Below are 54751 nucleotides of genomic sequence, written 5' to 3'. Positions count from 1 at the left end.
CGCGTGGCCGATGGCCTTGGCGTGACCATCATCTCGACGCCGAAGGGTGTGATGCCCGATCATCTTGCCCGCGAGCAGAACGTGGGCGGCGAAGTGCTTTGCAAGGTCTTCTGACCTTCCGCGCCGCTCGTTTTCAGGAGAAATCCAATGTCTCGTATCGGTAAGAAGCCTGTTCCGGTTCCCGCTGGCGTCACCGCCAACGTCGCCGGCCAGCTCGTCAAGATCAAGGGCTCGAAGGGGGAACTCTCCTTCGAGGTGCCGGAGGACGTTTCGGTCGCCATGGATAATGGCGCCATTGCGGTCCAGCCGCGCTCGCAGACGAAGCGTGCCCGCTCGCTCTGGGGCACCTCGCGTGCTCGCGTCGCCAATCTGGTGCTGGGCGTCACCACGGGTTTCGAGAAGAAGCTCGAGATCAACGGCGTCGGCTACAAGGCCGCCGTCAATGGCAAGGTGCTCAAGCTGTCGCTCGGCTACAGCCACGACATCGATTATCCGATCCCGGAAGGTGTCGCGATCGTCACGCCGAAGCCGACCGAAATCGTGATCACCGGCATCGATAAGCAGGTGGTCGGCCAGACCGCCGCCGAGATCCGCGATTATCGCGGCCCCGAGCCCTATAAGGGCAAGGGCGTCAAGTACGCCGGCGAATTCATCTTCCGCAAGGAAGGGAAGAAGAAGTAAGCGCCATGAGCAGCAAGCAGACAGAAAACACTGCGCGCCGTCGGGCTCGCGTCCGCCGCGCCATCAAGGCGGTCGCCAATGGCCGCGCTCGCCTGTCGGTGCACCGCACCGGCAAGCAGATCTACGCCCAGGTCATCGACGACACGAAGGGAGTCACCCTCGCTTCGGCTTCGTCGCTGGACAAGGACATCCGCGCCGACATCAAGTCGGGCGCGAATGTCGAGGCCGCGACCGCGATCGGCAAGCTGATCGCCGAGCGCGCCGTCAAGGCGGGCGTGAAGGACGTGGTCTTCGATCGCGGCTCCTACATGTATCACGGCCGCGTCAAGGCGCTGGCCGAGGCGGCCCGCGAGGGCGGCCTGAACTTCTGACGCGCATTCCGTTCGGCCAGAGACGGCCGGACGAAAGCTGAAGAACTGAGCGTGTTCCTGTCGAGATGTGGAATCCACTCTCGCGGAGCACGCTTCAACGTCGTTCCAACCGGAACGCTCGAGCGAGCGGCGAACGCCTTGGAGCGTCGTCCGCGCAAGTAAGAGGACTAAAATGGCGAGAGAACCTCGTGACCGCGATCGCGAAGAGCGCGATTCGGAATTCGTGGACAAGCTGGTCCACATCAACCGCGTCGCCAAGGTGGTGAAGGGTGGGCGTCGCTTCGGCTTCGCCGCGCTCGTCGTCGTCGGCGATCAGAAGGGCCGCGTCGGCTTCGGCCACGGCAAGGCCCGTGAAGTGCCGGAAGCGATCCGCAAGGCGACTGAAGCCGCCAAGCGTGGTCTCGTCCGCATTCCGCTGCGCGAAGGCCGCACGCTCCATCACGATGTCCAGGGCCGTCACGGTGCCGGCAAGGTCGTGCTGCGCGCTGCCCCGGCCGGTACCGGCATCATCGCCGGCGGCCCGATGCGCGCCGTCTTCGAGGCGGTCGGCATGCAGGACGTGGTGTCGAAGTCGCTCGGCTCCTCGAACCCCTACAACCTCGTCCGCGCGACGTTCGACGCGCTGAAGAACGAGGACAGCCCGCGCGGCGTCGCCGCGCGTCGGTCCCTGAAGGTTTCGGCCCTGCAGACGCGTCGTCGCGATGCTGGCACCGATGCCGCGGCCGAAGTGTGAGGGTGGGATCATGGCAAAAGCTGAAACCACCGTCGTCGTCGAGCAGATCGGTAGCCCGATCCGCCGCGAGGCTTCGCAGCGCCAGACCCTGATCGGTCTCGGCCTGAACAAGATTCGCCGGCGCTCGACCCTGGTCGACACGCCCTCCGTGCGTGGCATGATCGACAAGGTCAGGCACCTCGTCCGCGTCATCGACGTGAAGTGAGGGGAATCGTTCGATGAAACTCACAGACATTCGTGACAACGAAGGCGCGCACAAGTCGCGCATCCGTGTCGGCCGCGGTATCGGCTCCGGCAAGGGCAAGACCGGCGGACGCGGCGTCAAGGGCCAGAAGGCTCGTGCCGGTGTGGCGGTCAAGGGCTTCGAAGGCGGCCAGATGCCGCTCTATCGCCGCCTGCCCAAGCGTGGCTTCCACAACCTGTTCTCCAAGGATCTGAACGAGGTCAATCTCGGCCGGATCCAGCAGGCGGTCGAAGCCGGCAAGCTCGACGCCAAGGGTGCGGTCACGATCGAGGCGCTCGTCGCCGCCGGCGTGATCACCCGTCAGGCGACCGACGGCGTCAAGATCCTGGGCGTCGGCGAACTCAAGGCGAAGCTCGCCTTCGAGGTGGCCGGTGCGTCGAAGTCGGCTGTCGCCGCCATCGAGAAGGCCGGCGGTTCGGTGAAGATCCTGGCGCCTGCCGCTTCACAGGCGTGAGCCAAGCTCTTACATGAGCGTTTGCGAACGGCGGCCGGGCCCGAAGCCCAGGCCGCCGTTTGACTGTTTATGATACCATCCAAGGACCGGACGCATGGCATCGGCGGCTGAACAGCTTGCTTCAAACCTGAATTTCGGCGCGTTCGCCAAGGCGGATGAGCTGAAGAAACGCATCTGGTTCACGCTCGGCGCGCTGATCATCTACCGGCTCGGCACCTATATCCCGCTGCCCGGCATGAATCCCGATGCCGTCTCGGATCTGTTCAAGCAGTCCCAGTCCGGCGTGCTTGGCCTGTTCAACATGTTTTCCGGCGGCGCTGTCGGCCGGCTCGCGATCTTCGCGCTTGCGATCATGCCGTACATCTCGGCCTCGATCATCGTGCAGCTGCTCTCCAGCGTGATCCCGACCTTCGAGGCGCTGAAGAAGGAAGGCGAGCAGGGCCGCAAGGTCCTGAACCAGTACACGCGCTACCTGACGCTGGTTCTCGCGGTCTTCCAGGCCTATGGCATCGGCGTCGGCCTGCAGGGCTCGGGCAATCTCGTGCTGGAGCCGGGTCCGTTCTTCCTGCTCTCGACCACGATCACGCTGGTCGGCGGCACGATGTTCCTGCTCTGGCTTGGCGAACAGATCACCAGCCGCGGCATCGGCAACGGCACCTCGATGATCATCTTCTCGGGCATCATCGCCGAATTCCCGTCGCAGCTCGCCCAGACCCTCGAACTTGGCCGTCAGGGCGCGATCTCGACCGGCCTCCTGCTGCTGATCCTGGTGATGGCGATCTGCGTCATCGCCTTCTGCGTCTTCATGGAGCGCGCCCAGCGCCGGCTCCTGATCAACTATCCCAAGCGCCAGGTCGGCAACCGGATGTATGAGGGCCAGACCTCGTTCCTGCCGCTGAAGCTCAACACGGCCGGCGTGATTCCGCCGATCTTCGCATCCTCGCTGCTGCTGCTGCCGACCACGATTGCGAGCTTCTCGCAGGCTTCGGGCGGCACCGGCTTCCTGTCGGTGATCGCGACCTATCTGGCCCATGGCCGGCCGCTGTTCATGTTCCTCTATGTGGCGCTGATCATCTTCTTCTGCTTCTTCTACACCGCGATCGTGTTCAATCCGGTGGAGACAGCCGACAATCTCAAGAAGCATGGCGGCTTCATGCCCGGCATCCGCCCGGGTGAGCGCACGGCCGAGCATATCGACCGTGTGCTGACGCGCATTACCGTGCTCGGAGCCGGCTATTTGACTATCGTCTGCCTTATCCCCGAGTTCATGATCACCTATGCCCAGATACCGATCATTCTCTTGGGCGGCACGTCGCTGCTGATTGTGGTGACGACGACAATGGATACCGTGGCGCAGGTTCACGGACATTTGCTGGCCCATCAGTATGAGGGGCTGGTCAAGAAGGCCAAGCTGCGAGGGGCGAAGCGCTGATGCGATTGATTTTCTTGGGGCCGCCGGGGGCGGGTAAGGGCACTCAAGCGGCGCGTATCGTCGAAGCGCACGGCATTCCTCAGCTTTCCACGGGCGACATGCTGCGCGCGGCCGTCGCCGCCGGCACGCCGATCGGCATCAAGGCGAAGTCGGTGATGGATTCCGGCGCGCTGGTTTCAGACGATATCGTCATCGGCATCGTCGCCGAGCGAATCGAACATGCGGATGCCAAGAAGGGCTTCATCCTCGATGGCTTCCCGCGCACCCTGGCGCAAGCCGAGGCGCTCGACGCGATGCTGGCGTCCAAAGGGCTCAAGCTCGACAAGGTGCTGGAGCTCAAGGTCGACCAGACCAAGCTCGTCGACCGCATCGTCAAACGCGCCGAAGAGGCGAGGGCGGCCGGGCAACCTGTGCGCAAGGACGACGATCCGGAGGTCTTCAAGACCCGGCTCGAGGCCTATAACCGCGACACCGCGGTCGTCGCTCCCTATTACGCCAAGCGTGGGCAACTGACCGATATCGACGGCATGCAGCCGATCGACGCCGTGACGGCGGCGATCGAGAAGGCCTTGGCGGCCTGCTGATTTTTGCTTTGGCATGATTCTTGGTCGCGGCGGGTTGACTCGTTGCGCCCAAGCGACTAACGACCCGACTTCCGGTTTCATGTAAGCGATGCCGACGCCTTCGCGAGAAGGAGCGGCGTCGTATTCGCGCGTGATCGGTTCAACGCCTCGCAGAGGCCGGCCTCCACCGGCGCGAGGTTATTTTTCACCGCCGGCGCGCCATCGGGCGCCTCGGCCGACATGGAGAAGAGACCATGGCTCGTATCGCGGGCGTTAACATTCCCACTGGCAAGCGCGTCGTCATCGGCTTGCAGTACATCCACGGCATCGGTGCCCAGAAGGCCAAAGAGATCTGCTCCAAGGTCGGCATCGCCGACGAGCGCCGGGTCAACCAGCTGACCGACGCCGAAGTCCTGCAGATCCGCGAGACGATCGACCGCGACTATCTCGTCGAGGGCGATCTGCGCCGTGAAGTCTCGATGAACATCAAGCGCCTGATGGATCTCGGCTGCTATCGCGGCCTGCGCCATCGCCGCTCGCTGCCGGTTCGCGGCCAGCGTACCCATACCAACGCCCGCACCCGCAAGGGCAAGGCGAAGCCGATCGCCGGCAAGAAGAAGTGATTTCCGGGCAGTAGGTCGTGGGCAGTGGGCAGTCGTAACCGATTGCCGACTGCCGATTGCCGACTGCCTTTCTACTCCCCAGCGCCTGGCATGACGGGCGCGCTCGAAGGATGAAAGACCTATGGCCAAGGAAGCCCAACGCGTTCGTCGCCGCGAACGTAAGAACATCGTCTCCGGCGTCGCCCATGTGAACGCCTCGTTCAACAACACCATGATCACCATCACCGACGCGCAGGGCAACACGATCTCGTGGTCGTCCGCCGGCACGATGGGCTTCAAGGGCTCGCGCAAGTCGACCCCCTATGCCGCCCAGGTTGCCGCCGAGGACGCCGCCCGCAAGGCTGCCGAGCACGGCATGCGTACGCTGGAAGTTGAAGTCACCGGTCCGGGTTCGGGTCGTGAGTCGGCGCTGCGCGCTTTGCAGGCCGCCGGCTTCACCGTGACCTCGATCCGCGACGTGACGCCGATCCCGCATAACGGTTGCCGTCCGCGCAAGCGCCGTCGCGTCTGACATCTGACCCTCGAGGCGCCCGCACCGGCGGGCGCCTGTCCGGGGCGGCCCGCCGCCGCCATTGAATTCAAGCACCAGGAGTGCGGTCGTGATCAGCAAGAACTGGCAGGATCTGTCAAAGCCCAACAAGCTCGAAATCAAGGTCGGCGACGACCCGAAGCGTCACGCCACCGTGATCGCGCGCCCGCTGGAGCGCGGCTTCGGCATGACGCTCGGCAACGCGCTGCGTCGCGTGCTGCTGTCCTCGCTCCAGGGCGCGGCCGTCACCGCCGTCCAGATCGACGGCGTGCTGCATGAATTCTCCTCGATCCCCGGCGTGCGTGAGGATGTCACCGACATCGTCCTCAACATCAAGGCGATCGCGGTCAGGATGCAGGGCGAAGGCCCCAAGCGCATGACCCTGCGCAAGACGGGCCCCGGCACCGTCACCGCCGGCGACATCAACACCATCGGCGACGTCTCGATCCTGAACCCTGACCTCGTGCTTTGCACGCTGGACGAGGGCTCCGAGATCCGCATGGAGTTCACCGTCAACACCGGCAAGGGCTATGTCCCCTCCGAGCAGAACCGCCCGGAAGATGCGCCGATCGGCCTGATCCCGGTCGATAGCCTGTATTCGCCGGTCAAGAAGGTCTCCTACCGCGTCGAGAACACCCGCGAGGGCCAGAACCTCGACCGCGACATGCTGACCCTGCAGATCGAGACCAACGGCTCGGTCACCCCCGAGGACGCGCTGGCGCTCGCCGCTCGCATCCTGCAGGACCAGCTCGCCGTCTTCATCACCTTCGAGGAGCCGCGCAAGGAAGAGGCCGTCTCGACTGCGCCGCAGCTGCCCTTCAACCCGGCGCTGCTCAAGAAGGTCGACGAGCTCGAGCTGTCGGTGCGTTCGGCGAACTGCCTGAAGAACGACAACATCGTCTATATCGGCGACCTGATCCAGAAGTCGGAGGGCGAGATGCTGCGCACCCCGAACTTCGGCCGCAAGTCGCTGAACGAGATCAAGGAAGTGCTCGCCACCATGGGCCTCCATCTCGGCATGGACGTCACCGGCTGGCCGCCGGAGAACATCGAAGAGCTCGCGAAGCGCTTCGAGGAGCATTACTGAGATTTGGGCAGTCGGCAGTAGGCAATAGGCAGTCGGTTTCCGGCGCCTTTTCCGACTGCCCATTACCTACTGCCTAAAAACAACCAGACGCTCCGTACCGTGGCACGGCGGGGCGTAATCAACGAAGGAGCCAAACAATGCGTCACGGTTTCCGCGGTCGTCGTTTCAACCGCTCGGTCGAGCATCGCAAGGCGATGTTCGCCAACATGTCTCAGGCCCTGATCAAGCACGAGCAGATCACCACCACGCTGCCGAAGGCCAAGGATCTGCGTCCGGTCGTCGAAAAGCTGATCACGCTCGCCAAGCGCGGCGATCTGCATGCCCGCCGCCAGGCGATCGCGCAGATCAAGGACGTCGCTCTGGTCGGCAAGCTCTTCGCGGTGCTGGGCCCGCGCTACAAGGAGCGCAATGGTGGCTATCTGCGCATCATGAAGGCGGGCTTCCGCTTCGGCGACAATGCTCCGCTCGCCGTGATCGAGTTCGTCGATCGCGATGTCGAGGCCAAGGGCAAGGATTCCGGCCCGGTCTTCACGGCGGAAGACGAGGCGGCCTGAGCCGTCCCTCGATCGCAGGCAATTTCAAAAGGGCGGTCTTCGGGCCGCCCTTTTTCGTTTCCATAGGCTTCGTCCGAGTCCGCAGTGCGGCGCAATGAGAAGGACAGCGAGCCCATGGAGCGAAGTGAGAAAGACAAGATGCTGGCGGGCGAGCTTTACGACGCCGGTGACGCCGAGCTGCAGGCCGCGCTTGCAGCAACCCGGGACTGGCTAGTGCGCTACAACGGGGCGCTCGCGACGCCGACGCGAGAGCGCCGCATGCTGCTGGCGGAGCGCTTGGCGGCCGTGGGCGAGGGCAGCACCATCCGCCCGCCCTTTCATTGCGACTATGGCTTCAACATCAGCGTGGGCGCAGGCGTCTTCCTGAATTTCAACTGCGTGATTCTCGATGTCGTCGCCGTGACGATCGGCGACCGGACGCAAATCGGGCCTGGCGTCCAGATCCTGACCGCCGATCATCCGCGCGATCCCGCCCAGCGGGAGGCGGGGCTGGAGTTCGGGCGCCCCGTCGCGATCGGCCGCAATGTTTGGATCGGAGGCGGCGCGCTGATCCTACCCGGCGTCACGATCGGCGACGACGCAATCATCGGCGCGGGCAGCGTGGTCACGCGCGACGTTGCGACAGGTGCGACCGTCGTGGGCAATCCGGCGCGGCCGCTGCGTTGAGGGGCTAACCCGCCAAGGACTCTGCGAAGGGGGCGGGAAACGCGTTTCGTTGCATCGAGGGGCGCGCTAGCCTGCACGAAGGTCTGCCTTACAAGGCGGCACGCTGGGAGAAAACATGCTGAAGTCGATCGCCTCCATCTCTGTCGTGGCTGCCGTGCTGTCGGTATCGGCACCTGCCGCCGCGCAAGACAGTTACCCCTCCAAGCCGATCACCATGATCGTGCCCTTCGCAGCAGGCGGCTCGTCGGACGTCATTGCGCGCCTTGTCGGCGACGAGATGGGACGGGTGCTCGGGCAGCGCATCGTGATGGAGAATATGGGCGGGGCAGGTGGGCGACGGCCCTGACGCGTGCCTCTCGGGCCGAGCCGGACGGCTATACGATCGTGATCGGCAATAGCGGCACCAATGCCGCCTCCTACACGATCTATCCCGACCTCAAATATACCAATGCCGATTTCGCGCCGATCGGCCTCGTCGCCAAGACCTCGCCGATGATCGCGCTGAAGCTCGATTTCCCGGCCAAGGACCTGATGGGTTCGTCGCTTACGCCAAGGCCAATCCGGGCAAGGTCAGCCTCGGCCATGCCGGCGTCGGCTCGTCGAATTATCCGATCTGCCGCAATTTCGTGAAGGCGGCTGGCGTCGATGTGGCGCTGGTCAGCTATCGTGGCGCAGGTTCGGCGCTGAATGACCTGATGGGCGGGCAGATCGACGGTGTCTGCGATACGGCGACGTCCTTGTACGGCGCGGTCGAAAGCAAGAAGGTGAAGGCCCTGGCGGTGGCGACGCCGGGACGGCTTGCGAGCCTGCCCGATGTTCCGACCTCGAAGGAGGCCGGTCTGCCGGCCTTCGAGGCGCAGGGCTGGAACGCGCTGTTTGTCCCGAAGAACACACCGCAGCCGATCATCGCCAAGCTGAATGAGGCTTTGAAAACAGCGCTTTCGAGCCAGACGCTGCAAGGTCGATTCAAGGAGCTCTCCTCGGTTCCGCCCACGGCCGAGGAGGTGACGCCTGCCTTCGTAGCAGGCTTCGTGCCCGGCGAGATCGAGCGTTACCGCTTGCTGCTGCAGGACAAGTGAGGCAGGGCATCTGCGCCTCATTGCACTGCGAGACGCTGGAAAAGCTGAGCCGGCCGGCCTATTTCTCGGCCAGCGCTGTTGAGGCGCTGCAGAGGAGGCGTTGATGCCAGGCCGTTCGAGACCCATCCACCTTGCCGTACCGCTCGCCTTGCTGATGGCGGTCGCGATGGAGAGTGCCGTCCAGGCTCAGCCGAAACAGGCCCCCGAGACGCGCCAGCAGATCACGCTGTCTTTTGCGCCGATCGTGCGCCAGAGCGTGGCGAGCGTCGTCAATGTCTATGGCGCGCGCGTCGAGAAGCAGCCGCGCAACCCCTTCATGGACGATCCGTTCTTCCGCCGCTTCTTCGGCGATCGCGGCTTCGGCGTGCCGCAGGAGCGCGTGCAGCGCTCGCTCGGCTCCGGCGTCGTGGTCGATGCCTCGGGCCTCGTCGTCACCAACAACCACGTCATCGAGGGCATGAGCGAGGTCAAGGTCGCCTTCGCCGACAAGCGCGAGGTCGAGGCAACGATCCTGCTGCGCGATCCGCGCACCGATCTCGCCGTGCTGAAGCTCAAGGGCGTCAAGGATCTCGCCGCGATCGAGCTCGCCGATTCCGACAAGGTCGAGATCGGCGATATCGTGCTGGCGATCGGCAACCCGTTCGGCGTCGGTCAGACCGTGACGCAAGGCATCGTCTCGGCGCTGGCGCGCACGCAGATCGGCGTCGGCGACGCGCAGTCCTTCATCCAGACGGACGCGGCGATCAATCCCGGCAATTCCGGCGGCGCATTGGTCGACATGCAGGGCCGCGTCGTCGGCATCAACACCGCGATCTTCTCGCGCTCGGGCGGCAGCATCGGCATCGGTTTCGCCATTCCCTCCGCCATGGTGCGCGTCGTGGTCGAGAGCGCGCGAGCCGGCGCGACGACGGTGCGCAGGCCCTGGTTCGGCGCCCGCCTCCAGGCCTTGACGGCCGATGTCGCCGACGGGCTCGGCCTTGACCGGCCGGCCGGTTCCGTCGTCGCCAGTGTGGTCGAGAAGGGGCCGGCCGCTGAAGCCGGGCTGCGCCGCTCCGACGTGATCCTGGCGATCGACGGGGTCGGGGTCGATGATCCCGAGGCCTTCGGCTATCGCTTCGCCACCCGTCCGCTCAACGGCTCGACCGGGCTGACCGTGCTGCGCGGCGGCAAGCGGCTGACGCTTCCGGTCAAGCTGATCCCGGCGCCGGAAACCCGCCCGCGCGACGCCGTCGTGCTGGCGGGGCGCTCGCCTTTGGCGGGGCTGACGGTGATGAATCTGTCGCCGGCCGTCTCCGAGGAGCTTTCGATCGACGCCGCGACCGAGGGTGTCGCCGTCAGCGAGATCGAGGAGGGCAGCGTGGCGGCGCGCGTCGGCTTCCAGAAGGGCGACATCATCCAGGCGCTCAATGGCGAGCGCATGGCGACGTCACGGGATATCGAGAACGCCACCAAGGAGCGCAAGCGCGCCTGGGAAGTGACGATCTCGCGCGGCGGCCAGACCGTGACCTCGGTCTTCCCGGGGTGAGCGATCTTTTCGCCGCCTCCGGGCTGGACAAGTCCGGACCGCGCCCGCTCGCCGACCGCCTGCGCCCGACGACGCTGGCGGAGGTCGCAGGGCAGGAGCATCTGACCGGGCATGACGGGGCGCTGACGCGGCTCGTCGCCTCCGGCTCGCTTGGCAGCCTGATCTTCTGGGGCCCGCCCGGCACCGGCAAGACCACCGTGGCGCGCCTGCTCGCGGGGCAGGTCGATCTCGGCTTCGAGCAGATCAGCGCGATCTTCTCCGGCATCGCCGACCTGAAGAAGGTGTTCGAGCTGGCGCGCGGACGCAGGTTCGGCGGCAAGGGCACCTTGCTCTTCGTCGATGAGATCCATCGCTTCAACCGCGCCCAGCTCGACGCCTTCCTGCCCGTGATGGAGGACGGCACGATCACGCTGGTCGGAGCGACCACCGAGAACCCGTCCTTTGCGCTCAATGCCGCGCTTTTGTCGCGCGCCAGGGTACTGACCTTCAAGTCGCTGGACGAGGGCTCGCTGCTCTTCCTGCTCGGCCGGGCCGAGCTTCTGGAAAACCGGTCCTTGCCGCTGACGCCGGAGGCGCGCCTGGCGCTTGCCCGCTTCGCCGATGGCGACGGGCGCGCGGTGCTGACGCTGGCCGAGGAGCTCTGGCGTGCCGCCAAGCCCGATGAGATCTTCGACGAGGCGGGGCTGGCCGAGGTCATTCAGCGCCGCGCGCCGATCTACGACAAGGCTCAGGACGGTCACTACAATCTGATCTCGGCTCTGCACAAGACGATCCGCGGCTCCGACCCCGACGCGGCGCTGTACTATTTCGCCCGCATGCTCGATGCCGGCGAGGATCCGCGCTTTCTGGCGCGGCGGCTGGTCAGGATGGCGGTGGAGGATATCGGCATGGCCGATCCCCAGGCGCTGCTGCATGCGCGGGCCGCCGCCGAGACCTATGAGCAGCTTGGCTCGCCCGAGGGCGAGCTCGCTCTCGCCAATACGGTGATCTATCTCGCCACCGCGCCGAAATCGAACGCGGCCTACAAGGCCTATGGGGCGGCTGTGCGGGCGGCCAAGCAGGGCGGCTCGCTGATGCCGCCCAAGACGATCCTCAACGCGCCGACCAAGCTGATGAAGGAAGAAGGCTACGGCGCCGATTATTCCTACGACCATGACGCGCCCGACGCCTTCTCCGGCCAGAACTACTGGCCCGACGCGCTTGGCCGGCAGCGCTTCTACGATCCGCCCGAGCGCGGCTTCGAGCGCGAGATCCGCAAGCGGCTGGAATATTGGGAGAAGCTGCGGCGCGAGCGGGGGGCGTAACATTTCGAGATTGGCGCGCAGAATTTTCTGAGAATCTTGAAGGGCCAGTTTCGATGTTTGATCTGCCAAAATACTCCCAATTATACGTCGCGGTGACGGAAGTACTTTCTCGGAATCCGGAAGGGCTCTTGATTAGCAGGTTGGAAAAAGAGGTTTCTGAGCGATTACATCTCACGGACGAGCAACTAACTGTGCCGCATCGAAATGATCCGCGATCGGAATTTCAATATCGACTTGCATGGGCTAGAACCCATTTGAAGCGTGCTGGTATCGCTCACAATTCAAGTAGGGGAATCTGGCGACTGAACCGGCCGGAAAAGGGGGATGTCGACTTCGATCGACGTCTCGCTGCTCTCATCGAGGCGAAACGGCCTAATACAGCACCGTTGGCGATAACGCCCGATCCGCTTCCGTCCCGGCGCGATCCGCTTCCCCCACTGCCGGAACCATCGGCCGATATCTTTTCAAACAGTTGCGACTTCTTCGTCAGTTACAGCCGTGCCGATGAAGTCATGGCGCGCGAGGTCGTTGATGTCATCGAGGGGCTCGGCCTGACTGCCTTTGCGCAGTTTCGTGACATGGGTCCTGGCGCCAATTTCGTCCGCGAAATGCAACGAGGCTTGGTAGCATCCGCGCGCGTCATCGCTCTCTATTCGCCGGATTATGAGGCGTCCCATCAATGCCAGGCGGAATGGTCAGCTGCTTACAATGCCGATCCGGCTGGCGAGCAACGCAAATTGTTGCCCTTCCTGCTGAGGCCAACACGCCTGAACCCGCTGGCCCAGCAGATCGTCTACAAGTCGCTGGTGGGTCTTTCCACAGCCGAACGCCGCGCCGCCATCATTGAGGCGATCGAGCACCGGAAGCAAACGACGGTGATGGAAGCGGCGGCCGCCGAGCTTGCTGCTGCCGCAAGTCCCGATATCGTCGTCACCGCTGCTGGACGGATTGACACAGCACCCAATGCGATCTTCGACCGCGCTGTCGTAACGTCTGACTTAGCCACTCTACCGAAACGCCAGCAGATCCTGTGCCAAGCGATTATCCAATATGCGCCTGCCAACACGCCAGCGATGTTCAAGGGCTGCTTCAAGATTTACGGCAAGCATCTTGGTCAGCCCATCGCCGCAATTGTTCCGGGCATGCTCGATGATCAATGGAAGACGGCAAGTGCTTATCTTGTGGGTCGCGAAGCCATAGAGTTCGACGCCGGCCTGACGAAGACGCTCGAGCTCTTTGCGCAGAACCACAGCGAGATCATCACTCATTTCCCCTTGCGCGAGGAGCGTGAACGCCTGCTCGCGGAAACCCCGATTGATGAACAGGCCGCAGTCGGAGAGGCGCTGACTGATCCGATCGAGAGCGTCAGGCAAGCGGTGGAGGCGGCGGCCGAAGCCGACCAAGTCACGTCCGCCGTGGTCGATCACGTTGGGGACTTGGCTGACCGAGCCGAGGCTCTAGCTCCACCCGTAGCGCCAGTTTCGAACGAGCCCGCCTCCACGATCAGTCCTCGCCGCCGCCTCGTTCTGACGAGCCTCGGATTCTTCGAACGCCTTTATGCCGCCATCGGCTCGACTGCCTCAGTGCTGTCGACCGAAACTGGCCGGTCACTCTTCAACGCCGCCCGTGAAGCTGCCGACGCCCTCATGCGTTTTATCAGATGACCGTCAGCGCTTCGACAACCTGCCGGAGCGTGTGAGGGCGGAGTGCGGAAGATCCAACTTGATCGATCGCAAGGCGTGACGCGCCGGTCCGAGCCTATCGTTCCTGGCAACGCCTGCCTCAGGCATCCCGGCCGGAGCGCCCATGTTCTCTCTCATCGCGCGCCTTCTCCTGATCGTTCCCGCGCTGATCGCGGGCTGGTTCGTCTCGAAGGACGACGTCAGCTACTGGATCGTCGCCTTGGCGATCGCGCTGGTCTTCATCGTGCTGACGGTCGTCGTCGAACTCTATGTACGCCCCCTGTTGGCGCGGTTTCGATTCCGGCCGTGAAGCCGGCCGCCGAGGTCCAGGCCGGACGGGCGGCCTGTCGTCTTGTCCTGATTGCGATCCCGCATCTGCGCAGCAGCACTGCGTGCCGCAGCGCGTGCGGGATGACACAGCTGCGATTTCGTTTGTGCGCCGCGGCCTCGCGCTCTATGCGAAACGGATGATCTCCACGCTCCTCGTCTTTCTCGGCGCCGGCATCGGCGGCGTGCTGCGGCACGGCGTCAATTTCGCTTCGCTCAAATGGGTCGGCACCGGCTTTCCCTATGGCACGCTCGCGATCAACATCGTCGGCTCCGGCCTGATGGGCCTGGTCGCGGGCTGGTTCGCCTTCAAGGCCGGTGAGGGCACGCCGCAGGATCTGCGGCTGTTCCTGACGACCGGCATCCTGGGCGGCTTCACCACCTTTTCCGCCTTCTCGCTCGACGCGATCCTGCTCTGGGAGCGGGGCGAGGCGATGCTGGCTGCGGCCTATGTCCTCGGCTCTGTCGTGGTGTCGCTTGCGGCGCTGGTCGGCGGCCTTGCGATCATGCGGGGACTGACATGAGAACCGGGAACAAGGGGCCGGGCGGCTCCAAGAGTGGCGGTCCCAAGGGCAGCGGCCCGAAGCGCGGCGGCAGGCCGCCGGCCTCGGGCGCGCCCAGGGGGCCAGCAAAGGGCAAGCGCCCGAGCCATGATGCGCGCCGCTCGGCGCGGGCTTCGGCCAGGCCTCGGCCGGAGCCGGAAGAGGGCGTTGTGCGCACCGAGCCGACGCGCAACCCGGCTCCGCATCATCCCGTGCCGCGCGCGGCTGGCCCACGCAAGCCTGCGGCGCCACGCAAAGCGCCGGTGACGGATGCGCCGACGCGCGCCGAGGTCAAGGCCGAGACGGCGCAGGTACTCGCCACCGGCGTGCAGCAGCTCGTGGTGACGGCGGACGAGAACGAGATGCGGATCGACCGCTTTCTGGAAAACCGGTTTCCGCAGCTCTCCTTCAGCCATATCCAGCGTATCGTCCGGAAGGGCGAATTGCGCGTCAACGGCAAGCGCGCCGACAGCAAGGACCGGCTCGAAGAGGGCCAGACCGTGCGCATCCCGCCGCTCAAGCTCGAACCGCAGGAGCAGCGGCCGCGCTCGCTCAAGGCCGATGACGACACGCTCGGCTTCCTGCGCTCGATCACGCTCTATGAAGATGACGATGTCATCGTGTTGAACAAGCCGGCGGGGCTTGCCGTGCAAGGCGGCTCGGGCACCACGCGCCATGTCGACCAGATGCTCGACGCGATGATGGGCAAGGACGGCCAGAAGCCGCGCCTGGTGCACCGGCTCGACAAGGACACTGCCGGCTGCCTCGTCATCGCGAAATCGCGCTTTGCCGCAGCGACTTTGGCCAAGACCTTCCGTTCGCGTTCGGCGCGCAAAGTCTATTGGGCGCTGGTCGCGGGCGTGCCGCGCGTACGCCAGGGCCGGATCTCGACCTATCTCGCCCGCGAGGAGGCCTATGACGGCGATCAGCGCATGGCGGTCGCCAAGCATGGCGACGACGGCGCGATGCATGCCGTGACCTATTACGCCGTGGTCGAGACCGCGGCGCAGAAGCTCGGCTGGCTCTCGCTGAAGCCGGTGACGGGCCGCACCCACCAATTGCGCGCCCATGCCGCCCATATCGGCCACCCGATCGTCGGCGACCCGAAATACTTCAACATCAAGAACTGGGAATTGCCCGGCGGCATCCAGAACAAGCTGCATCTGCTGGCACGCCGTATCGTGCTGCCGCATCCGCGCGGCAAGGGCACGATCGATGTCAGTGCGCCGCTGCCGCCGCATATGCGCCAGTCCTGGAACCTGCTCGGCTTCGAGGATGAGCGCTACGATCCGATCGTCGACGCGCCCGACGAGTAGGGATCGGGGAGTCCCGTTTCGTTCGGATGCTGACGAAGCGTAAGAGAACAGTTGCAGAACAAACTGGACTGTGTTCTAGTTCTGTTCCCATTGCTCTTACACAGGTGCTCCGATGATGCGTTTCGCCGTTCTCTTCACTGGCCTGTCTCTGTCCCTTTGCGTCGCGGCTCCGGCTGTTGCGCAGGCGCCCGCGCCGCGCCAGGCGGCCGCAGTGGCTGCCGCCCCCGATGAACCCGTGCCGCGCGAAGTCCGCGCCAAGGCGCGCAAGGAGTGCCTTGCCGACAATGTCGCACTCTCCGGCGATGATCTGCGCGCGGCGATGCGCGACTGCCTCCAGGCCAAATTTCCCGGCGTGCAGCTTTACGCTCGCGACGGGGTGACGCGCGACGGTAAGCCGACCGCGGCTGCGGCCCGCTCCGCCTGCAAGGAGGAGGTCGACGGCCGCAAGCTCGAAGGCTCCACCCGTACGGCCGCGCTCGTCGCCTGCTTCAACGAAAAGCGTCCCGATCTCGCCCAGCGCGCGGTCTGCCGCAAGGAGGCGCGCGGAAAGGGGCTCGACGGCGACGATCTGCGCAAGGCGGTCGACAGCTGCGCCCGCGAGGCCAAGTCCGGCGCGGAGCAGACCCCGGCTGCGACGAGGTCCTGAAGCGGCGGCGCTGTCCGCACATGACAAGGCATGACGCCGAAACTGGTTGGCAGTTTTCGGCGTCATGCTCTAAAGCCGCGCCATGGATCTCGTTATCTTCGACCTTGACGGCACGCTGATCGATTCCGAAAAGATCATTCTGGAATCGCAGTTTGAAACCTTCGCCCGCTGCGGTTTCAGGCATCCGGGCCGGGAGGCCGGGTTGGGTGTGATCGGGCTGACGCTCGATATTGCGCTGATGCGCCTTGCCGGCCTGACTGAGCCCGATGAGGCGCTGACCGCGACCTATCGGGAGGTGTTCGGGCGGATGCGGCGCGAGGCCGAAAGCGGCGATCCGGCGCTGGATGAGCCGCTCTTTCCCGGTGTCGCCGCGATGCTGGTGGATCTGGCGGCGAGGCCCGGCCTCAAACTCGGCATCGCCACCGGCAAGTCGCGGCGCGGCGCCGACTACATCATCGCCCGGCATGGCTGGGAAGGGCTCTTCGCCACAATCCAGACGGCCGATGATGCGCCTTCCAAGCCGCATCCCGGCATGATCCTGCGGGCGCTGGCCGAAACCGGCGCGCGCGCCGGACGCAGCGCCATGGTCGGCGATTCGTCTTTCGACATGGAAATGGCCCTGGCGGCTGGCGTCGCACCGGTCGCGGTGTCCTGGGGGTTCCAGCCGGTGGCGGGCCTCATGGCGCTGGGGGCGCGTCACAGCCTCGCCCATGCCGGCGAACTGCCTGCCTTGCTCGACGCCTTGGTGAACGAGCCCGCCTGAGCCACGCGCCACTCTTGTCTGTCGTTGCGTTGACGCTACGGTAGCCTTCGGGGGGCGAGCATGGTCGGTTCTGTGTTTCGTGGGGCGGCTTATGCCGCGATGCTCGCGCTGACGTCGGGGTTCGGCGGCTGCGGCACGATCGAGCTCATCCAGGATCCCGCTGTCGCGCGCATTCGCGTCGGCATCGACGATGCCAAGGCGCTGCCCGCCAAGACGGTCGCGCCCTATGTCGTCGGCTATGCGCTGCTCTCGCTCGCAGCTTATGACGATGCGCTCTATGGCGTTGGGGAGAGGCGGGCGGGTAAGGCCACCCCGCGGACGGTGATGGCGCTCGAATCCGAGGATGGCGACTTCCAGCGCCGCGCCCAGCCCTGGGTCGAGCCCTGGGTTCTGGCGGGGGCGCTGATCAACCAATGCGACGACCATGCCGGAGCCCGGCGCGATTTCGGCTATGGCGGTCGCAAGGGCTCCTGCGGCGAAAGCGGTTCACCGCGAGGACGCATCCTTGACGGGCTCGGCCTGCAGATCTGGACGCATGGCCGCCCGGCTTCGTCCTTCTGTCGCGCCGTGGTGCTGGCTTTTCGCGGTACCGACCGCAAGCAGAGGGATGACTGGTATTCGAATTTCCGCTGGGTGACGCGAGGTCTGCAGCTCTACGACCAGTATGAGCAGGTGCAGGATCATATCGGCCCGATCATCGAGCGGTTGAAGCGTTTTCCCTGTTATCGCGCCGGCCGCACCGAAATCCTCGCCGTCGGACATTCGCTCGGCGGCGGGCTGGCGCAGCAGGCTGCCTATCGCGACGGCCGCGTCCGGCGCGTCTTTGCCTTCGATCCCAGTTTCGTCACCGGCTATTACGATCTCGATCCGAAGGAGCGGGACGACAACGCCAAGGGGCTGAAGATCGAGCGCGTCTACGAGCATGGCGAAATTCTTGCCTATCCACGCCTGCTGCTGCGCAACATCTATCCGCCTTCGGCTTGTGATCCTCAGATCAGGCATATCCGCTTCAATCTGATCGAAGGCGGCTCGATCGTCGCGCAGCATTCGCTCCAGACACTGACCGACCGTCTCCTGACCCTGACTGAGGGCAAGGCGGGACGCCCCGACGATGACAGCTTCCTGCCGGTCTCGCCGCTTGCGCGCGATCATAGCGGCAGCTGCCTGCCGGCCGACGCGATTGCTCGTGCCGGGTCGTGAGCCGGCGTTGATCGTAACGTCTGCGCAACCACGTCGGATCAGCTCTGTTTAACCTGAATAATCGTTCAGATTTGGGCGTTAACCACCTGCTGGGAGGTGGAGACCCATGGTGTTCCTGCAACAGGAACATACCGGCATAAAACAAAGCCGGACGAGGATTGAACAATGATTGGTCATGAGCTTCGTGAATTCGTCGATCGCGTGATGGATCATCACGTGATCGACGATGAAGACGTCAAGATGCTTCAGCGTGAGATCTTGGCTGATGTCGTGATGACACGCGATATCATCGATGTGCTGGTCGCGCTCGATCGGGCGGTGCCTGAGGCCTGCGCGGCCTTCGCCGATTACCTGGTCACGCTCACCGTCGACTACGCCGTCTGGGAAAGCCGCCCGACGGGGATCATCGACCGTGACAAGGCGCATTGGCTGGTGACGACGCTTAGCGCCGGAGACGGGCCGAGCGCCACGGCCCAGCGCATCGCCTTCGAGATCGTGCGCGAGGCAGAACGCTGCGACGAAGCCCTGATCGGCTTTGCGCTGCGCAAGGGCTCGGAGAAGCTTCGTGGCCTCGGCGCCGAGCGCATGCTGCTGGCGAGCTGAGCCCATCTGCGCACAACCGCTTGCCAGCGGCTGAACTTTTGCATCAATGGACGCCGGCTGCGGCGTTCACTAAACCCCGGCGGCCAATGATTTGGTGAGACGGCCGGGAGACGCCATCGATGTTCACGAAGATCCTGATCGCGAACCGTGGCGAGATCGCCTGCCGTGTCATCAAGACGGCCCGCCGCATGGGCATCAAGACGGTCGCGGTTTATTCCGATGCCGATCGCGACGCGCTCCATGTCGAGATGGCCGATGAGGCCGTGCATATCGGCCCGCCCGCTGCCGCCCAGTCCTATCTGCTGATCGACAAGATCGTCGCCGCCTGCAAGGCGACCGGCGCCCAGGCCGTCCATCCCGGCTACGGTTTCCTCTCCGAGCGCGAGGCCTTTGCCCAGGCGCTGAAGGATAACGGCATCGTCTTCATCGGCCCCAATCCCGGCGCCATCGCCGCGATGGGCGACAAGATCGAATCGAAGAAGGCAGCCGCCGCCGCCAAGGTTTCGACCGTTCCGGGCCATCTCGGCATCATCGAGGATCCGGCCCATGCGGTGACCATCGCCGACGAGATCGGCTATCCCGTCATGATCAAGGCTTCGGCCGGCGGTGGCGGCAAGGGCATGCGCATCGCCTATTCCGCCGGTGAAGTGGCGGAAGGATTTGCCCGCGCCAAGTCGGAGGCTGCGTCCTCCTTCGGCGACGACCGCGTCTTCGTCGAGAAATTCATCGTCGATCCCCGCCATATCGAAATCCAGGTGCTCGGCGACAAGCACGGCAACGTCATCTATCTCGGCGAGCGCGAATGCTCGATCCAGCGCCGCAACCAGAAGGTCGTCGAGGAGGCGCCGTCGCCGCTGCTCGACGAGGCGACGCGCCGCAAGATGGGCGAGCAGGCGGTCGCGCTCGCCAAGGCGGTGAACTACGACAGCGCCGGCACGGTCGAGTTCGTCGCCGGCCAGGACAAATCCTTCTACTTCCTCGAGATGAACACGCGCCTCCAGGTCGAGCATCCCGTCACCGAGATGATCACCGGCGTCGATCTCGTCGAGGAGATGATCCGCGTAGCCTTCGGCGAAAAGCTGCGCCTGACTCAAGACCAGGTAAAGTTGAACGGCTGGGCTGTCGAAAGCCGCGTCTATGCCGAGGATCCTACCCGCAACTTCCTGCCCTCGACCGGTCGCCTCGTGACCTATCGCCCGCCAGCCGAAGGTCCGGACGGCGACGCGACGGTGCGCAACGATACCGGCGTCTTCGAAGGCGGCGAGATCTCGATCTATTACGATCCAATGATCGCCAAGCTCGTCACCCATGCGCCGACGCGGCTGGCCGCGATCGAGGCGCAGGGGCGCGCGCTCGATGCCTTCGCCATCGACGGCATCCGCCACAATATCCCCTTCGTCTCGGCCTTGATGCATCACCCGCGCTGGATCGCAGGTAATCTTTCGACTGGTTTCATCGCCGAGGAGTTCCCGGAGGGCTTCGCGCTGCCGGTGCCCGAGGGCGAGGTTGCGTTCCGGATGGCGGCGATCGCGATCGCCTGCGACCACCGCCTGAACCAGCGCAAGCGCAATGTCTCGGCGCAGATGGAAGGCTGGCGCAAAGTCTCCTTCGACCGCACACGCATCGTCCAGCTCGGAGCCGAGCGCTTCGAGGGTGAAGTCTCGGAGCAGGCCGGCGCGGTCGCCATCGCCTTCGGTGAGCGCAGCATCACGGTCGTCAGCGACTGGCGGCCCGGCGAGCCGGTCTGGCGCGGTACGCTCGACGGGGTGAGCGTGGCGGCGCAGGTGAGGGCGATCCTCAACGGTGTCGCGCTCGGCCATGCCGGCGCCTATGCGAACGCCCATGTCTATACGGTGCGCGAGGCCGAGCTCGCGGCGCTGATGCCGGAGAAGGTCGCGGCCGACACCGGCAAGTTCCTGCTCTGCCCGATGCCTGGCCTGGTCAAGGCGGTCTCCGTCACGGTCGGTCAGGAGGTCAAGGCGGGCGAGGCGCTCTGCATGGTCGAAGCCATGAAGATGGAGAACGTGCTGCGCGCCGAGAAAGACGTCACCATCGCCAAGATCCTGGCGAAGGAGGGCGATTCACTCGCGGTCGACGCCGTCATCATGGAATTCGCCTGAGGGCAGGGGCGGGCTTTCGCCTCTTCCTTGCCAATTGCGGTCGCTGGCCCGAGAGTTGCCGGCAAGACGAGAACAGGACTTGTAGTCATGCTGACGATCTGGGGGCGCATCAGCTCCATCAATGTGCAGAAGGTGGTCTGGGCTGCAGGCGAGGTTGGTCAAACCTTCGAGCGCATCGACCTCGGCGGCGCATTCGGCGGTACGCGCGAGCCGACTTTTCTCGCCAAGAACCCCAACGCCCAGATTCCCGTGCTGGAAGACGGCGAAGTCTGCATCTGGGAATCCAACAGCATCGTGCGCTACCTGGCGGCGCGCTATGGCGCCGGCTGGATCTGGGAGGAGGATCCGGCGCTGCGCACGGAGGCCGATCGCTGGATGGATTGGATGATCTCCGAATTGCAGCCCTCGATGACGCCGGCCTTCTGGGGGCTGGTGCGGAAAATGCCTGGGCATACCGGCCCGGAGGTGATCGCGGCTTCCATCGCCAAGGCCGAGGCCAAGATGGATATCCTGGAGGCGCATCTGGCGACGCGGAGCTTTCTCGCGGGCGAGCGTTTCGGCATGGCCGACATCACGGTCGGTTGCGGTGCGCATCGCTGGCTGAACATGCCGGTCGAGCGTCGCGTGCGGCCGCATCTGCAGCGCTGGTACGAGACCCTCTTCGCGCGCCCGGCCGCCAAGCCGGCCTTGCCGTTGCCGATTTCGTGAGATGACGCCTAGAGCCGGATGATTTCAGATGGGATCACGACGTGATCCCATCTGAAATCATCCGGCTCTCATCAAGGAGTTAGGGCAGGATCAATGCAAAAACCGGTTCCCACTTTTTCGCATCCTGCTCCAGCTTCTTGTTTTATCGCGTTTTCTTCACGCGAACCGGTGTCCACTTCGCTCGAAAACGCTCCCGTGGCCTTGATCTGGCTGCCTCGGCGCGGATGATGGACCGATGATCTCGCTGAACGCGCTCCCGCTCTTTCTGTTGATGGTCAGCGCCACGCCGCTCTGGGCGCAGGCGCCATCGTCGCCGCCGGGCAGTACGGTGCTCGCGAGCGATCGGGCGCAATTGGCTGCCTGCCTGCGCGAGGGCCGTATCGCCGCGCCGTCCTGCGTCGGCATGATCGCGGTCGCTTGCGTGCGTGCGGTCGGCGTCGATCAGCGCGCGGCCGAACTCGGCTGCGCACGCCGGGAGGAGGCGGTCTGGCGCGAGCGGCTGCTGCTGGCGCTGCGATTGAAAGGGCGCACGCTCGATGCAGGCCAGCGCAACCGGGTCGTTGCCCTGCAGGTCGCCTGGGAGAGTTTCGTCGCGCAGAAATGCGCCTTTTACGGAACGACGCAGCGGGAAGGCTGGCAGCTCGGCCGGCAGGCGGGCTGCGAATTGCGCGAGGTCGCCAACCGCGCGATCGAGCTCGAATGGTCACTGCCGCAGGCCCCACCGCGACAGCCGCAAGAGCCGCCGCGCATCATCCGCTGACACAGCGGGACGCTCCGCGTTAGCAAGCCGTCAGCATCGAGGCTCTATACTTGGCTGAGTTGTGCCGGGGGCCGTCGATGTTCTTCACTCTCTCCAAGCTCGTCTGGTTCGTCTTTTCTCCGGTGAATCTGGCGATCCTGCTGGCGGGGCTTGGCGCGCTGCTGGCCTTCTCGCGCCTCGCCCGGTTCGGGCGCTGGCTCGGCGTTCTCGCCGTGCTCGCCCTGTCCTTGATGGCGTTCAGCCCGCTGCCGCGCATCGTCATCCGCCCGCTCGAGAACCGCTTCCCGCAGCAGGACGCCGCGAAGGGGCCAGTCGCCGGCATCGTCGTGCTGGGCGGCGCCATCGGGGTTGCTCGCGGCGATGTGGTGCTGACCTCGGCGGCTGCGCGGATGACCAAGGCGGTCGAGCTCGCGCGGCTTCATCCCGAGGCCAGGATCGTCTTCACCGGCGGTGCCGCCAATCTGGTCACCCCGGTCACCGAGACCGAAGCCGATGGCGCGCGATTGTTGTTCGAGGGGCTCGGCCTGCCACCGGAGCGGCTCGTGCTGGAGGACAGGTCGCGCAACACGCGCGAAAACGCCGTCTTCACCCGTCGATTGGTCGAGCCCAAGCCCGGCGAGCGCTGGCTGCTGGTGACCTCGGCCTGGCACATGCCGCGCGCGATGGGCGTGTTCCGCAAGGCGGGCTTTGCGGTCGAGGCCTTTCCCGTCGACTACTGGTCGGAGAACGAACCGGCCGATTTCATCAGGCCCTATGGCCGGGCGCCGCGCGGCCTGAGCATCGCCGATGACGGCTTCAAGGAATGGGTCGGTCTGCTGGCCTACTGGTTGGCGGGATATACCGACGCGCTGTTTCCGGGGCCTTGATGGGCGGCAGTCGGTAATAGGCAGTAGGCAGTCGTGGTTTAGTGAATTTTTCGACTGCCTACTGCCTACTGCCTACTGCCTACTGCCTACTGCCCATTGCCATCCTCAGGCAATCGCAAGCGATACACCCCGCGAAAATCATCCGGATCCACCGGCTTGCCCTTGCGGGTGATGACGAGGCGGCCTTCCTTCATCAGCCTGACCGCGATCTTGCGCGCAGGCTGCATCAGCGGGCCCCAGCCATCGGGATGATCGCCGCCCACTGCGCGGGCAGCATCGGTCGGGCTGATCGTGCCGCCGTGACCGCGTTCGGCAACGAGGCGCAGCATTGCCGCTTCGAGGGCGTCCTGCGGGTCACTCATCACTGGCCTTGCGCGCTGCGGCCTGGTCGATCAGGGCGTTGGCATAGCTGAAGACGCGGGCGGCGTCCGAGGCGAACTGGCGGCGGTACATCGCGATCAGGACCGCGGCGGTGAAGAGCATGAAGGTCGCTGGCCCGAGGAACCAGCCCATATAGGCGAGCGCGAAGAAGAAGGCGCGCTGGCCGCGGTTGAAGTGCCGGCCGGCGGCGATGTTCATCTCGGTCATCTCATGAACGGCGCGGGCAGCGTCGCGCTCGTCATGACTCTTGGCCGGGGGCAGGGCGCCGATCAGGATGACGCAGTAGTTGAACAGCCGGTAGGCCCAGGCGAATTTGAAGAAGGCGTAGCCGAAGATCACCGCGAGCCCGATCACCTTCATCTCCCAGGCCGCACGGGTGGTCGGCGTGCCGAAGGGCAGGTCGGCAAAGAGGGCAACGACGCGGTCGGTCGATTGCAGCAGGGAGAGCGAGCCGCCGATCGCGATCAGCGAGGTCGAGGCGAAGAAGGCGGTGCCGTTCTGCAGCCCATTCATCACCTGCGTGTCGACGATGCGGTTGTCTCGGCCCAAGGCTTCGCGCACCCAGCGCGCGCGGCGCAGGTTCATCCGCATGTTCAGGCTCTTCGCCGCATGCGGGCCGAGCTCCACCGCGAAATGATAGCCGATCCACGATGCCACGAAGAAGGCGAAGCCGACGATGTCGAAGGTGCCGAATCCGATCATTCCATCTCCTAGAGCATTTCCGCGTTTCTCCGAATCGCGAAAACGCTCTAGCTCCTTGTTTTATTGCATTTTCTTCACGCGAACCGGTGTCCACTTCGCTCGAAAATACTCTAGAATCCCACACTGCTCGGTGTGGGCCGGCTTGCCAAGATAGCGCTCGCAGGGCAGGGCGATTGACCGCGACGCCCCGAGCCGACACGGTGCCGCGACAACGGAGACCTGCCATGCCGCAGATCATCACCAAGGGCTACAAGGCGTTGCTGGCTGAGGCCGAGGCAGCTGTGGAAACCCTCTCGGTCGAGCAGGCCAGGGCGCTGCATGGCCGCGACGACGTCGTCTTCGTCGATCTGCGCGATCCGCGCGAGCTGGAGCGGGAAGGGCGCATGCCCGAGGCCTTCCATTGCCCGCGCGGCATGTTGGAGTTCTGGATCGATCCCCAGAGCCCCTATGCCAAGCCGGTCTTCAGCCAGGACAAGCGCTTCGTCTTCTTCTGCGCCGGCGGCTGGCGTTCGGCGCTGGCGGCCTTAACCGCCCAGGAGATGGGGCTGAAGCCGGTTGCCCATATCGCCGGCGGTTTCAGCGCTTGGAAGAAGGCCGGCGCGCCCTTCGACGCAGCGGAGTCGAAAGACGCCGGCGGCAAGAACTGAGCGGCCGACTTGTCTCATATCCTGATCGTTCTGGCCGTTGTCGCCTTCCTGTTCCGCAAGCCGCTGGGGCGGATTCTCGGCCGTCAGTTCCCCGACCGCGAGAAGCGGCATCGCGTGGTGGGAACAATCATTCTGGCCTTCGTGCTGGTGATCGCGGTGAGATTGCTGGCATTGTTCTGGAAGTAAGGTGCGCTCTAACCGCGCCTGCGTCGTATGAACCGAGATTGAGATGAAGCGTCCGACCAAGCTGATCGCAGCCCTGCTGGTCACCTCTCTCGCGAGCGGTGCCACGCTTGCTTTCGCACAGGACAGTCAGCCCCAGAGCTGGTCCGAGGTGAAATGCGCCCGCTACAAGAAGGCCTGGTCCGAGGCCCTGACGCGCCGGGGCACGCAGGGCTTAGGGCCGGAGTTCCTCGGCAATCACGAAGCCTTCCTCGGATCGGGCTGCATGGCGCAGGCCAATGTCTGCCCGAAATCCGCGGAGGAGCTCGAGCTCGCGAACATCATGGTCATCCTGGCGATGAATGCGGGGACGGCGAGCACCTTCCTGCCCTTCTCCTGTCGGAAATGAGACTTGGGGCGAGCGAGGCCTGAAGCCGGCTCGCCCGGCGCTTTCCGCAATCGCCCCATGCGCAAAATGCGACTTGCGGGATTCGCGTCTGCCCGTTTATCGTGCATGTCTTGGCTCCAACATCGGAAAGGGAGGGCTGAATGAAATTCATCGTCATCACCGCTCCCCGAATGCCGTCGTCCCGTTAAGTCGGACGACCGCGCGGCCCGCCTGACTTAAGGCGGCCTGAGCCCAGCAATCCCATCGCGTTTTCAGAAGACCGGGGCATCGCCCTGGCTTCGCTTGAATTGGAGTCGGCTGCCGTCGCGGCGCCGAATGAATCGATGTCTTACGATACTCAAACCGGGCGGCGCGAGCCGTTCCGGGCCGTTCTCGGCTTCATTTTCAGCCATTGGGCCCGCCAGCCCGGGCAGGTCGCCTGGGTTGCCGGCGTCACCATCGCCGCCACGCTCGCCGAGCTGTTCACGCCGGTCTATGCCGGTCGTCTCGTCGATGCGGCGTCGAGCGGCGGCGGCGGTACCGAAGCGGCGCTGCGGGCGCTGGGCGCGATGATGGTGCTGGCCGCCATCATGGTGCTCGGGCGGCATTTCGCCTTCGTCGGCCTGACCACGATGACGCTGCGTACGATGAGCGATGTCTCGCAGGAGGCTTTCGCGCGGCTGCAGCGCTTCTCGACCGACTGGCACGCGAACAATTTCGCGGGCTCGACGGTGCGCAAGATCACGCGCGGCATGTGGGCGCTCGACTTGCTGACCGACACGATCCTGATCGCGCTCTTGCCGTCGCTGGTCATCCTGCTCGGCATGACGGTGGTGCTAGCCTGGCACTGGCCGGCGATGGGGCTCGTCGTGGCCCTGGGGGCGCTGGCTTATATCGGGCTGACGCTCGCGCTGTCGCTACGCTTCGTCGCGCCGGCGGCGCGGCTCGGCAACGCCTGGGACACGCGTCTGGGCGGTGCGCTGGCCGATTCCATCACCTGCAACCCGGTCGTGAAGGCCTATGGCGCTGAGGCGCGCGAGGATCTGCGCCTCGCGACGGTCGTGTCGAAATGGAGCCTCAGGACGCGGCGCGCCTGGCTTCGCGGCACCTGGTCGGGCACTGGCCAGAACGTGGTTCTGCTGGTGCTGCGCGCGGCAGTGATCGGCCTCGTGATCTGGCTGTGGTCGAACGGGCAGGCCTCGCCCGGCGATGTCGCATTCGTGCTGACAGCCTATGCGGTGGTGCATGGCTATCTGCGCGATGTCGGCCAGCACGTCCACAACCTGCAGCGCTCGGTCAACGACATGGAGGAGCTCGTCGCGATGCACGATCTTCCCTATGGCGTGCCCGACGCCAAGGCCGCGACCGAGATGGCGGTGACGGCGGGCGAGATCGCCTTCAAGGACGTGACCTTCCATTATGGGGGCCATGTCGAGCCGCTCTATCGCGATTTCTCGCTGACCATCCATGGCGGCGAGAAGGTCGGGCTCGTCGGGCGCTCCGGCTCCGGCAAGACGACCTTCGTCAAGCTGGTACAGAGGCTCTACGACGTCACCTCCGGCCGCATCGCGATCGATGAGGTCGATATCGCGAGCGCCACGCAGGCATCCCTGCGCCAGCAGATTGCGATCGTGCAGCAGGAGCCAGTGCTGTTCCACCGCTCGCTGGCGGAGAACATCGCCTATGGCCGGCCGGGCGCAAGCCAGGCGCAGGTCGAGCAGGCGGCGCAGCTCGCCAACGCGCATGAGTTCATCATGCGCCTGCCCAAGGGCTATGCCACGCTGGTCGGCGAGCGCGGTATCAAGCTCTCGGGTGGCGAGCGCCAGCGTGTCGCGCTGGCGCGCGCTTTCCTGGCGGATGCGCCGATCCTGATCCTGGACGAGGCGACCTCGAGCCTCGACTCCGAATCGGAAGCGCTGATCCAGCAGGCGATGGAGCGGCTGATGGAAGGCCGCACCACCATCGTCATCGCGCACCGGCTCTCGACCGTGCGCGCGATGGACCGCATCCTGGTCTTCGATCGCGGTCGCGTGGTCGAGGAAGGCCCGCATGAGGCGCTGCTGGCCGCCGAGAACGGCGCCTATCGCGCGCTGTTCGAGAAGCAGGTCAGCGAGATGGCAAAGGGGCTGGCGGTGTGACGCCGCCGGCTCCATCCCCGGACGGGGGACAAGCTCCAGAGCGATGTCCGATCCGGCTGGATCGTTCAATTGCTTTGGAGCGTTGTTCTAACGCGTTTTTCTTCAGTCCACTTCGCTCGAAAACGCTCTAGTTGTCCGGCTGGCAACAGCCGGACAGCAGGCCGCCTTTGTACCAGATCGAGATCGTCAGCGGCTTGTCCTCGTCGCTGGCGGTCGCCGAGCAGGTCTCGTGGCCGATGACGGCGCGGATGTCGGCTTTCGGTCCGAAGGTCACGCCCGCGATCAGTGTCGTGTTGCGGCTCGGCTGCATGGTGAAGGGGGAGATCAAGGTCTCACCATCCCCATCGGAGAAGCGGGCTTTGCCATCGATCCCGAGTTTCAGGTGCCAATAGGGTTCGTCGCCGCCACAGGTGAGGGGCGGAGCCGGCGTTTCCGGCGAGCGTGCGAGGGTGGCTGCGCCTGACGCGGCGGCAAGGAACAGCGAGATGGCTCCGGCATGGATGGGCTTCATCGGTGCTCCCCAAAAGATGTTCAGCCTGCCATGAACGATGCTTCGTGCCGCCGCCTCGCAGGCAGCGCGAAAGCAGGCGAGAGATCGACTCAGGCCGCCTGCTCGTCCTTGCGGCGACGACCCGACAGGAAGAACAGGGCAGAGCCGATGATGCCGACGACGCCGGCTCCGGCGCCGACATAGATCAGCTCCTGATCGGTATTGGCTTGTGCCTCGGCGTCGTCGCGCAGGATGACGGCGTCCTTGCCGGGCTCGTCCGGCAGATATTTGATCCAGACGGTATCGGCCACGATCTTCTCGGCCCGGATGATCTGGTTGGCGAAGCTGAGCGAGACCGCGACCTTCTCGGCCTTGCGCTCCTCGCCCTTGGCGCCCTTCCAGGCGAGATCGAGGGCATAGCTGGTACCGCCACGGCGACGCTTGGTGCGGGTCGCCGATTCGATCGAGGCCTGGGCCTCGATGCCCTGGGCCGCGACGTGCTTGACGCGCTCTCCATCCGCCCAGCTCATATAGGAGACTACGGGGCCGCCGACGGCCGCGATCAGCAGCAGCCATTTGATCTTGCCAATGGTCCAGCCAATGATTCCACTCATTGTCGCTTCCTTGAAATTGTTCTAAATAATGCCGCGATGAGGAAGGGTGATCGATGGAGAATTCTGTGTTCATCCATCGATTCGCGATCAGGCGATCCGCCTGGCGATCAAATTTTCTGACAATTTCATCTGCGTCAAGGGCTGGTGTCGTCCCGGAAAGCTTGGCTTGTAGCCTCAAACTCGGTGACGCAGCGGCATATATATCGATCGTATGACGACTAATACCATGCCGGCTCGGCTGGCAGTCTTCGGTTCGAGATTCTGCTCGACGGGGCTGCCCTATTTTGGTGCTAGCGCTCGCGGCCGAACACCTGCAACCGGCCCTGGCGGCAGAGTTTCCTTCAGATCCTGATTCAACGTCTTCACATCCAGATTCGGCTTGCTCAGAAAACGATTCATTCCTGCGATGTAAGCCTCTGGCAACGCCCAGTGTTTCGCGCTGGCGATGACGTCTTCGAGATAACCTGGCTTGGGCCGCCCGACCTCACCGGAGCGCCCGATATAGACCAGCGCGCGCTTGGCGCCGCCCGGCACGATCACTGGCTGGTTGATCTTCACATAAAGCCCGCTGGCGATATCCTCGAACTTGTCGAGGGTGCGGATATCGCTGAGCGCGCAATCCCAGAGCACGCCATGGACCTCCTCGCGCGGGTCACGAACGGCGGAGGCGTAGCCGTCGCGCGTCACGATGAAGCGATGGCGCGGCAGGCGCGCGAGCCCGAGCGGTTTCGAGCGCGGGCAGCGCGTCGCCATCGCGGCAACGTCCATATTGGCGCCATAGGCGAAGTAGAGGGGCATGGAGGGTTCCGGAACCGCGACGTAGAACCCTCTCCTGTAAGGAGAGGGCAGGGTGAGGTGTAGGCCGCTTGACGCTTGGACTCAGGGTCGGTTCCAGCCTCCCGGCTTACCGCGAAGGGGCCGACCCCTCACCCTACCCTCTCCCTACGGGAGAGGGTTCCCCGCGCCGTGCTTCGCCGCGTTGCGGCGGTTTCGTCACTTCGTCTTCTGGAACAATTCTCGCCCGATCAGCATGCGCCGGATCTCGCTGGTGCCGGCGCCGATCTCGTAGAGCTTGGCGTCGCGCAGCAGTCGCCCGGTCGGGTAGTCGTTGATGTAGCCGTTGCCGCCGAGCAATTGGATCGCGTCGAGCGCTATCTGCGTCGCCTTCTCGGCCGAGATCAGGATCGCGCCGGCGGCGTCCTCGCGGGTGGTCTCGCCGCGGTCGCAGGCTTTCGCGACGGCGTACACATAGGCCTTGCAGGCGTTCATCATCACATACATGTCGGCGAGCTTGCCCTGGACGAGCTGGAACTCGCCGATCGCCTGGCCGAACTGCTTGCGCTCATGGACATAGGGCATGACCACGTCGAGCGCCGCCTGCATGATGCCGAGCGGGCCGGCCGAAAGCACGACGCGCTCATAATCGAGACCCGACATCAGCACGTTGACGCCGCGCCCGACTGAGCCGAGCACGTTCTCTTCGGGAACCTCGCACTCCTCGAAGACGAGCTCGCAGGTATCCGAGCCGCGCATGCCGAGCTTGTCGAGCTTCTGGGCGGTCGAGAAACCCTTCATGCCCTTCTCGATCAGGAAGGCCGAGATACCGCGCGAGCCGGCCTCCGGATCGGTCTTGGCGTAGACCACCAGCGTCTCGGCGATCGGGCCGTTGGTGATCCACATCTTGTTGCCGGTGAGCACATAGCGGTCACCCTTCTTCACCGCCTTCGTCTTCATCGAGACGACGTCCGAGCCGGCTCCCGGCTCGGACATGGCGAGCGCGCCGACATGCTCGCCGGAGATCAGCTTGGGCAGGTATTTCGCCTTCTGCGCCGCGTTGCCGTTGCGGGCGATCTGGTTGATGCAGAGATTGCTGTGGGCGCCGTAGCTCAGGCCGACGGAAGCCGAAGCGCGGCTGACCTCCTCGATCGCCACGACATGCTCGAGATAGCCGAGCCCCGCACCGCCATCCTCCTCCTTCACCGTGATGCCGTGCAGGCCGAGCGCGCCCATTTGCGGCCAGAGATCGCGCGGGAAGGTATTGGTCTTGTCGATCTCCTCGGCGCGCGGCGCGATCTTCTCCTGCGCAAAGGCATGGACCGTGTCGCGGATCGCGTCGGCGGTCTCGCCGAGGTCGAAATTGAAGGGGCGCGGTGCGTTGGCGAGCATGGTCTGATCTCCCGGATTGGCTAGCGCGCTGCGATCGTTCTTAGCCTGCGTTCGCTCAGCCTGCGTTCTCTTGGCCTGCGTTATAGCCCGGAAACCGGGCCTGTCAGTGCAGGGAGCCGTGCGGAACCGCCAAGAAGCGTAGCGCTAGCTCTCCCACACCGGGGCACGCTTCTCCATGAAGGCGCCGATGCCTTCCTCCGCATCGCGCGCCAGCATATTCTCGACCATCACCGCCGAGGCGTGGTCATAGGCGGCGCTCAAGCCCATCTCGCGCTGCTCGTAGAAGGCGCGCTTGCCGATCTTGACGGTCATCGGGGATTTCGACGCGATCACGCCGGCAAGGCGCTGCGCCTCCACCAGGGCCTCGCCCGCCGGGACGACGCGGTTCACCAACCCCATCCGCGCCGCCTCAAGCGCCGGCACCATCTCGCCGAGCAGCAGCATCTCCAGCGCGTGCTTGGCCGCGAGATTGCGCGAGAGCGCCACCATCGGCGTCGAGCAGAACAGGCCGATATGGACGCCCGGCGTGCAGAATTTTGCCTGCGCGCCCGCGACCGCGAGATCGCAACTCGCCACGAGCTGGCAGCCGGCAGCGGTCGCGGTGCCTTCGACGGCCGCGATCACTGGCTGGGGCAGGCTGGTGATCTGCTGCATCATCGTCGAGCAGCGCCCGAGGATGTCGGTGAAATAGGCGCGGCCGCGATCCGGATCGGCGCGATGCGCGCTCATCTCCTTCAAATCATGCCCGGCGCAGAACACTGGTCCCGCGGCGCTGAGTACGACGGCGCGCACGCCGCGGTCGCCCGCGATCATGGTGAAGGCCTCGCCCAGCGCCGCCAGCATCGCCTCGCTCAGTGGATTGCGCGACTGCGGGCGGTTCAGCGTCAGCGTCGCGACGCCGTCCGCATCGCTGCGCAGCAGCGCGGGCGCGGCTTCGGGTCCGGTATGGGCATTCATGGCTTAGCCTTTCGCGATCCCGCCTATTGTCGGAGCGAGATCGTCATGCTGCAAGGGGAGGGATGTCCGATCCGCTTCCGGTTTCCCGCACCATGACGACGCGCATGACCGTCTCCGAACTGGAGGCTTTTCTCGACCAGGTGTTCCCGCAGCTGCATTATGGCGGGCGCACCTATTTCATCGAGGATGTCGGGCCGATGAGCGCGCGGATGCGCTGTGACTATCATGAGCGCCATTTGCGCCCCGGCGGCACGATCTCGGGGCCGACCATGATGGCATTGGCGGATCTGGCGCTCTATGCCGCGATCCTGGCCCAGATCGGGCCGGTCGCGCTCGCGGTGACGACGAGCCTCAACTACAATTTCCTGCGCAAGCCCGGGCAAGCGGCGCTGATCGCGGAGGCGAGGCTGCTCAAGCTCGGCAGGCGGCTGGCGGTCGGCGAAGTCTCCCTGTTCTCGCAAGGCGAGAGCGAGATGGTCTGCCATGCGACGGGGACTTATTCGATCCCGGCCGAGCGGTAACGGGGCGAACGGCACCACCGGTCATTCCGGGGCTTCGCGCGAGCGAAGAACCCGGAACCCACGACCGGGTGAGCGTTGTCGACCAGGGTTGGCGAAGATATCGCCCAGTCATGGGTTCCGGGTTCGGCGCTGCGCGCCGCCCCGGAATGACAGATGAGCTACTTCTGCGGCAGCGGCTCCAGCCCGGTCTTCTTGATCACCGGCGCGGCCTCCGGCGAACCCAGGCAGGCGATCAGCTGCTTTGCCGCTTCCGGCTCCTTCGATCCGGCCGCGAGCCCCGCCGAGAAGATCGTCACGCGCTGGACCTCCTCGGGCAGTGTGCCGACGAAATCCAGCCCGTCGATCGTGACCAGCTCGCTGACCTGCTGGAAGCCGAGTTCGGCCTCGCCGCGCACCACCACCGTGCCGACGCGTTCGCTGAAGATCTTCTTCGACTTGGCCATGACCTGGCCTGTGGGGTCGAGCTTGGGGAACAGCTCCTCGGAGAGATAAGTTCCGCTGGCGCTGGCGGAATAGGCGATCGACTTCGCCTCCAGCAGCGTCTTCTTCAGCGCCTCCACCGTCGAGATGTCGGGTTTGGGCGCGCCGGCCTTGACCGAGAGGCCGATCGCCGAGCGCACCAGATCGACCCGGCTGCCGGGAATGCCCTTGCCGTCCTTGACCAGCTTGTCGAAGGCGTCGCTGGCCAGAATGACGATATCGGCAGGTTCGCCGCGCGCCAGCCGGTTGGGAATGGCATCGGGCGCAGCCCCCATCGAGGCGCCGTAGGCGCTGACGACCTTCTGGCCGATCTTCACCTCGCAGCCGGAGACGAGTTCCTTATAGGCCGCGGTGAAGCCGCCGGAGCTGATGACGTGGACCTCCGCCGCGGCCGGCGAGGGGAGAGCGAAGGGCGAGGCAGCGAGGCTTAAGGTCAGCAGGGCGCGGGCAAGCGGTTTCTTGTTCATGGATGTTCCTCCTGCCGCATGATTGCGAAAGCTCGGCGCGATGCAACAGGGATCCATTGCCATCCTATGCGGTATCAGGATACCTTTTCTCGCATGTCGTTTGAAAATATGGGTTTTCTTGCCCGTTCGCGTCGACGGATTGGCTTGACATAGCCACCGCGGCCCCTTAACCACCGCCTCACATCGCCGCCGGGTTCCCGGCGGCTTGTCCTTTTTTCAAGCTAACCGAAGGGGTGCTGCGATGAAGACCATGTCGCTGAAGCCCGCCGACGTCGAAAAAAAGTGGGTTGTGATCGATGCCTCCGGGCTGGTCGTCGGCCGTCTCGCCACCATCGTGGCGATGCGCCTGCGCGGCAAGCACAAGGCCAATTACACCCCGCATGTCGACTGCGGCGACAATATCGTGATCGTCAACGCCGATAAGGTGGTTCTGACCGGGCGCAAGCTCGACCAGAAGGTCTATTACCACCACACCGGCTTTGCCGGCGGCATCAAGGAGCGTTCGGCCAAGTTCATTCTTGAGGGCCGCTTCCCTGAGCGCATCGTCGAGAAGGCCGTGGAGCGCATGCTCCCGCGCGGCCCGCTCTTCCGCCAGATCCTCGGCAACCTGCGCGTCTACAAGGGCGCTGAGCATCCGCACGCCGCCCAGTCGCCGGAGACGCTCGACGTCGCTGCGCTCAACCGCAAGAATGCGAGGGTCTGATCATGGCCGAGGTTCTTCAGTCTCTCGAGCAGCTCGGCCAGGTCGCGAAGTCGACCCAGCCCGACGCTCCCGTCCACGTCAAGAAGATCGACGCCCAGGGCCGCGCCTATGCCACCGGCAAGCGCAAGAACGCCATTGCCCGCGTCTGGATCAAGCCCGGCTCGGGCAAGATCACGGTCAACACGCGTGACCAGGAGGTCTACTTCGCCCGCCCGGTGCTGCGCATGGTCCTGCAGCAGCCGCTGCAGCATGTCGATCGCCTGACCCAGTACGACGTCGTCGTCACGGTCAAGGGCGGCGGCCTCTCCGGCCAGGCCGGCGCGGTGCGCCACGGCATCTCCAAGGCCCTGACCTTCTATGAGCCCGAGCTTCGCGGCCCGCTCAAGAAGGAAGGCTTCCTGACCCGCGATTCGCGTGTCGTCGAGCGTAAGAAGTTCGGTAAGGCCAAGGCCCGCCGCAGCTTCCAGTTCTCGAAGCGCTGATCGTTCTACGACGGTCCGGTATGTGGAAGGGCGGCTCGCAAGAGCCGCCCTTTTCGTTTCTATTGCCCTCCCGCAGCCCTCATCCTGAGGAGCGCCGTAGGCTTAGTCTCGAAGGGTGTTCCAGTGCGCTCTGAAGCATCCTTCGAGACGCGAGCCTCTGGCTCGCTCCTCAGGATGAGGGCTGAGGCTGTTTCATTGAAAGGGAGCCTCCCATGACCCGCCCCGTCCTTCTCGTCACCGGCGGCAGCCGTGGCATCGGCGCCGCGACCGCGATCATGGCGGCCGAGCGCGGCTATGATGTCGCGGTGAACTATCAGAGCAACGCCGATGCTGCCGCCGAGGTCGTCGCGGCCTGCGAGGCGGCCGGGGCCAGGGCCGTGGCGCTCCAGGGCGACATGGCGAGCGCGACCGACATCATCCGCGTCTTCGCCGAGGCGAAGGCGGCGCTGGGGCCGCTCAGCCATGTCGTCAACAATGCCGGCATCACCGGCAAGGCGAGCTCGCTTGCCGAGGCCGACACCGCCGTGATCCGCTCCTGCATCGACATCAACGTCACCGGTGCGATCCTGGTCGCGCGCGAGGCGGCGCGCGCGCTCGGTGCCAATGCCGAGGCGAAGGGAAGGGCGATCGTCAACATCTCCTCGGCGGCGGTCACGCTCGGCTCGCCCGGCGAATTCGTCTGGTACGCCGCCTCCAAGGGCGCGATCGACTCCCTCACCATCGGGCTCGCCAAGGAGCTGGCTCCGGCCGGCATCCGGGTCAACGCGGTCGCGCCGGGCATGACGGAGACGGATATCCACGCGATGTCCTCCGGCGAGCCCGGCCGCGTCGCGCGCATCGCGCCGACGATCCCGCTCAAGCGCGTCGCGACGCCCCAGGAGATCGCCGAATCGATCCTGTTCCTGCTCTCGGAGGCCTCGGCCTATACGACAGGCGTCATCCTGCGCGTGGCGGGCGGGCGCTAGGGCGGCTTTCGATCTGAGTGAAACGCGGACCCGTCATTGCGAGAAGCGAAGCGACGAAGCAATCCAGGAGGACGTAGAGCTCTGCCGTTCCTGGATTGCTTCGCTGCGCTCGCAATGACGGTTCAGTCAGATCGAAAACAGCTCTGAACGACCTCAGCCGATCATGCCCCGGCGCTTCAGGAACAGCATGACGGCCCAGGCCGCTGCCAGGCACATCAGCGTGACATAGGTGAAGCCCCAGCTGTCCTCGGCCCAGGGCAGGCCCTTGGCGTTCACGCCGAAGAGCCCGGTGATGAAGGTCGCGGGCAGGAAGACGGCGGTCAGGATCGAGAGCACATAGAGCTGCTCATTCGTGCGGTTCGCCGAGCGGGCGGCGATCTCGTCCTGCAGCAGGCGGGCGCGCTCCTGCACGGAATGGACGTCATGGTGCAAGGTGTCGACGCGCTGCAGCAGGCGCCCGGCGCAGGCCTTCACGGCGTCCGGCGCGGCCCGGCCCGAGCCGGTCTCGGCGAAGCGCCGGAACAGCAGATGCAGGCCGTTGAGCTGCCGGTGCAATCGAACGGAGGTGCGCCGCACCGCGCCGACGCGCTGCGGGCCGTCGCGGAGGCGGTCGCTCAGGACATGGTCCTCGACGCTGTCGATCTCGTCGGTGAGGCGGATGACGGCGTCGGTCACGTCGTCGATGATGTATTCGATGATGTGCTCGAACAGCGAGACGGGCGAGACGATGGTCTCACCCTGGTCCAGGGCCTCGATCGTCATGCGGATCGACTGCAGGGCGCCGCGCCTCCCGGTCAGCAGGAAGCGCTCACCGATGATCCAGTGCAGCGCCCCGACGCTCTCGGATTTGTCGGCGATGTCGCGGATCAGATCATGCGAGATACCCCAGGCGAGCTCGGGCGAATGGTCGAGGCGCTGATGGTCGTCATGCGATAGGAACATCATCTGCGCCGGCAGTGGCAAGGCGGATTGCTCGGCGAGCCAGGCCGCTATGCGGGTGTGGACGAGATCGAGATGGATCCAGATGAAGCCGGTGGCCGGCGGGGCGAGGCCGGGAAGTTCGTCTCGCGGGATCAGGTCAGGCTTTCCCGCCTCGTCGAAGCGATAGGCCCAGACGATGCCGGAGCTGGATTGGAGATCGGCATGGGCGGGCAATGCGATGTTCATGCAGGGCTTGCCCCATTCTGGAGAGCGATAGCGTTTCGAGCGAAAGTGGACGCCGGTTCGCGTGAAGAAAGCGCTTTAAAACAACGCTTTAGAGCAGTTGAATGATCCGCTCAGATCGTTCAACTGCTCTAGGAATGCCAACCGGCGCCGAGGCGGCAAAGCCTCGGCGCCGGCCTTACGCTTGGTCTCAGAACACCTGACGCAACACCACAAACAGCGTGCCGGAGATCAGGATGGCGCAGGGCAGGGTCAGCACCCAGGCCATCAGCATGTTGCGCACGGTCGACATCTGCAGGCCCGACTTATTGGCCGCCATCGTGCCGGCGACGCCCGAGGACAGGATGTGCGTGGTCGAGACCGGCAGGCCGTAGACGTCGGCGGCCGCAATCGTGGCGGCGGCGACGAGTTCGGCTGACGCTCCCTGGGCATAGGTCAGGTGCGACTTGCCGATCTTCTCGCCGACGGTGACGACGATGCGCTTCCAGCCGACCATGGTGCCGAGCCCGAGAGCCAGCGCCACCACGACCTTGACCCAGAACGGGATGAACCGGGTCGCGTCGTCGAGCGACGCCTTGTAGGCGGTCATGACCTTGAGGTCCTCGGCCGTGAAGATCTTCTCTTCCTTCTTGTCGGCCTTGAAGATGTGCTTCATCGCTTCGGAAGCGAGATACATGTCGTTGCGGGCGTTGCCGACAACCGCGGCCGGATATTTGGAGGGGTGGCCGTAGGTCTCGATCTGCTTGACGATCTCCTTGTTCAGCGCCGACAGCGCCGGGAAGGTCGAGTCGTCGATCGTTCGATCGGAGACATAGCGCGTCACGTTCTGGCGCGGATCGCCAATGATGGCGTAGCCCAGCGCCTTCTGGTCGATCACGGCGCTGGCAGCGATGGCGGTCTTGCGGAAGGTGTCGACATCGCCGGCGGGAATGGCGCGGTTCAGCGCATAGGCTGTCGGCGCGCAGCCGATCAGGATCAGCATGATCAGGCCCATGCCCTTCTGGCCGTCATTCGAGCCATGGGCAAAGGACACACCGGTGCAAGTCGCGATCAGAATAGCGCGGATCCAGAGCGGCGGCGGCTTGTTGCCCTTCGGCTCGGCATAAAGCTCGGGGCTTTTCACCAGGATCCTCAGCGTCAGGAAGACGAGCGCCGCGGCGATGAAGCCGAACAGCGGCGAGATCAGCAGCGACTGGCCAATCTCGATCGCCTTGGACCAGTCGATGCCCGAGGTGCCGCTGCTCGAATTGTAGAGCTGGTTGGCGAGGCCGACGCCGATGATCGAGCCAATCAGCGTATGCGAGGACGAAGCCGGCAGGCCGAGCGCCCAGGTGCCGAGATTCCAGATGATCGCCGCGATCAGCAGCGCGAAGACCATGGCGAAGCCTGCCCCGGAGCCGACATTGAGGATGAGCTCGACCGGCAGCAGCGAGATGATGCCGAAGGCGACCGCGCCGCTCGCCATCATCACGCCGAGGAAGTTGAAGAAGCCGGACCAGACGACGGCGACGTTGGCCGGCATCGCATGAGTGTAGATCACGGTCGCGACCGCATTGGCGGTATCGTGGAAGCCGTTGACGAACTCGAAGCCGAGCGCGATCAGCATGGCCACGCCGAGCAGGATGAAGGGCAGCCAGGTCGTGGCCGGCGTGCCGGCGGACGAAATGTCCTGGTAGAGCGAAAACGCCATATAGGCGAGGCCGGCGGTCATGACCCCGGCGAAGAAGGCGAGGGCACTGAGGCTCTTGGGAGCGTCCAGCTTCGGTTTGCCGGCATCGGGAGCGTGGCCCGTGCCGGTGTCCAACGTCATACTCGTCATCGTACTGCTCCCCGGAGCCCTGTTAAGGTTCGGGTAACCTGTTCAATTTCGCTGACGGTCTGATGACGGCCTCTCGCGGCTGCGAGACACTCAATCGCGCATGATCGCGCCCGCGTCGCGCGTCGCGGCCGTCCGTTGCGGCACCCGCGCGGGCGGGACGAGCCTGAGCGGGGCTGCGCCTGCCGCCTTCGGCGCATTCGCGCCGGCAGGGCGCGCGGGCGGCTTGGAGCCGGCGACCTTCGGTTCGCCGCCATGCCATTTGCGCGCGCCGATGTCGAAGCGGCCAGTGCGCCAGGCGGCGAATTCCTGTTCGCTGCCGAAGAAGGCGTTGCGATCGACGTCGCCAGAGATGCCAGGGACCTGGCCCGTCGTGGTGAACTGCCAGAACTCCCATTTCTCGCGGTTATAGCGATGTTTCAGCGGCGCGGCAGTCGAGCGCAGCCAATAGGGGTAGTCATTGAACTCGCCTTCGAGCACGTCCTCATGGAAGTTGATGTCGGTGTAGATGATCGGCTTCTTGCCGGTATGGGCCTGCAGCGCCACCAGCATCTCGCGGATCTTGGCGAGGGCCTGGTCGCGCGAGATCTTGCGGGTGCATTGCGAGCCGTTCTGCCATTCGACATCGAGCACGGGCGGCAGCGCGTCGGCATCGCGTGGAATGTGTTTCTTCAACCAGCGCACCTGGTCCTTGGCCGAGCGGCACCACCAGACGAAATGATAGGCGCCGCGCGGGATGCCGTGCTTCTTGGCCTCCGCCCAGTTGCGCTTGAAGCTGGGGTCGAGATGGTCGCCGCCCTCGGTCGCCTTGATGAAAACGAAGCGGGTGTCGGCGTCCTTGACCTTGGCCCAGTCGATCTCGCCCTGCCAGCGCGAGATGTCGATGCCCTGGATCGCCTTGCGCCTTGCGTCGCGCACGCCAAGATGCGGATCGCTGTCGCCCTTCTTCGGATAGAGCGCCGCGGCGGGCACGGTTTCGCCGGCGAGCAGGCCGAGCGTGGCGAGCACACCGAAGAGGGTTCGTCCGAAAATCGTCGCTCGCGCAGGCATCCACTTCTCCATTAGCCTTTCCAGATGAGAGCGACGTGGTTAAGGCCCGGTTAGAACTTGCTCGCATCCGAATGGCTTGTTTCAGCTTTGGTTAACCGGGGAGGAGCGGCGGTGGAGCCGGAGCCAGGCAGGCAGCAGGCGGTGACGGGGTGGCGCAGGACGCTCGCCTATGGCGTCCATGTCTTCACGGCGCTGGGCGCGGCGCTTGGGCTGCTATCGCTGCAGGCGGTGATCTCTGGCGATCTGGCCCAGGCCTTCGGCTGGCTGGCAGCGGCGCTGCTGGTCGATGCGCTCGACGGGCCGCTGGCGCGCAAGCTCAAGGTCAAGGAATTGGCCCGGCGCTATGACGGGGCGCAGCTCGACCTCGTCGTCGATTTCATTACCTATGTCTTTGTGCCCGCCGCGATGCTGCTGCGTGCCGATGTGATGGCGCAGCCCTGGGGGCTGCTCTGCGGCGTCGTCGTCGCGCTGACGAGCGCGCTTTATTTCGCCGATACCGGCATGAAGACCGATGATTGGTGGTTCCGCGGCTTTCCGGCGGTGTGGAACATCGTCCTGTTCTACATCGTCGCCTTCGCGCCGCCGGCCTGGCTCGCGGTTGCGGTGGTTCTGGTCGCGACGGCGCTGATGTTTGCGCCGGTCGTCTTCGTCCATCCGGTCAGGGTGCGGCGCTGGCGTTGGCTGACGCTCTCGATCCTGGCCCTCTGGGCGGGGGCGGCCTTGTGGACGGTCTGGCAGGAGATGCGTCCGGACGGATTGGCGAAAGGCGTCCTGCTGGTCGCGGTCGCCTATTTCGTCCTGCTCGGCCTGGGGCGCGCCTGGGAAAGACGCCGTCGCAGCCGAGCCTGACGGCGCGGCGAAAACGCCCCGTCAGTTGCGCTTGCCGGTGCTCCGGCCGATGTGAAGCGATGAGGGCACCGGCTCGATCGCGCCAGGCACGGTCGCGACAGGCGCGTCCTCGGGCTCGACCGGTTCTGGTGCTGACGGCTGGAGCGAGCGAGCAGGCGCCGGCGGCTCGTTGACGATGCTCGGGCTCGGCTGTGCCGGCGACTGGCGGCGCTTGGCCCAGGCGCGCGTGCCGATATCGAATTCGCCGTTGATCCAGCCGATGAACTGCTCTTCGCTGCCGAAGAAGGCGTTGCGGTCGACATCGCCCCTGATGCCCGGAACGCGCCCCGTGGTGGTGAACTGCCAGAACGCCCAGGGCCGGTTGGCATAGCGCGTCTCGGGCAGGGCGGCCGTCGAGCGGATCCAGTAGGGATAGTCGTTGAACTGGCCTTCCAGCACGTCCTTGTGGAAGGTGATGTCGGTGTAGATCACCGGCTTCTTGCCGGTGAGCTGCTCCAGCTCGGTCAGCATGAGCTGGATCTTCTCGAGCGCCAGCGCCCGGTCGATCTTCTGCGGGCAGGTCTTGGAATGGCCGTTCCATTCGACATCGAGCACCGGCGGCAGCGCATCGGGATCGTTGGGGATCTGCTGTTTGAACCAGATCGCCTGCTCATGGGCCGGGCGGCACCAATAGACGAAATGATAGGCGCCGCGCCGCACGCCGGCCCGGCGCGCCGCGTCCCAGTTGCGCTGGAAGGCCGGGTCGACATGGTCGCCGCCCTCGGTCGCCTTCATATAGACGAAGCGCGTCCCGGCGCCCTTGACCGCAGCCCAGTCGATGTCGCCCTGCCAGCGCGAGATGTCGATACCCTGCACGGCATAGCGATGCGCGGCGGCGACGCCCGGATGAGGCCGGCTGTCGCCCTTGAGCGGATAGTTGCCTTCCATCGCGACGCAGCCGCCCAGCACCGCGAGCGCGGTGGCGACAAGGAAGGAGATGGGTTTGCGGCTGAGCATATGGTGCAGGGTCATCTCCCTGAAAATTGAGGAGAAAGCTTGACGCCCGGTTTACGTTACCGGTTTTTCTCAGGCCTTAGCCTAAATCACGTCGCCTTCGGACGGAAATGTCCGAAGGCGACGTGATCGATTCCTGGAGTTGAGAGCATTGCTCTCGCGAAAAACCGGTACCCACTTTTTCGCGCAATGCTCTAGCCCAGACCGAGCCATAATGTCGCGATCCCGAGGAAAGCGAAGAAGCCGACGACATCGGTCACCGTCGTGACGAAGGTTCCCGATGCGATCGCCGGGTCGATATCGAAGCGGTCGAGCAGGACGGGAATTGCGACGCCGGCTCCGGCTGCGGCGATCAGGTTGACGATCATCGCGACGCCGATGACGAGGCCGAGCCCCGTGCTCGAAAACCAGATCGCGGCGGTGACGCCGGTGATCAGCGCGAAGCCGAGGCCGTTCAGTAGGCCCACAATCATCTCGCGGGTGAAGAAGCGGCGCAGGTTCCAGGCGCCGAGTTCCTGCGTCGCCAGCGCGCGCACCGCCACCGTCATCGTCTGGGTCGCAGCGTTGCCGCCCTGGCTCGCGACGATCGGGGCCAGGATCGCCAGCGCCACGAGCTTGGTCATCTGCGCCTCGAACAGGCTCATCACGGCGGCTGCAAGGAAGGAGGTCAGCAGGTTGATGAAGAGCCAGCGGAAGCGGCTCTTGGCGATCTGCCGGACGGGGTCCGACAACTCCTCGTCGGCGTCGACGCCGCCGAGCTGCTTGACGTCGTCATCGGCCGCCTCCTCGATGACGTCGACGATGTCGTCGATCGTCATCACGCCGACGAGGCGGCCGGCATCGTCGATCACGGGCGCGGCGACGAGGTTGTAGCGCTGGAACATCCGGGCGACATCCTCGACGTCGTCGGTCGCCTTGACGACGCGGTTCTCTTCTCCGACCAGCGCGGCGATCGTCACCGGCCGCTTGGTCCGCAGCAGGCGGTCGAGCTGGACGGTTCCGACGAAATGATGCGCCGGGTCGGCGATGAAGATCTCGAAGAAGCGCTCCGGCACATCCTTCGTCTCGCGCAGATAGTCGATGGTCTGGCCGACGGTCCAGAAGGGTGGCACCGCCACGACCTCGCTCTGCATGCGCCGGCCGGCACTGCCCTCGGGATAGTCGAGGCCCTGCTGCAGCGCGACACGCTCGGAGGGCGTCAGCTTGTCGAGAACCTCCTGCTTGTCGGCCTCGTCCAGATCTTCGAGGATGTAGACCGCGTCGTCGGTGTCGAGATCGCGCACGCCCTCGGCGACGGTCTGCGCCGAGAGCTCCTCGAGAATCTCCTCGCGGACGGCATCGTCGACCTCGGTCAGGGCGGTGAAGTCGAAATCGGTGCCGAGCAGCGAGATCAGGCGCGGGCGTTCCTCGGGATCGAGCGCTTCCAGCACCGCGCCGAGATCGGCCTCGTGCATGTCGGCGACGATGGCGCGCAGCGTCGTCAGGTCCGAGAGCAGGACAGCTTGCGAGATCTGCTCGATCAGCCCTGCGTCGATCGCGCCGTCCTCGTCGCGAATCGGGCGCTCCTGCACCGCGTCCTGAGCCGTTTGCGTGTCCGCCATCGGTCCGGCTCCATGGTCTGAGGGACGGTTTGGATTCGAGGGAAGGGCGGCTGCTCTTGTGTCAGTGCGCTTGCGCTCTTGCAATGCAGCATGGCCGTTCCACGGCACATTCCCAGCGCTGTGGTATCGCCTTGTCCCGACAACCGATTCCGATGCTCTAGGCCGGAAACGCGAACGGCGACCTTCGCAGGTCGCCGTTCGCGGGACTTTCGTCCAAATCTGGTGCGGTCAAGAGGACTCGAACCTCCACGGGTCTCCCCGCTACCACCTCAAGGTAGTCGCGATCTGACGATCGCCCGCGACTGGCGTCGCTATGCGTCTACCGATGAGAGGAAACCGCCAACCTTTCCATGTCCAAAACAGCCAATAGCTTCAACCACATACGGACAATAGCACCTCTACGGGGTGGTGCCAAGGAAAGGTAATGCGGCGGGGTGGTTATCTTCGATTCGGCTGCGTAGGTGGGACCGATTGGGACCAGCGTGGGACCAAGTGGCGCCAGATTGGGACCGCTGCCAGCGCCAAGGCTGCAACCATCGGGTGAAATGATTCCTCACCTGCGCCTTTTGGGCGAAAGGGGGTACCCGGGGGGGCAGGGGGGGCCTGCTAAGGGGTAGAACGCACCCCGAATCTCGCTCACAGAAATTCTGGGAAAGTTTTTCTGAGAGAAAGGCCCAATGCGAAACTTTGTCGAGATGGACTCGCGCGGCGTGTTCGGACTTGATGCCGGTCAAAGTGAGCGTTGGCTCAGGCGGAAGGGCACTGGGAATGTGGACCGCTGTTCAGCAACGCCTCGATGCCAATTGGCGGCGCATCCTTTTCTTACCGTGGACGCTGCTGATGGTAGGTGGAACCGTGTTCACCGGGCTGGCAGCTTTTCACCTTTATGAAGCCTGGATGGCCGTTCGAGAGGTTCCTGAAAACTGCCCCCTCATTCTTGCTCAATGGAAGGCGTTTAACGCTGATCCAGTAAAAACCGGTCCGAACCCCACCGATGTCTTTCGCTGTTTCTATGACGCCGCAAAGCAGACGTCGCTATTGAACGTGAAGCTGCTTGGTATGGAGGCGGGCCGGCTCTTCCTTTGGGCGGCCCTTCTAGGCTTCTTCATATTCACTCATGGCTGGTCACGGGCGCTGCGGTCCTTCTGGATGTGGATCAACCTGCGGACGCCTCAGGCATAAGATGCTCGACTAAGCTGTGGGGAGGGCTCTTATCAGAATGACGCCACAATCGGCGCTTAGGGTAGCACTAAGGCCACTTACAAGGGTCTAGTCGTCTCGTCATATGAGACGCGAATGTGGGGTTATGCCCCGACTTAAGGTGCTCGTGGCTATACGCTTCGAGAGTCCTTATGGCATGCGGTATCAAGGCCGTGTGCAGATGCTCTGTGCATAGTAGTCACTCGCCATGGTGGACGAACAACCGTAAGGTTGTGACCCGAACGTAGTGAGGAGGCTCACTCTGGGCTGTCTTAGTAGTTCGCCGTAACTGGCTTACGAACTGGCTCGCTCGCGATGTTGCGCTCAAGCGGAACCAATCCTTGAACCAAAGCCCAAATGCTCCGCTGTCGCATCGCCCTTGCTACGAGTGCCACGTTGTAGGCTTCGAGCGATACGTTTTTGCTCGATTCGCGGTTACCGGGACTCGATGAAGCTATTTTGAAGCTGCTCCTGCATGCGCCGATTCAGCCATTCCCATATCCATGGCGCCGCTCGACCGTTAGCGAGTTGCGGTGAGACAGCGTTGATCACAAACTGCGTCTGTGCCTCGATAACAAAATTCTTCACAAGTAAATCTCTAAGTTGCGGCGCAGATTGAGGCGTCCAGCAATACCAAAAATTATGGCATACTCGGATCCAATCCCCGACTTCACTAAGACCTAGATCGACGGCCTCCGTAAAAGGATCACCAAACGGCGATATAAGTACAACAGAGTATAATTTATTCATAATTCTGGCCTCTGAGCTTCAGATTTTCAGGGGCAGATGTATTGTCTACAGGTATTGAATTTAAATCAATGATATTAGGGTCCTTGGCAGACTGTTCTAAGGCTGCGTTTTTTACAAATTCCGCGCCTTCCATGATAGCGTGATTGGGATATTTATTTGCGTACTGTAATATAGAACTAAGATACCAAATTGCTCCGCTAAGACTCGCGCCAAATGCTAAGAAGGCCATCCATGGCTCGGATCGTAAGGCCGCAACGGCAGCTATGCCGAGAATAACGATGCCTACAGCTACCGGAGCAGTTCGGCCGACAACTCCGGGTCCAAATTTAACAGTGCCTAGCGCCTCTTGGCCAGGAAACTGAACCGTCGGTTTTTTCACAGGAGCAGGCACATTTCACCGTAGCGCAGTTTTATTGCTGCGGGGAAGAGCAATATCTCCCGGCGACTACGAGGCCGCGACGAAAGCCGCACGATACTGGGCAGGCTCCACTGAGCCGCTGGGTCCATCCCCACCAGAGGAATATACCGGTATGATTCGAGAGCTTGAAACTGACATCGCCAGCGGACCCGGCTTAGGGTGCAATGTGGCAGAGACGGCCTTCGGCCTTAGCGCCTGCGGCGGGCTTAGCGGCCTTCGGCCGGAGACACAGAAAAGAACTAAGTCTAGGTCATCTAAGCTGGCGATAGGGGCGGGCCCTCTTTAGCTTAGCGCTCTGATAAAGCCACTAGGCGGCGTGAGCAAAACTCCTAAATCCTGTAAAGCAAGACATCTAGGAGCTTCCTAGGCTTAGCCCTTCTTTGTGTCGAGGCCGAAGGCCGATAAGCCCGCCGCAGGCGCTAAGGCCGAAGGCCGTATCTTACCTTTCTCACAGCCTCAACGTCTAATGTGGTAAAAACCTCTATAAAGGTCTCTATAGAGAAAAGTACCTCTTTAATCCTAGGTGATCCAAGGGATAAGGGCCTTCGACCCGATACCACATTAGCAAAGCGGAGGAAGGATCATCGGCTCCCGCTCAATATACGATCCGCCCCGTCCCCGTGCTTGAAGATGATTTAGGCCAAGATCTTTGAGGGCGCTTTGAAATGACCCCTTTCTAATAACCTGCTTGGAGAAGTTGCTTTTGTCGCTCTCGCCGCACAGTGAGCGGAAATCGCCTAACGAGATGCGCCTATCGGTGGAGTTAGAAAGCCAGTCTCTCAAGACCCCTACGGCCCGATCCACCGGCTTCGATGCTTTGGGCAGCCACTCCAATGACCGATGGCCAGGAAAGATATCCGCTAGCTGCTTGGGTATGCCGGATGCCTCAGCAGCGATGATGTAGACATTGCAAGGCGCGCAGGTATCACCGTCCACGATCTTCCTCGCTGCCCCACGGCAGACCGCCTGAAGGATCACATGGGCGTGTTCGCCTAACTCGATCTCCTTTCTATGGTGCTTGTCCATCTTCTCCTCTGGACGCATGGCCCTGCTGAGCCTTGTCATGGCCTCGTAGTAGCTATGCGGAAAATACAAGCAACCCGCCAACACAATGTTCTCAATGTCACGGTACTGATTTGTGGCCTTCGCATCGTCAGAACCCCAGTAGACGAACTTTAGCCTTTCCGGGTTTGTTGCCCCTTTCCTCAGATCAGCCGGCAAGTCTCTGTTGCTGTCCTGCTGATGGTGAAGAATGAGCCACTCTTCATTCGGTTTGGAATTCACTAGATCGGTTATGGCATCGATCATCTTTCGAGCCCGATCCGGCTTACCCCAACTGTCCTTCGATCCAGATTCCAGCCATGTGTGAATCGTCATATTGCGATAGGACGTGGCCATCGTGGATAGGGCAACGAGGTTGCCTCTCCCATCCGCCCAATGCCTGTAGGAATGGCGAACACGGCCTGACGCGTCGCAGATCATCAGCGGAAGCAGATCGTCTGGGAATACGTTCAGATAGCTGATTGCTGTCTTATTGGCCCCGACATGATGCACCGTGACAGTGCTCCCTTGCAGCAGCAGGAGGTCGCGAACGATGTCCTGACGCTTTTGGGGCTCGGCCTCATACAGGCTCATGATCGAAGCATGAGACAACGCCGTCTCATCCTCGAAGTGAGGGATATCTACGCAGGTGTCATTGGGAGCGGCCCTAATCTCGTCCACCAGCTTATCCAGCAATGATCGAAGGCGGGTTTGATACTGGGTAGGCTCAATCAAGGCTTGAATGAACGAGACCTCAACCGTTAGTGGTCGGGCCGGAAGGCAAGCCTCATCCCAAAGCCGAACCCGCCTGGGTCCGCCTTGGAACCAGAATTCGGAGGACTGCGAGAAAGAGCCTTTCCGCTTAACCCGGCTCTCCAACATCTGTTGTGTCGTGAAAAGGATGCGGGCTCCCTCCCTGTCTGAACCCCGCCCAAGTTCATTAAGCCTTCGCCCCTCGGCCTTCGCTTCAGACACAAACACGGCGAACAAGTCCGGCGATAGATGCATCTCTTCGACATAGGTTTGGATCTCAGCTAGCCGGCCTACACAGATCAGCACGCTTACGTGGTCGTAGGACGCATCCAAGAGAAGCTGCCGCACGAATTGTTGTACCGTCGTGCTCTTCCCCATCCCCGGTGATAGGGCGCAGAGGTAATAGGCTGGCGCGGCTGTCCCGTTGGCCATGTCCTCCATAACGTCCACAAGATCGTCCAAGGAGCGCCATAGAGGAGCGGATGGATGGTGCCCGCGCTTGTCGAATATCTCCCGGACGGCGTGCTTTGTGGCTGTCGCTAGTTTGCCGGGAGGGGCCTTCGGGGGTGGGGCCTTGGGAAAGGCGAAGATGCGTTCACCTTCCACGGCTGGACCTCCGCGCAAGCTCGAGCACCACATCCAAGCCACCCGTATAGGTCGTCTCCGCGGTGCCGAACCGCTCCCAAAGCGGCTTTAGTTCCAGCGGATTGTAATGGGGGGAGTTACGGGACCAATCTTCCCATACATTGAAGCCTAAGCCTGCATGGTAGAGGGCCTTACCGACGATGTTACGCGTGGATTGATCCGAAGGGTCTATGCGACTGAGCGCTTCGCTAAGCTTTTCAATTATTGTGGGTTGGTTTGTTGGATAAAGTTTTCGCCATCTATGCCCGGGGTAATAACTGGCAGTTCGTTTATCTTTATTGTTAGACATCCTGCGTTGGTTCCGTTCTTCTTGTTTTTGATGGATTGATGAGAGACAGAAAAATCCCCTCGCAAGGGAGGGGTGGTGTCCAAGGAATCGACCCTTGGAAGTCAGCAGGGGAGAGGTGAGACGCGGCTGCCCCACCTCTCCGATTTGATAGTATGGCTACGATCTATTCTTATGAGTTGTCGATGAAATGGGCTGCAACTCGTGCATCCGGATGGAACTGGTCATAAGACGTGGCGCTGGCGGGCTTGTAATAACCATCCCGGTAAGCTGGATACGCCAGCCCGAAGTTCTTTGCCTGAGCCTTGGTAAGCGGGCGCTTGAAGTAATACACCCGGCCCATTGTATCGCCACACCATCCGGACCAGTCGGAGTTGCGTTCTGCGAGGGCCTGAGAGGGGGGTATAGTAGTCGATTTTCTCCCTTCTAATGCATTGTAATCATTTGTCTTTTTTAGGGCTGAAGTAGGTGTCGGGTACCCTAGTAGCTTGGACCCTCTCTGCAGGTGTTTTTGCCCTCTTAATGGAGCTTCGGTTTCCAAGGTATCACCGGCCACGATATCGAGCCCACTCTTCGGCGCTGACTGGTACGCCATCGATCAGAAACAGGTGTTCGATAGCAGTGGATTTCTGACGGGAGGTTGGCTTGATGTAATCCCTGTCGCGTCGGATGGCGTTGTTGCCCTCGTAGCTGACTGAAAGATTGCTGCGACGCAGGTCAGTGCTATCGCCATTGAGGTATACGACGCTTTCACCTTCGCCGCAGTCTAACAGCACTCTTGCAACGGATACGGTGTTGCCGGAAGCCCCGGCACAAGGAGCGGTAACGGAGCCTCGGACTTGGATGGACCAACGAGACGACAGCCCAGCATCCAACAGCGACCTGAAATCGGCCTCATCGATGGTGGCGTAGCCTCTGATACCACCTAGTAGGGGAACGAAGACGGCCCTGCGGCCGCCCTCGTCGAGTGAATGGATGATAGGATCAGGTAGGCTTTCGAGAACCTCGCTCACTTGGAGGCCTCGGGTTGAGTGCTCGCAAGGGCTAGCTTGTGGGCTTCTGCGATCTCTTCCTTGGGAATGACTTCCCCGGGCCAAAGTGAGCCGGCTCGCTCTAATTCCTTTCGACTGTGCCCAGGTCCACTGACACCTTCGACGGCCCGTCGAGCGCTCTCTACGTTCTTGTATTTGCCTCGCAAGCTAGGCGGAAGACGCTCGCCTGCTTTCTTGGGCACAATGGCGTAGAAGATTTCGGTCGGGAGCGGTACTGCCCAGTAGGCAGCACCGAGGCTGTAGCGGACGCGGCCCTTGTCGTGGGTCCAGTAAATATCTGACATATGAAATTCCTATTTGTGTGAAACTAATGCTCAGTCGTTATCGTCGGTGACAAAGAATGATGGGCCTAGGCGAAGTGCGTCTTTCTGCATCTGAACTTCTACTTCTGGCCGCTCGTAAGACTTGGGATCAGCTTTCTTTATCCGCTGATAATAAGCCCATGTGCGGGTCTCACCCTGCGGGGCGATGGTCTTATCTAGGCGAAGGTTATGCTTGGGCTCTTCGGCCTTGGCGTTGCGAATTTCTGCGAATGTATCGGCGTCGGTCATTGTTTTCCGTTTCAACTTGATCGGTAGGGATTGGCTGGGGAGGGGTATCTACACAGCACAGATCGAAGACGAGCCGAGAGGCTATAGGCGTACCCGTGGCAGGGGTTACCAAAGCTCTCGGCTAAGTCAGGCTGGATAGGGTAGATGAGGAAATTAGAATTATCTCTCGACCTACATTACTATTGTATCATAACTTGCGCGCTGTGTCAAGAATATCTAAACATAACAGCCTTCTATCTAAATTATTGGCGTTGAATGGTAGCGTAAGTTGGGTACTAAACTGGGGGAGTGGCAGTTGCCAAGGCAATCTCGTAAAACTAAGCTGATAAGTAGAAAATACAATGAAAACAGTGGTTTAATAGGCCGAAAGCGGTAGGAATCGCCAAAGGGGATCGCAATGGAAACCCCTCTGGCAGTGTCTCGCCCCGCATTACCGGTAATTCTGCTCGCGCGAGTGGCGTCTAAGGATCGATTGCCTCAGAGATTTGAAGCAACCTGCATCTTGGCACGGACACTTGCCCCGGAGGCGTGGGCGTATCGCATCAGCATGGACATGGTGCGGTGACCGGAGACTGATGCGACCTCTGGAACAGTCAGACCAAGCTCGAATAAGCGGCTGATGGCTTCGTGTCTGAGGTCGTGGAAGTGAAAATCCTCAAGCTCTGCCCGTTTGGCCGTCGCATTCCATAGTTCCCGGAGATTTGCTGCTGCGATGGGGAACAGAACTGCGTTCCTAGGCCGAATTTCCCCGTGATCCAGACGGGATAGGGCTTCCTTGATGGCCGTAACCGCCTCGGAGGTGAGCGGGATCGTCCTGGAGTGACCATTCTTGGCTTCCCGGACCAGCAGGAAGAGCCGCTTTAGGTCTATGTCCCGCTCCCGGAGGGCCAATAGCTCCCCTCTACGCAAGCCCGTAGCCAACGCCAGCCGTATGATAGGGGATAGGAGCGGATTGCGAGCCTTCGACAGCGCTTCTAGCAGCCGTTCAAGCTCGCCCTCCTGAAGGCGCCTCTCCCGTCTATTGTCATGGGCTTTGAGCGTGAGGCCGCTGAGCGGATTGGAGCGGAGAGGGATGCCCCATTCCTTGATTGCCACTCTGAAGGCGCTGCGGATGGGCGTCAGTTGCCGTTTGAGCGAGGCGCTACTGATCTCCTTCAGCCGTTGGTCCCGGTAGACGGCGAAGTCCGCTGTCGTGATGTCTGAGAGCCGCTTCTTGCAGATGGGATGACGAACGAAGGCGGTAAGGACAGCTGTCTCAACGGCTATCGTGGTTGCCTTCTTACCGGGAAGGACCTCATCCCTGTATCTTTCGACCAACATGGCAAGCGTGGTTCGCTCTAACGCCTTGCGGTCGGGGCCTAGCTCGCCTCGGTCGGCCAAGCGTTCCTGAAGGTTCGCCCATTCCTTGGCATCCGCATGAGTCGCGAAAGTCCGGGTGAGGGGGGACGCATCCTTGCGACGGATACGGACCTGATATTTGTCTCGGTGCTTACGAATCGTAGCCAATTGACTGCTCCATGGGACCAGAGTGGGACCAAGCGGAGAAGCCATTGATGTTTGGGGAGAAAGGGTAAGAACCCGAGAAAGCTAATCTCTTAGCAATCTCAGGCTCTTACCAATCTGGTGCGGTCAAGAGGACTCGAACCTCCACGGGTCTCCCCGCTACCACCTCAAGGTAGTGCGTCTACCAATTCCGCCATGACCGCAGCGGCTCGAAAACTGCCGTGTGAACGCGGCAACTCAGGAACGGCGCGGGTCTAGCAAATCGAATCCGCCGCCACAAGAGTGTTTCGTCAAGAATGCGTCATGGTTCGGTTTATCCCCTGCAGCCCTCATCCTGAATGGCACTCCCCAGAGGCCAAGCTGAAATGAACCGAGCAGTATCCAAGACCTTCGATCGCTTGCCATCCCCCGTGCCGTCATTCCGGACAAGCCGCGCAAGAGCAGGATGCGAAAAAGTGGGCACCGGTTTTTCGCATTGATCCTGCTCTCACTTTTGATGAGAGACGGATTCAGATTTCAGATGGGATCACTTCGTGAGCCCATCTGAAATCATCCAGCTCTTGCGGCGCCGATCCAGAATCCATCCAAGGCGACGCACTCTACGATGGATTCCGGGTCTCCGCTTCGCTGCGCCCGGAATGACGGCGCGTAGACGTCAAGATGGACCCGTGAAATCATTGGCTTCATTCCACGCCAGGCTCCTCGGGGTGAGGGCTGTGGAGACGGGGAGAATGGTGCGGCCGCTCAGGCCGCCTCGGCCACGCTCTGCATCGAGTAGACCGTCGGGCGCTTCAGCATCTGGGTGATCTCGACCGAGATCTTGGAGCCGCTGACCACGACATTGCCCTTGGCGAAGGGGTGATTGTTGGCGAGAATCTGGACTTCCTCGGTTTCGGTCGCGTTGAGCTCGATGATGGCGCCGCGGCCCATGCGCAGCAATTTGTAGATCGGCATCTGGGTCTGGCCCAGCACGACGGTGAGAACGACAGGAACGAGATCAAGATCAGCCTTCAAGTCCTGCCTCCGAAACCCTACTTCAGAATTCTACCAACGAAACTTGCCTGCAGAGCTTGCCTGAGGGCTATTTTCGAGCGCAAGAGGCGCCTGCCACTTCCGATGAATGAACGTTGAACAAACAGGGTTAAGGCGAAGTGAAGACGCGCGAGGCGCTGGCGGTTTTGTTTGGGACAGAGGGCGATGCCGGCCCGGTAGAATGGGTCGTGGCTGAGGGCCTGACCGGCTATGAGGCCGCCGTCGCCGAGATGGAGGCGCGTGTCGCGCTGATCGCCGACGGGCTTGCGCCAGAGCGTGTCTGGCTGGTCGAGCATCCGCCGCTCTACACCGCCGGCACCTCGGCCAAGGATGAGGATCTGATCGCGCCGGGGCGCTTTCCGGTGCATCGCAGCGGTCGGGGCGGGCAGTTCACCTATCACGGCCCGGGCCAGCGCGTGGCCTATGTGATGCTCGACCTGAAGCGCCGCGACCCCGATCTCAGGCGCTTCGTGGCGGCGCTGGAGGCCTGGCTGATCGGCACGCTCGACGCCTTCAATGTCCGGGGCGAGCGGCGCGAGGACCGCGTCGGCGTCTGGGTGCGCCGGCCGGAGAAGCGGGCGAAGACCGGAGCAGAGAGCGCGGAGGACAAGATCGCCGCGATCGGCATCCGGGTCCGGCGCTGGGTCTCGTTCCACGGCATCTCGCTGAATGTCGAGCCGGACCTCACGCATTTCGACGGCATCGTGCCCTGCGGCGTCAGCGACCACGGCGTAACCTCGCTGGTCGATCTCGGCTTGCCGGTGACGATGCCGGAGGTCGACTCGAGCTTGCGCGCGCAATTCGAGCGCATCTTTGGGCCGACCATCTTGGCATGACGCCCCGTTGGCAGCACCCGCATAGCCGTTCATAAGGCTGATCCCAAGAACTGACGAGGGAGCGCGACGTGCCGGTCATCGAGAGCAAGGTCGATCTGGATTCGGCCGAGACGCGCGCCAATGCCGAGAACTGGGCCGCCCTGCGCAGCGAATTGCAGGAGCGCCGCATGACGGCCGCGCTTGGCGGCAACGCCAAATCGCGCGAGCGCCATACGGCGCGAGGGAAACTCCTGCCGCGTGAGCGTGTGCTGCGCCTGCTCGATCCCGGCTCCGCCTTTCTCGAGATCGGGGCGCTCGCGGCCTTCGAGATGTACGACAAGGAGATCCATGGCGCCGGCATGATCGCCGGCATCGGCCGTGTCTCCGGTCGCGAATGCATGATCGTCTGCAACGACGCGACGATCAAAGGCGGCACCTATTATCCGATGACGGTGAAGAAGCATCTGCGCGCCCAGGAGATCGCGCGCGAAAACCGGCTTCCTTGCATCTATCTGGTCGATTCCGGCGGTGCCAACCTGCCGCACCAGACCGAGGTCTTTCCCGACCGCGAGCATTTTGGCCGGATCTTCTACAATCAGGCGACGCTCTCGGCCGAAGGCATTCCGCAGGTCGCGGTGGTGATGGGCTCCTGCACCGCTGGCGGGGCCTATGTGCCGGCGATGTCGGACGAGACGATCATCGTCAAGAACCAGGGCACGATCTTCCTCGGCGGCCCGCCTTTGGTGAAGGCCGCGACTGGGGAGGTCGTCTCGGCGGAAGATCTCGGCGGCGCCGATGTCCATGCCCGCCTCTCGGGCGTCGCCGATCATTATGCCGGCGACGACACCCACGCGCTCGCCATCGCGCGCCGCATCGCCAGCAATCTCAACAGCGTCAAGCGGCCCGATCTCGACATCGCCGAGTCGGTCGAGCCACTCTATCCTGTCGAGGAGCTGGAAGCCGTCGTCCCGACCGATCTCAAGAAGCAATACGACATCCGCGAGGTCATCGCCCGGCTTGTCGACGGTTCGGAGTTCGACGAGTTCAAGAAACTCTACGGCACGACGCTGATCACCGGCTTTGCCCGCATCCACGGCATCCCTGTCGGCATCATCGCCAATAACGGCATCCTGTTCTCCGAGAGCGCGTTGAAGGGTGCGCATTTCATCGAGCTCTGCTGCCAGCGCCGGATTCCGTTGCTCTTCCTGCAGAACATCACCGGCTTCATGGTCGGCCGCGATTTCGAGACGCGTGGCATCGCCAAGGACGGGGCCAAGCTCGTGACGGCGGTGGCCTCGGCGAAGGTGCCGAAGATCACCGTGCTGGTCGGCGGCTCCTTCGGGGCGGGCAATTACGGCATGTGCGGGCGCGCCTACTCCCCGCGCTTCCTCTTCACCTGGCCGAATTCGCGCATCTCGGTGATGGGCGGTGAGCAGGCGGCGAGCGTGCTCGCCACCGTCCGTCGCGACAATATCGAGGCCGAGGGCAAGAGCTGGACGGCGGCAGAGGAAGAGGCTTTCAAGGCGCCGATCCGCTCGAAATATGAGGAGGAGGGCTCGCCCTATCACGCGACCGCCCGGCTCTGGGACGA

The 54751-nt window shown here is 63.5% G+C and carries 58 protein-coding genes, 1 tRNA gene and 2 pseudogenes (2 of these 61 only partly in view); 41 read left to right on the top strand and 20 right to left on the bottom strand.

Annotated elements, in window-relative coordinates:
* The 29 genes from rpsH to BMZ97_RS28275 form a co-directional block, all read left to right on the top strand.
* Positions 1-114: the 3' end of a 30S ribosomal protein S8 gene (rpsH, locus tag BMZ97_RS28410; RefSeq protein WP_092177802.1), read on the top strand. The gene continues 282 nt to the left of window position 1, outside the view; 114 of the gene's 396 nt are visible here — the last part of the coding sequence; its start codon lies beyond the left edge, outside the window; the stop codon is at positions 112-114.
* Positions 115-147: 33 nt separating this feature from the next.
* On the top strand, positions 148-681 hold the full coding sequence (rplF, locus tag BMZ97_RS28405; RefSeq protein ID WP_069692141.1) for a 50S ribosomal protein L6: 534 nt from the start codon (positions 148-150) through the stop codon (positions 679-681).
* Positions 682-686: 5 nt separating this feature from the next.
* Positions 687-1052: a 50S ribosomal protein L18 gene (gene rplR / locus BMZ97_RS28400; RefSeq protein ID WP_069692140.1), complete on the top strand. Its 366-nt coding sequence runs from the start codon at positions 687-689 to the stop codon at positions 1050-1052.
* Positions 1053-1224: 172 nt separating this feature from the next.
* Positions 1225-1785 carry a 30S ribosomal protein S5 gene (rpsE, locus tag BMZ97_RS28395; RefSeq protein WP_069692139.1) on the top strand — a complete coding sequence of 187 codons (561 nt, stop codon included), beginning with the start codon at positions 1225-1227 and terminating at the stop codon, positions 1783-1785.
* A 10-nt stretch (positions 1786-1795) separates the two neighbouring features.
* A complete protein-coding gene (rpmD, locus tag BMZ97_RS28390; protein WP_069692138.1) occupies positions 1796-1990 on the top strand; it encodes a 50S ribosomal protein L30 in 195 nt (64 codons plus the stop codon).
* Positions 1991-2003: 13 nt separating this feature from the next.
* The gene (gene rplO / locus BMZ97_RS28385) at positions 2004-2483 is read left to right on the top strand and encodes a 50S ribosomal protein L15 (RefSeq protein ID WP_092177800.1); all 480 of its coding nucleotides are present in this window, start codon (positions 2004-2006) and stop codon (positions 2481-2483) included.
* A 94-nt stretch (positions 2484-2577) separates the two neighbouring features.
* A complete protein-coding gene (secY, locus tag BMZ97_RS28380; protein ID WP_092177798.1) occupies positions 2578-3915 on the top strand; it encodes a preprotein translocase subunit SecY in 1338 nt (445 codons plus the stop codon).
* Positions 3915-4499, top strand: a complete 585-nt coding sequence (locus BMZ97_RS28375; RefSeq protein ID WP_092177796.1) for an adenylate kinase — start codon at positions 3915-3917, stop codon at positions 4497-4499. Before secY ends, BMZ97_RS28375 begins: the two co-directional genes overlap by 1 nt.
* 233 nt (positions 4500-4732) lie before the next feature.
* A complete protein-coding gene (gene rpsM, locus BMZ97_RS28370; protein ID WP_069692134.1) occupies positions 4733-5101 on the top strand; it encodes a 30S ribosomal protein S13 in 369 nt (122 codons plus the stop codon).
* 121 nt (positions 5102-5222) lie between these two features.
* Positions 5223-5612 carry a 30S ribosomal protein S11 gene (rpsK, locus tag BMZ97_RS28365; protein WP_043237079.1) on the top strand — a complete coding sequence of 130 codons (390 nt, stop codon included), beginning with the start codon at positions 5223-5225 and terminating at the stop codon, positions 5610-5612.
* Positions 5613-5700: 88 nt separating this feature from the next.
* Positions 5701-6717 carry a DNA-directed RNA polymerase subunit alpha gene (locus BMZ97_RS28360; RefSeq protein ID WP_092177794.1) on the top strand — a complete coding sequence of 339 codons (1017 nt, stop codon included), beginning with the start codon at positions 5701-5703 and terminating at the stop codon, positions 6715-6717.
* A gap of 137 nt (positions 6718-6854) precedes the next feature.
* A complete protein-coding gene (gene rplQ, locus BMZ97_RS28355) occupies positions 6855-7271 on the top strand; it encodes a 50S ribosomal protein L17 (RefSeq protein ID WP_069692132.1) in 417 nt (138 codons plus the stop codon).
* 114 nt (positions 7272-7385) lie between these two features.
* Entirely contained in the window at positions 7386-7937 is a 552-nt protein-coding gene (locus BMZ97_RS28350) for a sugar O-acetyltransferase (RefSeq protein WP_092177792.1), read from the top strand.
* Between the two features lie 115 nt (positions 7938-8052).
* On the top strand, positions 8053-8283 hold the full coding sequence (locus BMZ97_RS31845) for a hypothetical protein (RefSeq protein ID WP_348272136.1): 231 nt from the start codon (positions 8053-8055) through the stop codon (positions 8281-8283).
* A 94-nt stretch (positions 8284-8377) separates the two neighbouring features.
* Positions 8378-9016, top strand: a complete 639-nt coding sequence (locus tag BMZ97_RS28345; protein WP_348272137.1) for a tripartite tricarboxylate transporter substrate-binding protein — start codon at positions 8378-8380, stop codon at positions 9014-9016.
* Between the two features lie 103 nt (positions 9017-9119).
* The gene (locus BMZ97_RS28340) at positions 9120-10541 is read left to right on the top strand and encodes a Do family serine endopeptidase (protein WP_092177790.1); all 1422 of its coding nucleotides are present in this window, start codon (positions 9120-9122) and stop codon (positions 10539-10541) included.
* Positions 10538-11845, top strand: a complete 1308-nt coding sequence (locus BMZ97_RS28335) for a replication-associated recombination protein A (protein WP_092177788.1) — start codon at positions 10538-10540, stop codon at positions 11843-11845. Before BMZ97_RS28340 ends, BMZ97_RS28335 begins: the two co-directional genes overlap by 4 nt.
* A gap of 53 nt (positions 11846-11898) precedes the next feature.
* Positions 11899-13509 (top strand): TIR domain-containing protein, encoded by a 1611-nt coding sequence (locus BMZ97_RS28330; RefSeq protein WP_092177786.1) that lies wholly within the window; start codon positions 11899-11901, stop codon positions 13507-13509.
* A gap of 142 nt (positions 13510-13651) precedes the next feature.
* Positions 13652-13837: a hypothetical protein gene (locus BMZ97_RS28325; RefSeq protein ID WP_092177784.1), complete on the top strand. Its 186-nt coding sequence runs from the start codon at positions 13652-13654 to the stop codon at positions 13835-13837.
* Positions 13838-13994: 157 nt separating this feature from the next.
* Positions 13995-14378 carry a fluoride efflux transporter CrcB gene (gene crcB, locus BMZ97_RS28320; RefSeq protein WP_092177841.1) on the top strand — a complete coding sequence of 128 codons (384 nt, stop codon included), beginning with the start codon at positions 13995-13997 and terminating at the stop codon, positions 14376-14378.
* Positions 14375-15712 (top strand): RluA family pseudouridine synthase, encoded by a 1338-nt coding sequence (locus tag BMZ97_RS28315; RefSeq protein ID WP_092177782.1) that lies wholly within the window; start codon positions 14375-14377, stop codon positions 15710-15712. The genes crcB and BMZ97_RS28315 overlap by 4 nt, the downstream gene beginning before the upstream one ends.
* A 115-nt stretch (positions 15713-15827) precedes the next feature.
* On the top strand, positions 15828-16358 hold the full coding sequence (locus BMZ97_RS28310; protein ID WP_139221374.1) for a hypothetical protein: 531 nt from the start codon (positions 15828-15830) through the stop codon (positions 16356-16358).
* An 82-nt stretch (positions 16359-16440) separates the two neighbouring features.
* A complete protein-coding gene (locus tag BMZ97_RS28305; protein ID WP_092177778.1) occupies positions 16441-17121 on the top strand; it encodes an HAD-IA family hydrolase in 681 nt (226 codons plus the stop codon).
* A gap of 60 nt (positions 17122-17181) precedes the next feature.
* On the top strand, positions 17182-18321 hold the full coding sequence (locus tag BMZ97_RS28300; protein ID WP_092177776.1) for a Tle-like phospholipase domain-containing protein: 1140 nt from the start codon (positions 17182-17184) through the stop codon (positions 18319-18321).
* 216 nt (positions 18322-18537) lie between these two features.
* A complete protein-coding gene (locus BMZ97_RS28295; protein ID WP_139221373.1) occupies positions 18538-18924 on the top strand; it encodes a hypothetical protein in 387 nt (128 codons plus the stop codon).
* 119 nt (positions 18925-19043) lie between these two features.
* Positions 19044-21044 (top strand): acetyl-CoA carboxylase biotin carboxylase subunit, encoded by a 2001-nt coding sequence (locus BMZ97_RS28290; protein WP_092177774.1) that lies wholly within the window; start codon positions 19044-19046, stop codon positions 21042-21044.
* Positions 21045-21131: 87 nt separating this feature from the next.
* A complete protein-coding gene (locus BMZ97_RS28285) occupies positions 21132-21752 on the top strand; it encodes a glutathione S-transferase family protein (RefSeq protein ID WP_092177772.1) in 621 nt (206 codons plus the stop codon).
* 235 nt (positions 21753-21987) lie between these two features.
* Positions 21988-22512, top strand: a complete 525-nt coding sequence (locus BMZ97_RS28280; RefSeq protein ID WP_092177770.1) for a hypothetical protein — start codon at positions 21988-21990, stop codon at positions 22510-22512.
* Between the two features lie 77 nt (positions 22513-22589).
* Complete coding sequence (locus tag BMZ97_RS28275) at positions 22590-23378, top strand: YdcF family protein (protein WP_092177768.1); 789 nt, start codon at positions 22590-22592, stop codon at positions 23376-23378.
* An 86-nt stretch (positions 23379-23464) separates the two neighbouring features.
* Here the strand turns inward: BMZ97_RS28275 and BMZ97_RS28270 are convergent, their stop codons facing one another.
* Positions 23465-23740 carry a DUF3253 domain-containing protein gene (locus BMZ97_RS28270; protein WP_092177766.1) on the bottom strand — a complete coding sequence of 92 codons (276 nt, stop codon included), beginning with the start codon at positions 23738-23740 and terminating at the stop codon, positions 23465-23467.
* A complete protein-coding gene (locus BMZ97_RS28265) occupies positions 23733-24461 on the bottom strand; it encodes a DUF599 domain-containing protein (protein WP_092177764.1) in 729 nt (242 codons plus the stop codon). Before BMZ97_RS28265 ends, BMZ97_RS28270 begins: the two co-directional genes overlap by 8 nt.
* Before the next feature lie 224 nt (positions 24462-24685).
* On the opposite strand from BMZ97_RS28265, the gene BMZ97_RS28260 reads away from it, so the two are divergent.
* The 4 genes from BMZ97_RS28260 to BMZ97_RS28250 all read left to right on the top strand — a co-directional run bounded on the left by BMZ97_RS28260 (position 24686) and on the right by BMZ97_RS28250 (position 27796).
* Positions 24686-25108: a rhodanese-like domain-containing protein gene (locus BMZ97_RS28260; RefSeq protein ID WP_092177762.1), complete on the top strand. Its 423-nt coding sequence runs from the start codon at positions 24686-24688 to the stop codon at positions 25106-25108.
* Positions 25109-25117: 9 nt separating this feature from the next.
* Positions 25118-25294 carry a hypothetical protein gene (locus BMZ97_RS31430; RefSeq protein WP_175525784.1) on the top strand — a complete coding sequence of 59 codons (177 nt, stop codon included), beginning with the start codon at positions 25118-25120 and terminating at the stop codon, positions 25292-25294.
* A gap of 43 nt (positions 25295-25337) precedes the next feature.
* A complete protein-coding gene (locus tag BMZ97_RS28255) occupies positions 25338-25679 on the top strand; it encodes a hypothetical protein (RefSeq protein ID WP_092177760.1) in 342 nt (113 codons plus the stop codon).
* A 323-nt stretch (positions 25680-26002) separates the two neighbouring features.
* On the top strand, positions 26003-27796 hold the full coding sequence (locus tag BMZ97_RS28250) for an ABC transporter ATP-binding protein (protein ID WP_092177839.1): 1794 nt from the start codon (positions 26003-26005) through the stop codon (positions 27794-27796).
* Between the two features lie 127 nt (positions 27797-27923).
* Here the strand turns inward: BMZ97_RS28250 and BMZ97_RS28245 are convergent, their stop codons facing one another.
* From BMZ97_RS28245 to BMZ97_RS28225, 5 genes and pseudogenes are all read right to left on the bottom strand, one after another.
* The gene (locus BMZ97_RS28245) at positions 27924-28307 is read right to left on the bottom strand and encodes a hypothetical protein (RefSeq protein WP_092177758.1); all 384 of its coding nucleotides are present in this window, start codon (positions 28305-28307) and stop codon (positions 27924-27926) included.
* 89 nt (positions 28308-28396) lie between these two features.
* Complete coding sequence (locus tag BMZ97_RS28240; protein WP_092177756.1) at positions 28397-28900, bottom strand: hypothetical protein; 504 nt, start codon at positions 28898-28900, stop codon at positions 28397-28399.
* A gap of 408 nt (positions 28901-29308) precedes the next feature.
* Positions 29309-29698 (bottom strand): annotated as a pseudogene (locus BMZ97_RS28235) (gamma-glutamylcyclotransferase family protein); the annotation flags it as partial.
* A 195-nt stretch (positions 29699-29893) separates the two neighbouring features.
* Positions 29894-31066 (bottom strand): isovaleryl-CoA dehydrogenase, encoded by a 1173-nt coding sequence (locus BMZ97_RS28230; protein WP_092177752.1) that lies wholly within the window; start codon positions 31064-31066, stop codon positions 29894-29896.
* A gap of 144 nt (positions 31067-31210) precedes the next feature.
* A complete protein-coding gene (locus BMZ97_RS28225; protein WP_092177750.1) occupies positions 31211-32023 on the bottom strand; it encodes an enoyl-CoA hydratase in 813 nt (270 codons plus the stop codon).
* A gap of 92 nt (positions 32024-32115) precedes the next feature.
* On the opposite strand from BMZ97_RS28225, the gene BMZ97_RS28220 reads away from it, so the two are divergent.
* A complete protein-coding gene (locus BMZ97_RS28220; protein WP_092177837.1) occupies positions 32116-32544 on the top strand; it encodes a PaaI family thioesterase in 429 nt (142 codons plus the stop codon).
* A 158-nt stretch (positions 32545-32702) separates the two neighbouring features.
* On the opposite strand, the gene BMZ97_RS28215 is transcribed toward BMZ97_RS28220, so the two are convergent.
* Positions 32703-33491 (bottom strand): molybdate ABC transporter substrate-binding protein, encoded by a 789-nt coding sequence (locus BMZ97_RS28215; RefSeq protein ID WP_092177748.1) that lies wholly within the window; start codon positions 33489-33491, stop codon positions 32703-32705.
* A 241-nt stretch (positions 33492-33732) separates the two neighbouring features.
* Here BMZ97_RS28215 and rplM point away from each other — a divergent pair, with 241 nt between their 5' ends.
* The 3 genes from rplM (at position 33733) to BMZ97_RS28200 (ending at position 35641) form a co-directional block, all read left to right on the top strand.
* On the top strand, positions 33733-34194 hold the full coding sequence (gene rplM, locus BMZ97_RS28210) for a 50S ribosomal protein L13 (RefSeq protein WP_092177746.1): 462 nt from the start codon (positions 33733-33735) through the stop codon (positions 34192-34194).
* A 2-nt stretch (positions 34195-34196) separates the two neighbouring features.
* Entirely contained in the window at positions 34197-34676 is a 480-nt protein-coding gene (gene rpsI, locus BMZ97_RS28205) for a 30S ribosomal protein S9 (protein ID WP_069692103.1), read from the top strand.
* A gap of 212 nt (positions 34677-34888) precedes the next feature.
* Positions 34889-35641 carry an SDR family oxidoreductase gene (locus BMZ97_RS28200; protein ID WP_092177744.1) on the top strand — a complete coding sequence of 251 codons (753 nt, stop codon included), beginning with the start codon at positions 34889-34891 and terminating at the stop codon, positions 35639-35641.
* Between the two features lie 153 nt (positions 35642-35794).
* Here BMZ97_RS28200 and BMZ97_RS28195 read toward each other — a convergent pair whose 3' ends face one another.
* From BMZ97_RS28195 to BMZ97_RS28185, 3 genes are all read right to left on the bottom strand, one after another.
* Complete coding sequence (locus BMZ97_RS28195; protein WP_092177742.1) at positions 35795-36808, bottom strand: CorA family divalent cation transporter; 1014 nt, start codon at positions 36806-36808, stop codon at positions 35795-35797.
* A gap of 187 nt (positions 36809-36995) precedes the next feature.
* Complete coding sequence (locus BMZ97_RS28190) at positions 36996-38516, bottom strand: inorganic phosphate transporter (protein ID WP_244546649.1); 1521 nt, start codon at positions 38514-38516, stop codon at positions 36996-36998.
* 198 nt (positions 38517-38714) lie between these two features.
* Positions 38715-39671 (bottom strand): glycoside hydrolase family 25 protein, encoded by a 957-nt coding sequence (locus BMZ97_RS28185; protein WP_244546646.1) that lies wholly within the window; start codon positions 39669-39671, stop codon positions 38715-38717.
* Positions 39672-39782: 111 nt separating this feature from the next.
* On the opposite strand from BMZ97_RS28185, the gene BMZ97_RS28180 reads away from it, so the two are divergent.
* Positions 39783-40520, top strand: coding sequence for a CDP-alcohol phosphatidyltransferase family protein (locus tag BMZ97_RS28180; protein WP_092177736.1), 738 nt, complete (start codon positions 39783-39785; stop codon positions 40518-40520).
* 249 nt (positions 40521-40769) lie between these two features.
* On the opposite strand, the pseudogene BMZ97_RS28175 reads toward BMZ97_RS28180, so the two are convergent.
* Together BMZ97_RS28175 and mgtE are read right to left on the bottom strand one after the other, a co-directional pair.
* A pseudogene (locus BMZ97_RS28175) lies at positions 40770-41531 on the bottom strand (GH25 family lysozyme); the annotation flags it as partial.
* Positions 41532-41707: 176 nt separating this feature from the next.
* Complete coding sequence (gene mgtE, locus BMZ97_RS28170; protein ID WP_092177732.1) at positions 41708-43114, bottom strand: magnesium transporter; 1407 nt, start codon at positions 43112-43114, stop codon at positions 41708-41710.
* A 768-nt stretch (positions 43115-43882) separates the two neighbouring features.
* On the opposite strand from mgtE, the gene BMZ97_RS28165 reads away from it, so the two are divergent.
* The gene (locus BMZ97_RS28165) at positions 43883-44296 is read left to right on the top strand and encodes a hypothetical protein (RefSeq protein ID WP_092177730.1); all 414 of its coding nucleotides are present in this window, start codon (positions 43883-43885) and stop codon (positions 44294-44296) included.
* Between the two features lie 760 nt (positions 44297-45056).
* Here the strand turns inward: BMZ97_RS28165 and BMZ97_RS31035 are convergent.
* From BMZ97_RS31035 to BMZ97_RS28135, 7 genes are all read right to left on the bottom strand, one after another.
* Positions 45057-45443, bottom strand: coding sequence for a hypothetical protein (locus BMZ97_RS31035; RefSeq protein ID WP_139221372.1), 387 nt, complete (start codon positions 45441-45443; stop codon positions 45057-45059).
* Positions 45444-46043: 600 nt separating this feature from the next.
* Positions 46044-47708, bottom strand: a complete 1665-nt coding sequence (locus tag BMZ97_RS28160) for a hypothetical protein (protein WP_175525783.1) — start codon at positions 47706-47708, stop codon at positions 46044-46046.
* Between the two features lie 1044 nt (positions 47709-48752).
* Positions 48753-49220: a hypothetical protein gene (locus BMZ97_RS31030; protein WP_139221370.1), complete on the bottom strand. Its 468-nt coding sequence runs from the start codon at positions 49218-49220 to the stop codon at positions 48753-48755.
* 353 nt (positions 49221-49573) lie between these two features.
* On the bottom strand, positions 49574-49810 hold the full coding sequence (locus BMZ97_RS28150) for a hypothetical protein (RefSeq protein ID WP_092177724.1): 237 nt from the start codon (positions 49808-49810) through the stop codon (positions 49574-49576).
* Positions 49811-50287: 477 nt separating this feature from the next.
* A complete protein-coding gene (locus BMZ97_RS28145) occupies positions 50288-51190 on the bottom strand; it encodes a site-specific integrase (RefSeq protein WP_244546645.1) in 903 nt (300 codons plus the stop codon).
* Positions 51191-51431: 241 nt separating this feature from the next.
* A tRNA-Leu gene (locus BMZ97_RS28140) sits at positions 51432-51516 on the bottom strand.
* A gap of 541 nt (positions 51517-52057) precedes the next feature.
* Entirely contained in the window at positions 52058-52327 is a 270-nt protein-coding gene (locus BMZ97_RS28135) for a FliM/FliN family flagellar motor switch protein (protein WP_092177720.1), read from the bottom strand.
* 137 nt (positions 52328-52464) lie between these two features.
* Here BMZ97_RS28135 and lipB point away from each other — a divergent pair, with 137 nt between their 5' ends.
* The gene (gene lipB, locus BMZ97_RS28130) at positions 52465-53181 is read left to right on the top strand and encodes a lipoyl(octanoyl) transferase LipB (RefSeq protein ID WP_092177718.1); all 717 of its coding nucleotides are present in this window, start codon (positions 52465-52467) and stop codon (positions 53179-53181) included.
* Between the two features lie 68 nt (positions 53182-53249).
* Positions 53250-54751 carry the 5' portion of a carboxyl transferase domain-containing protein gene (locus BMZ97_RS28125; RefSeq protein ID WP_092177716.1) on the top strand. It continues 106 nt past the right edge of the window, so only the first 1502 of its 1608 coding nucleotides appear in the window; the start codon lies at positions 53250-53252; its stop codon lies beyond the right edge, outside the window.

The sequence above is a fragment of the Allobosea sp. OK403 genome, from assembly GCF_900113835.1.
Taxonomy (GTDB): Bacteria; Pseudomonadota; Alphaproteobacteria; order Rhizobiales; family Beijerinckiaceae; genus Allobosea.
This window is presented reverse-complemented; position numbering and strand designations above follow the sequence as displayed.

What these genes read in the sequence shown, in the direction of transcription:
- rpmD (WP_069692138.1), top strand. Translation starts at nt 1,796, where the DNA reads ATGGCAAAAGCTGAAACCACCGTCGTCGTCGAGCAGATCGGTAGCCCG.
- rpsK (WP_043237079.1), top strand. Translation starts at nt 5,223, where the DNA reads ATGGCCAAGGAAGCCCAACGCGTTCGTCGCCGCGAACGTAAGAACATC.
- BMZ97_RS28220 (WP_092177837.1), top strand. Translation starts at nt 32,116, where the DNA reads ATGACGACGCGCATGACCGTCTCCGAACTGGAGGCTTTTCTCGACCAG.
- BMZ97_RS28190 (WP_244546649.1), bottom strand. Translation starts at nt 38,516, where the DNA reads ATGACCGCCGGCCTCGCCTATATGGCGTTTTCGCTCTACCAGGACATT.
- rplM (WP_092177746.1), top strand. Translation starts at nt 33,733, where the DNA reads ATGAAGACCATGTCGCTGAAGCCCGCCGACGTCGAAAAAAAGTGGGTT.
- BMZ97_RS28215 (WP_092177748.1), bottom strand. Translation starts at nt 33,491, where the DNA reads ATGAACAAGAAACCGCTTGCCCGCGCCCTGCTGACCTTAAGCCTCGCT.
- BMZ97_RS28325 (WP_092177784.1), top strand. Translation starts at nt 13,652, where the DNA reads ATGTTCTCTCTCATCGCGCGCCTTCTCCTGATCGTTCCCGCGCTGATC.
- BMZ97_RS28350 (WP_092177792.1), top strand. Translation starts at nt 7,386, where the DNA reads ATGGAGCGAAGTGAGAAAGACAAGATGCTGGCGGGCGAGCTTTACGAC.
- BMZ97_RS28160 (WP_175525783.1), bottom strand. Translation starts at nt 47,708, where the DNA reads ATGGCCAACGGGACAGCCGCGCCAGCCTATTACCTCTGCGCCCTATCA.
- BMZ97_RS28285 (WP_092177772.1), top strand. Translation starts at nt 21,132, where the DNA reads ATGCTGACGATCTGGGGGCGCATCAGCTCCATCAATGTGCAGAAGGTG.
- rplR (WP_069692140.1), top strand. Translation starts at nt 687, where the DNA reads ATGAGCAGCAAGCAGACAGAAAACACTGCGCGCCGTCGGGCTCGCGTC.
- BMZ97_RS28255 (WP_092177760.1), top strand. Translation starts at nt 25,338, where the DNA reads ATGAAGCGTCCGACCAAGCTGATCGCAGCCCTGCTGGTCACCTCTCTC.
- BMZ97_RS28165 (WP_092177730.1), top strand. Translation starts at nt 43,883, where the DNA reads ATGTGGACCGCTGTTCAGCAACGCCTCGATGCCAATTGGCGGCGCATC.
- BMZ97_RS28315 (WP_092177782.1), top strand. Translation starts at nt 14,375, where the DNA reads ATGAGAACCGGGAACAAGGGGCCGGGCGGCTCCAAGAGTGGCGGTCCC.
- BMZ97_RS28330 (WP_092177786.1), top strand. Translation starts at nt 11,899, where the DNA reads ATGTTTGATCTGCCAAAATACTCCCAATTATACGTCGCGGTGACGGAA.
- BMZ97_RS28280 (WP_092177770.1), top strand. Translation starts at nt 21,988, where the DNA reads ATGATCTCGCTGAACGCGCTCCCGCTCTTTCTGTTGATGGTCAGCGCC.
- BMZ97_RS28305 (WP_092177778.1), top strand. Translation starts at nt 16,441, where the DNA reads ATGGATCTCGTTATCTTCGACCTTGACGGCACGCTGATCGATTCCGAA.
- rplF (WP_069692141.1), top strand. Translation starts at nt 148, where the DNA reads ATGTCTCGTATCGGTAAGAAGCCTGTTCCGGTTCCCGCTGGCGTCACC.
- crcB (WP_092177841.1), top strand. Translation starts at nt 13,995, where the DNA reads ATGATCTCCACGCTCCTCGTCTTTCTCGGCGCCGGCATCGGCGGCGTG.
- BMZ97_RS28250 (WP_092177839.1), top strand. Translation starts at nt 26,003, where the DNA reads ATGTCTTACGATACTCAAACCGGGCGGCGCGAGCCGTTCCGGGCCGTT.
- rpsE (WP_069692139.1), top strand. Translation starts at nt 1,225, where the DNA reads ATGGCGAGAGAACCTCGTGACCGCGATCGCGAAGAGCGCGATTCGGAA.
- rplQ (WP_069692132.1), top strand. Translation starts at nt 6,855, where the DNA reads ATGCGTCACGGTTTCCGCGGTCGTCGTTTCAACCGCTCGGTCGAGCAT.
- BMZ97_RS28300 (WP_092177776.1), top strand. Translation starts at nt 17,182, where the DNA reads ATGGTCGGTTCTGTGTTTCGTGGGGCGGCTTATGCCGCGATGCTCGCG.
- BMZ97_RS28340 (WP_092177790.1), top strand. Translation starts at nt 9,120, where the DNA reads ATGCCAGGCCGTTCGAGACCCATCCACCTTGCCGTACCGCTCGCCTTG.
- BMZ97_RS28150 (WP_092177724.1), bottom strand. Translation starts at nt 49,810, where the DNA reads ATGACCGACGCCGATACATTCGCAGAAATTCGCAACGCCAAGGCCGAA.
- BMZ97_RS28310 (WP_139221374.1), top strand. Translation starts at nt 15,828, where the DNA reads ATGCGTTTCGCCGTTCTCTTCACTGGCCTGTCTCTGTCCCTTTGCGTC.
- BMZ97_RS28375 (WP_092177796.1), top strand. Translation starts at nt 3,915, where the DNA reads ATGCGATTGATTTTCTTGGGGCCGCCGGGGGCGGGTAAGGGCACTCAA.
- BMZ97_RS28240 (WP_092177756.1), bottom strand. Translation starts at nt 28,900, where the DNA reads ATGAGTGGAATCATTGGCTGGACCATTGGCAAGATCAAATGGCTGCTG.
- BMZ97_RS31845 (WP_348272136.1), top strand. Translation starts at nt 8,053, where the DNA reads ATGCTGAAGTCGATCGCCTCCATCTCTGTCGTGGCTGCCGTGCTGTCG.
- rpsI (WP_069692103.1), top strand. Translation starts at nt 34,197, where the DNA reads ATGGCCGAGGTTCTTCAGTCTCTCGAGCAGCTCGGCCAGGTCGCGAAG.
- rpsM (WP_069692134.1), top strand. Translation starts at nt 4,733, where the DNA reads ATGGCTCGTATCGCGGGCGTTAACATTCCCACTGGCAAGCGCGTCGTC.
- BMZ97_RS28275 (WP_092177768.1), top strand. Translation starts at nt 22,590, where the DNA reads ATGTTCTTCACTCTCTCCAAGCTCGTCTGGTTCGTCTTTTCTCCGGTG.
- BMZ97_RS28195 (WP_092177742.1), bottom strand. Translation starts at nt 36,808, where the DNA reads ATGAACATCGCATTGCCCGCCCATGCCGATCTCCAATCCAGCTCCGGC.
- rplO (WP_092177800.1), top strand. Translation starts at nt 2,004, where the DNA reads ATGAAACTCACAGACATTCGTGACAACGAAGGCGCGCACAAGTCGCGC.
- BMZ97_RS28185 (WP_244546646.1), bottom strand. Translation starts at nt 39,671, where the DNA reads ATGCCTGCGCGAGCGACGATTTTCGGACGAACCCTCTTCGGTGTGCTC.
- BMZ97_RS28270 (WP_092177766.1), bottom strand. Translation starts at nt 23,740, where the DNA reads ATGAGTGACCCGCAGGACGCCCTCGAAGCGGCAATGCTGCGCCTCGTT.
- secY (WP_092177798.1), top strand. Translation starts at nt 2,578, where the DNA reads ATGGCATCGGCGGCTGAACAGCTTGCTTCAAACCTGAATTTCGGCGCG.
- BMZ97_RS28225 (WP_092177750.1), bottom strand. Translation starts at nt 32,023, where the DNA reads ATGAATGCCCATACCGGACCCGAAGCCGCGCCCGCGCTGCTGCGCAGC.
- mgtE (WP_092177732.1), bottom strand. Translation starts at nt 43,114, where the DNA reads ATGGCGGACACGCAAACGGCTCAGGACGCGGTGCAGGAGCGCCCGATT.
- BMZ97_RS28230 (WP_092177752.1), bottom strand. Translation starts at nt 31,066, where the DNA reads ATGCTCGCCAACGCACCGCGCCCCTTCAATTTCGACCTCGGCGAGACC.
- BMZ97_RS28290 (WP_092177774.1), top strand. Translation starts at nt 19,044, where the DNA reads ATGTTCACGAAGATCCTGATCGCGAACCGTGGCGAGATCGCCTGCCGT.
- BMZ97_RS28260 (WP_092177762.1), top strand. Translation starts at nt 24,686, where the DNA reads ATGCCGCAGATCATCACCAAGGGCTACAAGGCGTTGCTGGCTGAGGCC.
- BMZ97_RS28265 (WP_092177764.1), bottom strand. Translation starts at nt 24,461, where the DNA reads ATGATCGGATTCGGCACCTTCGACATCGTCGGCTTCGCCTTCTTCGTG.
- BMZ97_RS28200 (WP_092177744.1), top strand. Translation starts at nt 34,889, where the DNA reads ATGACCCGCCCCGTCCTTCTCGTCACCGGCGGCAGCCGTGGCATCGGC.
- BMZ97_RS28245 (WP_092177758.1), bottom strand. Translation starts at nt 28,307, where the DNA reads ATGAAGCCCATCCATGCCGGAGCCATCTCGCTGTTCCTTGCCGCCGCG.